Below are 55,713 nucleotides of genomic sequence, written 5' to 3'. Positions count from 1 at the left end.
CCCTTCCGGCGGCTGCAGACGACCCGTGGACAGGGCGCCGGGCTCGGGTTGTCGATCGTCGCGTCGATCGCGAAGGCTCACGGAGCCGACGTGCGAGCGAGCCCCAACCCGGGGGGCGGGTTGGAGCTCGTCGTGATCTTCGCGGGATCCGGGGATGCGGTGCCTGCCACGGACGACCGCAGCCAGTGCTGACCCCCGAACGTGGAGCCTGAGTTCAGGCGACGACAGGTTCGCCGGTCAGGGCGACACCGGCCCGGCGCATTTCGTCCAGTGCGGTACGCGTGGTGTCGGCGGCGACGCCGGCCGTGTAGTCGAGCAGGACCCGCACCGTGAAGCCGGCGCGCGCTCCGTCGAGTGCCGTGGCCTTCACGCAGTGATCGGTCGCGATGCCGACGACGTCGAGTTCGGCGACGTCACGGGCCTTCAGCCAGGCGGACAGTGTCGTGCCGTCCTGGGCCGAGCCCTCGAAACCGCTCTTGGAGGCGGAGTGAGCGCCCTTGTAGAAGACCTCGTCGACGTACCCGGAGTCGACGGCGGGCGCGAAATTCGGATGGAACTCGCCTCCCTCACTACCGACGACGCAATGCACGGGGAATGAGTGCTGGAAGTCGGGGTTGTCGGAGAAGTGGGCACCCGGATCGATGTGGTGGTCACGGGTGGCGAGGACGAAGGCATACTGCCCATCGGCGCGCCGGACCAGCTCGGCGATGGCGGCCGCTCGATCCGCGCCACCCTTCACCGGAATGCTGCCGCCCTCGCAGAAGTCCTTCTGCACATCGACGATGATCAGCGCACGACTCACGGAAATCCCCTTTCCTCGGATGAGTCACATCCACCCGATTGTGACATTGAGTGCAAGTGGCCTCACTATATGTGTTCATGCTAGGAGGCAGAAGAGAGCGCGCCGCTCGTTCGCCCGTCTCCCGCGCGGGCCGCAACCTGCCGTTCGAGCAGCCGATGGCGTTCGGCTCGGCCCAACGCTCAGCGGAAGACGCCGCTGTAGGCGTTGAGGGCGGGCTGGCCGCCGAGGTGGGCGTACAGGACGTTGGAGTCCTTGGGAATCTCGCCGCTGCGGACCAGGTCGATGAGCCCGGCCATCGACTTGCCCTCGTAGACAGGGTCGATGATCATCCCTTCCAGCCGTCCGGTGAGCCTGATGGCGTCGAGGGTGGACTGCACGGGGATGCCGTACCTGTCGCCGGCCCAGCCTTCCAGCACCGTGATCTCCTCCTCGTGCAGGTCCCGGCCCAGGCCGATGAGTTCGGCCGTGGCGCGGGCGATCTTCGCCACCTGGGCACGCGTCTCGGCGAGCTTGGCCGAGCCGTCGATGCCCAGCACGCGCCGGGGACGATCCTGGCCCGCGAAGCCGGCGATCATGCCTGCCTGGGTGCTCCCGGTGACGCTGCACACCACGATGGTGTCGAAGAAGACACCGAGCTCGCGTTCCTGCCGCTGCACCTCGTACGCCCAGTTGACGAAGCCGAGACCGCCCAGCGGATGGTCGGACGCTCCGGCGGGGATCGCGTACGGGCGGCCGCCGGCGGCCGTGACCCCCTCCAGGGCTTCGTGCCAGCTGTCCTTGAGCCCGATCCCGAAATCGGCCTGAATCAGGCGGACGTCCGCGCCCATGATGCGCGACAGCAGGATGTTGCCGACCTTGTCGTTGACCGCGTCCGGCCAGTCCACCCAGCTCTCCTGCACGAGTACGGCCTTGAGCCCGACCTTGGCGGCGACCGCGGCCACCTGCCGGGTGTGGTTGGACTGCACTCCCCCGATGCTGACCAGGGTGTCCGCGCCCTGGGCGAGGGCGTCGGGGATCAGGTACTCCAGCTTGCGGGTCTTGTTCCCGCCGAACGCCAGCCCGCTGTTGCAGTCCTCACGCTTGGCCCAGACGCGGGCTCCGCCGAGGTGGTCGCTGAGCCGGTCGAGGCGGTGGACGGGGCTGGGACCGAAGAGCAGCGGATAGCGCTCGAAATCATCGATGGACATGTTACGGCTCCTCAGGTTGACGGCTCGTTCTCGGAAGCGGCGGGCATGGCATCGAGGAGTGGGACCAGGGTCCCCCAGTTGGCGCGTACGGCGAGCGCCGCCCCCTCCACGTCTCCGGCCGCGCACAACGCGATGATCCGTTCGTGTTGTGCGACCGACCCCCGGCCGCTCAGGGAGGAGAACCGCATCCGCTCCACGCGCCGCAGCACCGGCGTGAACTGGTCGAGAACGGCACGTATCGCATGATTCGCGGACGCGATCACCGGGATGCCGTGGAAGGCGTCATCGGCGGCGAGCGCCGCGTCCGCGTCGTCGCGGCGCAGGGCATCGGCGAAACGCGCGTTGGCCTCGCGCATGGCGTCGAGTTCGCCGGCGGACAGATTCGGCAGTGCCTCCCGTACGGCGAGCTCGTGCATGGCGGCCGTCACCGACTGGGCGGCGCGCACGGACCGGACGTCCACCGTGCTGACGATGGTGTAGCGGCCAGGCTTGGTCAGCACCAGCCCGGCCTGCTCCAGACGTGTCAGCGCCTCCCGGACGGGAGTGCGGCTCACGCCCAGCCACTGTGCCAGATCGCCGTCGTTGAGACGTTCGCCCGGGGCGAGCGTGCCGTCGACGATGGCGTCTCGGATGGCGCGATAGGCGTTCTCCCGGAGAAGTGATCTGGCGACCACTCCTCGGCTCTGTGGAACCGGCATGCAATATATTGCATGACGCATGTCGCGAGGAGTCAAGCCCTCGTCTCAGAAACGCCCGGCGGGGTGAAGGAGGCCGCTGGCGCAGATGCGGCGGATGCCTTCACGCAGGTCGTCGGCGGAGGCCGCGAGCGACAGGCGGATGTACTCGCCCGAGCGTTCGCCGAAGGCCGGGCCGGGGCCGACCGCGACGCCGTGCTCGGTGATCAGTCTCTTGGCGATCTCCATGCCGTCGAGATCCCGGTTGCCGGTGCGCATCCACAGGTAGAAGGCGCCCTGCGGCCGGTAGACGTCGAATCCGTGGGCGGCGAACTCCCCGACGGCGAGGTCGCGGTTGGCCCGATAGGTCGCGACCATCGCGCGCTGCTCGTCTTGCGGCCCGGTGAGCGCGGCCAGTGCCGCGTACTGACCCGGTGTGCTGATGCAGGAGACCATCGGCTCCTGCAGGCGCGTGATGATCTCCGCGAGCGACGGCGGCGCCGCCAGGTAGCCGATGCGCCAGCCGGTCATCGCGTACGTCTTGGAGAAGGTGAACACCGAGATCGTCCGCTCCGCGCCGCCGACGGCCGCCGTGGAGGCGAAGGTGTCGTCGAACACGACCTGGTCGTAGCACTCGTCGGAGACGATCCACAGGTCGTTCCGCTCGGCGAAGGCGATCAGCTCCGCGAGGGTCCCGGCCGGGAACACCGACCCCACGGGGTTGGACGGCGAGTTCAGCATCAGCACCTTGGTGCGCGGCGTCACGAGCCGTTCCAGCTCGGCGAGGTCGGGGAGGAACCCGGTCTCGGGCGCCAGGGAGTAGGCCGTGGTGGAGGCGCCGAGGATCTTCCCGAACGCGATGTAGTTGGGCCAGGCCGGGTCCGGGATCAGGATGTCGTCGCCCGGCTCGACCAGCGCGGTGAGCGTGGCGAACAGCGCCTGCACCCCGCCGGCCGTGACCACGATGTCCTCGGGGCGGGCGTCGAACCCGTTGACCCGCTTGATCTTGTCGCTGAGCGCCGCCCGCAGTTCGGGGATCCCGGCGTTGGCCGTGTACTTGGTCCGCCCCGCCGCCGCGGCCTCGTCGGCCGCGCGCACCACGTGCGCGGGCGTCGGGAAGCCGGGCTCGCCGATCTCCAGCCGGATCAGGTCCGGGCGGGTGCCGGACATCGCCAGATCCATGATCGTACGGATGCCGTTGTGCTTCATGCCTGCGACGGCGGGGGCAGCGCGCATGCTTGGCTCTTTCCTGGAGGACCGCGTCCGGCGGTCAGTGAATGCTGCGGAGGAACTGCTTGGTGCGCTCGTGCCGGGGGTGGTCGAAGAACTCCTCCGGCGAGGCCGACTCGACGATGCACCCCTGGTGCATGAACACGACCCTGTCGGCGGCCTGGCGGGCGAACCCCATCTCGTGCGTCACGACGACCATGGTCATGCCGCCCCTGGCGAGGTCGGTCATCACCTTGAGCACCTCGCCGACCAGCTCGGGGTCGAGCGCCGACGTGGGCTCGTCGAACAGCATCACCTTGGGGTCCATGGCCAGCGCGCGGGCGATCGCCACGCGCTGCTGCTGCCCGCCGGAGAGCTGCGCCGGATAGTGGCCCGCCTTGTCGGACAGGCCGACGCTGTCCAGCAGCTCGGCGGCCCGCCGCTTCGCCTCGGCCTTGGGGCGGCCGAGCACGCCGCGCGGCGCCTCGATGATGTTCTGCAGCACGGTCAGGTGAGCGAACAGGTTGAACCGCTGGAACACCATGCCGATCGGCACCCGCTGCCTGGCGACCTGCTTGGGGGTCATCTCCCGGTAGTGGTCGCCGCGCGGCTCGTACCCGATGAGCTGGTCCCCCACCCAGATCTGACCGCCGTCGATGGTCTCCAGCCGGTTGATCGCGCGCAGGAACGTGCTCTTGCCGGCGCCGGAGGCGCCCAGCAGGCACACCACCTCGCCGCGGTTCACCTCCAGGTCGATGCCGGACAGGACCTCGAGCGGGCCGAACGACTTGCGCACGCCGACGGCCTTGATGATCGGACTGTCGCTCATGCCTTGGACCTCTTCATCGGGGGCCGCAGGATCGTACGCAGGATCGAGGCGCTCGCCGACCTCGCGCCCGGTGCCGACACGTCGTAGGCCCGCTCCAGGTAGTACTGGCCGACGCTGGTGACGCTGACCACGACCATGTACCAGAAGCCCGCGGCGAACAGCGTCTCCATGACCTGGAGGTTGCGGCTGGAGATGTTCTGCGCGGCGCGCAGCAGTTCCTCGTACGTGATGACCGAGGCGAGCGACGTGGTCTTCAGCATGTTGATGAAGTCGTTGCCGGTCGGCGGGATGATGACCCGCATCGCCTGGGGCAGCACGATCTTCCACATGGTGCGGGCCGGCGACATGCCGAGCGCGCCGGCCGCCTCGATCTGGCCGTGGTCCACGCTCTTGATGCCGCCGCGGATGATCTCCGCCATGTAGGCGGACTCGTTCAGCGCCAGGCCGAGCAGCGCCGCCATGAACGGCGTCATCAGATCGTTGGTGGTGGTGCTGAGGAGCACGCCACCGAACGGGCTGGGAATCGTGATCCGGTCCACGACCATCGACAGGTTGTACCAGATGAGGATCTGCAGCAGCACCGGCACACCGCGGAACAGCCAGATGTAGACCCAGGCCGCCTTGTTCGCCACCGGGTTGGCCGAGATGCGCAACACGGCCACGATCACGCCCAGCACGACCGCGATGACCTGGGAGATCACCGCGAGCAGCACCGTCTTCCAGACCGCCTGGAGCATGTTCGGCGAGACGATGTAGTTCGCGACGTCCGGCCAGATGATCTTCGCCTGGGCCATGGCGTAGACGATCCCGGCGACCAGGGCGACGATCAGGACTCCGGCCACCCAGCGCAGCGGGTGGCTGCGTTTGCGCATCACCGGGCCGGCGAGGTCGGGGCGGGCGGTGGTTGGTGTGGACATGGGGCTACTTCCCGCCGTTGACGACCGTCTTCGCGATCGCCCCGTTCGAAACGTTCCAGGCCTTGAGGATCTTGCCGTACGTGCCGTCGTCGATCAGCTCCTGCAGTGCGTCGCGGACCGCGTCACGCAGCTCGGAGGTGTCCTTGTGGAAGCCGATGCCGTACGGCGTGGCGAGGATCGGCTTGCCGGGAACGGCCTCGAAGTCCTGGCCCTTGCCGGAGTTCGTGGTCGCGTAGCTCACGTACGGGAGGTCGTTGACCTCGGTGTCGTTGCGTCCCGACTTCAGGTCGTTGAGCCGCTGCTGGTCCAGATTGCTGGTGACGATCTGGATCGCGGGCTTGCCCTTGGCCTGGCACATCGACGGGCCGACCTTCTCCATCCACTCCTCCTGCGAGGAGCCGGGGGCGGTGCTGGCCTTCTTGCCGCACAGATCCTCGGGGCTCTTGATCCCTGACGGGTTGCCCTTCTTGACCATCAGCGTGATGCCGGAGTTGAAGTAGTCGACGAAGTCGATCTTCTGCTGCCGGGTCGCGTTGTCGTTCATCGACGAGATGGTCATGCTGACCCGCTTGCTCTGCAGGCTGGTGATCAGCGTGTCGAACGGCAGGTTCTGGATCTGGGTCTCCAGGCCCAGCTTCTTGTTGATCGCGGTGATCAGGTCGATCTCGAAGCCGATCGGCGTACGGGCGTCCGCGGCGAGGAACCCGTTCGGCGGGGTCTGCAGGTTGGCCCCGACCACCACCGGCTTGCCCTGCAGGTCGGCGACCTGTCCGGCGAGCTTGTCGTCCTTGGTGACGGCCTTGACGATCGGCGCGGTCACGTCCTGCGGACCGCCCTCGGCGCCCGCCTGCGCAGTCGCGCCGGCGCCTGCCGTACCACCACTGCACGCGGACAGTCCGAGGCAGGCCGCGGTGGCCAGAGTGGCGAGCTGCCAAGTTTTCATCATCTGGGTCTCCGGGCGTTGAGGGCGAGGGATGGGGAGAGGTTCGAGGATCTGGCATGCCAGATATTTAGGGCCAGATGCTAGACCCGGCCGGCGAGGCATGTCCAGGGAGGAAGGCGGTTTTCCCGGCGAGCGAGAAAACCGCGGTTTCAGGCGTATTCACGCAGGCAGACAGAGCGGACCGGCCGGGAGGCCCGGCACGGCCGTGATCGACGAACGACGGTCAGCGCTCGCCGAGAACCTTGGGGAGATCCTCCTTGGTCGCGGTCTCGACCTCGTCGACGTGCAGGGCCGCGAACGCGCTGGCGGCCTCGGCGTCGCGGTCGAGCATCGCGTCGACGATCTCCAGGTGCCGTTTGGTGGACAGCGCCGCCCGGTCGATGCCGGTGGCGCCGAGCACCTGGATCCATTTCAGGAACGGCTCCACGGACAGCCGGACGCGCATCAGCCGCTCGTTGCCCGCCCACGCGATGATCGTGCGGTGCAGCCGGAAGTCGCTGTCCAGGAAGGGCTGCAGATCGCCCTTCTTGGTGGCATTCTCGGCCTCGACGATCTCGTCACGCAGGTCGCGCAGCACCGACTCGGGCATCGTCTCGGTGGCGAGCCCGGTGCAGATCCATTCCACGGCCTTGCGCAGCTGGCAGAACTCGGTCACGTCATCGATGGTCGGGGTGACCACGTAGGTGCCGGAGCGCTGCTTGCTGCGGACCAGGCCGTCGTACTCCAGCCGATTGAGCGCGTCGCGCACGGGGGTCTTGGAGATGCCGAACTCGTCGATCAGCGCCTGGATGTCGATCCGCTGGCCAGGCCGCATCTCGCCGTGCACGATGCGCTTCTGCAGCACCCAATAGAGCTGGTCCGGCAGCTTGTCGACCACGATCCCACCCTCGGAGGCGCCGCCCGTCAAGAAGCGGACGGTCTTCGGCTCTTTGGGCGCCCTGGGGGGCTTGGCAGCGGCCATTGCCGCATCCTCCCGTCTGGCATGCCAGATTTCAAGTCAGGAGACCGGCCGCGTCCAGGGCCGTCCTGATCCGTTCGACAGTGTCCGGTGCGGCGGGGGTGAACGGGCGCCGCGGGTTGCCGACCTTGCGGCCCTGCAGGTTCAGCGCCGCCTTCAGCCGCTCGGGCAGGTCGGGGCCGTCGAGCTCACGCCACACCCTCAGGATGACCTCGTGCAGCTCGCGGGCCCGCCCGTGGTCGCCGGCCTGCACCGCGTCCCACAGCTCGACGCTGAGCCTGGGCGTGACGGTCGGGATGGCGGCCAGCGCTCCGTGCGCGCCCAGCGCGAACGCGGGATAGTGCAGGTCGTCGAGCGCGGCCAGCACGGTGATGTCGTCGCGGTAGAAGGCCAGGATGTCGGCGAGAAGGTGCATGTCGCCACCCGACTGCTTGATCGCCACGACCTCGGGGATCTCGATCAACCGGCGCAGCACCGGCGTGCGGACCAGCGCCCACGGCACCACGTTGTAGACGACGATCGGCAGGCCGATCTCGGCGCCGATGGTGCGGTAGTAGTCGACGGTCTGGTCGTCGGACGGCGCGAAGACGTAGTGGACCGGGGTGATCTGCAGCGCGTCGACGCCGACCGCCTTGAGCGCACGCGCGTACGTGAGCACCTCGGCGGTGGAGTTGCGGATGATGCCGCCGACCACCGGCACGGCACCGCCGACCTCGTCGACGACGACCCGGCAGATCTCCGCGCTCTCCTCGGCGGACAACGTCTGCCCCTCACCGGTGCTGCCGCACGCGCAGATGCCGTGCACACCGGAGTCGAGCAGGTACCGGACGTCGGAGCGCAGCAGGTCGTAGTCGACCTGATCGTTGTCGTCGAACGGGGTGACGACCGTGGAGATGATTCCGCGCAGGTTGACTGACTTCATGAGTCGCCTCTTCTTCCTGGGCACTCGGGGCGGATGGGGGAGGGTGGACGACCACCGGGCTGAGAATCTAGCATCTGGCACGTGGCATGTGGAATGCCAGTTTGCACTTCAAGTCGAACGGAGCGGCGATGGCCCCCTACTTCATGCGTTCAGCCGACGATCTGGTGGCGGACAGCCTGCGGGGGCTGGCCGCCGCCCGGGCCGGAACGGTACGGCTGAGCACGGACCCTCGGTACCTGCTCGCCACCGACCCCGCCCCGGGCCGCCGGGTCGGCCTGGTCTCCGGCGGCGGCTCCGGCCACGAGCCGATGCACGGCGGCCTGGTCGGCCGCGGCCTGCTGGACGCCGCCGTCCCCGGCGAGATCTTCGCCTCGCCGCACAACCGGCAGATCTACGAGGCGTCACGCGCGGCGGCCAAGGAGGCCGGCGTGCTGCACATCGTGAAGAACTACACCGGCGACATCATCAACTTCGGCATCGCCCGCGAACGCCTGGCCATGGACGGCATCGCCTGCGCCGAGCTGGTGGTGGACGACGACCTCGCCACCGACGACCCGGAGATCCTGCTCGGCCGGCGCGGCACCGGCGCCACCGTACTCGTCGAGAAGATCCTCGGCGCCGCCGCCGACCAGGGCGCCGGCCTCGAGGAGCTGCGCTCGCTCGGCCGGGCGTTCCTGGACCGCACCCGCAGCATCGCGGTCGCCAACCGGTTCCACACCGGCGTGCGGACCGGCACCGTGCAGGCCGAGCTGGGCGACGGCGAGCTGGAGTACGGCGTCGGCATCCACGGCGAGCGGTCGGGCGAGACCATCGAGACCCCCCGGCTCACCGACCTGCTCGCGCGGATGACAGGCGAGTTGATCAGCGCGATCGAGCCGGCGCCGGGCGCGCCGCTGCTGCTGTTCGTCAACGGGCTCGGCGCCACCACCGAGCTCGAACTCTTCGGCATCTTCGGCCTGGCCGCCGGGCATCTGGCGGATCTCAGGCACACCGTGAGCCGCAACTTCGTGGGTTCGTACGTCACCGCGCTGGACATGTCGGGCTTCTCCCTCACGCTCGCCGAGCTGGACGAGCGCACCACCGCGTTGTGGGACGCCGGCGCGTGAATCATCCGAACCCTGCTGACGAACATCAACCGAAAGGACGATTCCGATGACCGTGGTGATCGACGGCGAGCACACCCGCCGCTGGATCCTGGCCTTCGCCGCCCGCGTGGCCGAGCAGGAGGCCGCGCTGAACGCCCTTGACCAGGCCGCGGGCGACGGCGACTTCGGCACCAACATCGCCTCCGGCGTGGCGCTCTACCGCAAGCACGCCGAGCGGACCGCGCCGGGAACCGGTGAGGCCGAGTTCCGTGCCCTCGCCGAGGGTTTCCTGGACGAGATCGGCGGCACCAGCGGCCCGCTGTTCGGGCTGCTCTTCCTCCACCTTTCCGAGGCGGGCCGATCACTGGCCGACCGCGTGGCAGGCGGGCTGGCCGCCATCCAGCGGGTCGGGTCAGCCGAGCCCGGCGACAAGACGCTGGTCGACGCCCTGCAGCCGGCCCGCGACGCGCTCGCCGAGGCCGGCGACGCCGGGCTGGACGAGCTGCTGGCCGCGGCCGCGCGCGCCGCCACCGCCGGCGCCGAGGCGACCGCCGCGATCCGTGCCCGCCGGGGCCGGGCCAGCTACGTCGGCGAGCGCGCCGTCGGCGTGGTCGATCCGGGCGCGCGGACCGTGGCCTACTTCTTCCAGGCCGGCGCCGACACCACCCGCTGATCCCCCTAGGAATGAACCGATCATGACCTACTCCCTTCAGGCCCTTCGCGCGCACTTCCCCGCCCTGGCGCAGGGGGCGGCGCACTTCGACGGCCCCGGCGGCTCGCAGACGCCCACCGCCGTCGCCGACGCCGTACACCGCACGCTCACCTCCGCCATCGCCAACCGCGGCCTGGTCACCGAGGCCGAGAGGTTCGCCGATGAGGTGACGCTCGCCGCCCGGACGGCGATGGCCGACTTCGTCGGCGGCGACCCGCGCGGCATCGTGTTCGGACGCAGCATGACCCAGCTGACCTTCGACTTCGCGCGCACCCTGGCCAAGACCTGGCGGCCGGGCGACGAGGTCGTCGTGTCGCGGCTGGACCACGACTCCAACATCCGGCCGTGGGTGATCGCCGCCGGGGCGGCCGGCGCCACGGTGCGCTGGATCGACTTCGACCCCAAGTCGGGAGAGGTCACCCTCGACGCGGTCGAGGCGGTGCTGTCGGAACGCACCCGGCTGGTCGCGATCACCGCCGCCTCCAACCTGATCGGCACCCGCCCGCCGATCGCCGAGATCTCCCGGCTGGCGCACGCCCGCGGCGCTCTGTTCTACGTCGACGGCGTGCACTACAGCGCGCACGTCCCGGTCGACCTGGCCGCGCTCGGCGCCGACTTCTTCGCCTGCTCGCCGTACAAGTTCCTCGGCCCGCACCTCGGCGTGGTGGCCGCCGCGCCCGAGACGCTGGAGTCGCTGCGGCCGGACAAGCTGCTTCCGGCCACCGACGTGGTGCCGGAGCGCTTCGAGCTCGGCACGCTGCCGTACGAACTGCTCGCCGGGACGACCGCCGCCGTCGACTTCCTCGCCGGCATCCTGCCCGGCACCGGTTCCCGGCGTGAGCGGCTGCTCGCGTCCATGGCCGCCGTCGAGAAGAACGAGGACGGTCTGCGCGAGGGCCTGGAGACGGAGCTGGACGGCCTGCCTCAGGTGATCTCGCACTCGCGCGCCGCCAGCCGTACCCCCACGCTGCTGCTCACCTTCGACGGACACCCGGCCACCGCCGTACGCGACTTCCTCGCCGACCGGAAGATCAACACGACGGTCAGCAATTACTACGCGATCGAAGCGTCGCGCTGGATGGGCCTCGGCGACGAGGGCGGGCTGCGCGTCGGTCTGGCTCCCTACAACGACCAGAACGACATCGACCGCCTCACCACCGCGCTACGCGACTTCTTCTCCCGCTGAGCACCGGCCGACCGGCCGGTCTCGGGCCGGCCTCTCCGCCACCCACCTGCGGGTTAGTGGCGGAGCCCTTGTTCTCGAGGCCCCGGGTGGTGGAGTTTTGAGAACAAGGGCAAGGCCGGCTCAGGGCTGGGTGTTGAGCCACTCCTGGAAGGTGGGTCCGGCGAGCTTGGCGTGCGAGCTGGGCAGGAAGGCGCCGTTGGCCGCGATCTCGGCATCGGGCATGCCGGAGCCGTCGACGCCGACGACCTTGATGCCTCGGCGGGCGCCGAGAAGTCGGGCCGCCTCCGCCATGGTCTCCTTGCGGGGTCCGGCGATCTCGGGGATCGGTGTTCCTGGGGCGGCGGGGGCGGTGGCCAGGTCGACCAGTTCCTCGGCCACGGTGCGGCAGGCGACGAGCTGGGTGGGCAGGGCCGGGATGTAGGCGACGTCGCTCTGCTGCCAGTCCAGGAGCTGGCCGACGAACTCGTGGAACTGCGCGGCCCGCAGGATGCGGACGGGGATCGGGCCGGACAGGAGGAGTTCCTCGTGCACTCTCTTGGCGGCGAGGAAACCGGCGGCGGCCTTGTCGGCGCCGATGATGGACGCCATGGTGATCTGGGCGACCCCCGCCTTCTGGCCGGCCTCGTGCAGATTGCGGGCCGACGTACGGAAGAACTCCGTCGCCGCCTCCTGGTCGGAGGAGTGCCACGAGGCGACGTCGATGATGGCCTCGGCCCCGGTGAGGGCCTCGGCGAGGCCCTCACCGGTGGTGACGTCCACACCGGTGGCGCGGGACATCGGCACGACCTGACGTCCCCTCTCGGTCAGGACGTCGACGACGTGGCGGCCCAGCCGCCCGGTCGCTCCCGCCACCGCGAACGTGGTGATGCTCATGCTGTCGTGCCTTTCTTATGCGCTGTAGTTCTGGCCGGGGGGCATGCCGGGGATCGGCTTGGCGATGAGAGCGGCGGGGGTGAAGAAGCCGATGTGGGCGATCGCCATGATGAGCGACCACATCGCCTTGTCGTCGTAGTGCGCGGACGCCCTGGCGTACAGCTCGTCGGGGACGCGCTCCCCGGACGGGTTCGGGGTGAGGACCGCCTCCACGAGCTCCAGCGCGACCCGTTCGGCGTCGGTGAAGTAGGTGGCATCCCGCCAGGTGGCCACGGCGGTGATGCGCTCCTCCGATTCCCCCAACCGGCGGAGGTTGCCGGTCTCCCGGATGGTGAAGTACGTGCTGCCGAGGATCTGCCCGGCGCGCAGCTGCAACAGGCCGATGGTGGCCTGGGGAATCGCGCCGTTCTGCAGGGCTTTGTGCAGACCTGTGCCGATCTCCGCCATCTCGGGGAGGAAGGTGAGGGGGTTGGGCATGCGCGACCGCTGGTCGGTCGTCGTGGGCGTGGACATGGGGGAAGACTTCCCTTCTCACTCTCAACTCGTCGTAGTGCCGTACGGATCGTTCGCGCGGCGTCCTGACGACCACGAGACGTCGGCGCCCCGATCCCTGTAACAGCGCGGCCATGTGACATAGGCCACCTACGTGGGTGTTACAAAGCGGTGGGGACCGACGTCTTGTGCGTGTGGCAGTGCCGAGAACGAACAAGCAGGAGCCGGGCATGACCGAGCGCAGCGAACGAAGTGCGGACCCAGCCGAGCCGCTCGATCGTGCCGACCACGTCGGCTCCGCGGACTCCGCCACCGAGGCGTTCGTCGCCCACCGCAACCTGCTGTTCACCGTCGCCTACGAGATGCTCGGCTCGGCCGCCGACGCCGAAGACGTCCTGCAGGAGACCTGGCTGCGATGGGTGGGCGTCGACCTCGGCACCGTGCGGGAGGAGCGCGCCTATCTGGTGCGGATCGTCACCCGGCAGGCGCTGGACCGGCTACGCGCGCTCGGCCGGCGCAAGGAGTCCTACGTCGGGCCGTGGCTGCCCGAGCCCTTGCTCACCGCGCCTGATGTGGCCCAGGACGTCGAGCTCGCCGAGAGCGTCTCGATGGCGATGCTGCTGGTGCTGGAGACGCTTCAGCCGACCGAACGGGCGGTGTTCGTCCTGCGCGAGGTGTTCGATCTGGACTACGACGAGATCGCCGAAGCCGTCGGCAAGAGCCCGAACGCGGTCCGCCAGATCGCCTACCGGGCGCGGGCACACGTCGCCGCCCGCCGCCCCCGCGGCATCGCCTCCTCGGCCCAGACCCAAGCCGCGCTCCAAGCCTTCCAGCGAGCGGTCGAAACCGGCGAGCTGCAGAGCCTGCTCGACGTCCTCGCGCCGGATGTCGTCGCCCTGAGCGACGGCGGCGGAATCAAACATGCCCTGCTGCGGCCCGTCGTGGGGATCGACAACGTGGCCCGCTTGCTGGCCGTCGGCTGGTGGAAGCGCGACGCGGAACGGTCGGTCGAGCTGGTTCAGATCAATGGCGGCCCCGGGCTGCTCGTACGGGTCGACGGGGAGATCGACGGAGTGGTGGCGGTGCGCATGGAGAACGGCTACGTCACCGGCGCCTACCACGTGCGTAATCCCGAGAAGTTGTCGCGTGTGGAGCGGGAGACCGCCGTGACCCGCTGAGCTTCGCGAGACCGGCAGCGCCGGCAAATGGCGGCGGCGACAAGACCGAAGAGTAACAACGGCAAGGTCAGGCTGGACGACCCTCCGCGTTGTGACCACGGTCCGGGAGATCCGGGCCGGCGAGGAGGCGTACGCCGCGGCGTTCGCGCAGGGCCGCGTGCTCCGCCCCGACGAGGCCCGCGCCCTCCTTGATCGACCCGGACGATTCGTGACAGCTTCGCCACCCCGGGGGTCAGCCCTTGATCGCCCCCACCAGCCCGTTGACGAAGTAGCGCTGCAGAAGCAGGAAGAACGCGATCACCGGGAGCACCGTGATCAGGGAGGCGGCCATGACCTCGTTGTAGCGCGGCACCTCGCTGGAGATGAGCGACTCCAGCCCCAGCGGCAGCGTGAACCGCGACCGGTCCGAGAGTGACACCCGCGTCAGCACGTATTCGTTCCACGTCGGCACCGCCGTCAGCACGGCAACGGTGATGTGCGCCGGCTTGGCGAGCGGCAGATACACCGACCAGAAGATCCGCGCCTCCCCCGCGCCGTCCGACCTGGCGGCCTCGCGCAGCTCGCGTGGGATGGAACCGTAGCTGTTGGTCAGCAGCAACACCGTCAGCGGCGCGGTGCCGTTGACGAAGGGGAGCACCAGCCCCAGGTGGGTGCCCAGCAGGCCGAGGTTCTTCTCCAGGATCACCACCGGCAGCAGCACCGTGATGCCGGGCACGAACAGGAGCGCCACGAAGAACCAGTACAGGAAGCGGCGGCCGGGGAAATCCAGGACGGCGAAGGCGTAGGAGGCCAGGCTGTAGACCACCAGCACGCCGATCACGGTCATCGCCGTGACCTGGAGGCTGTTGAGGAAGTAGTCCAGGAAGTGCAGCCGGCCCCACGTGGCGATGAGGGTGTCCAGCGTGGGCTCGCGCGGCAGCAGGTTGTGTTCGAGGACCTCGCCGCGGGTCTTGAAGGCGCCCGACACCATCCACAGGAACGGATACATGCTGATCAGCGCATAGACGATCAGCCCGGCACAGGCGAAACGCTTCACTGGGCCCTCCGGAGCAGGCGCGCGTTGGCCAGGGTCAGCAGGACGGCTCCCGCGAACAGCAGCCAGCCCAGCGCGCTCGCGTGGCCGAGCGAGGGCGCCAGGCCCTTCATGAAGGCCAGCCGGTACGCCATCAGCCCCAGCACGTCGGTGTGCCCGCCGGGCCCGCCGTTGGTCGCGATCAGGAAGATCTGGAAGCCGTGCAGCGTGTCGCGGACGCCCAGCAGCACGATGGCCATGGTGATGGGCCTCAGCAGCGGCCAGATGATGCGCCGCAGCACGTGCCAGGAGCCGGCGCCGTCGATCTGCGCCGCCTCGACGAGGCTGCGGTCGATGGCCTGCAGCCCGCTGAGGTAGAGCAGCGTGGCCACCGGCACGCTCGACCACACCAGGATGACGATCAACGTCGGCAGCGCGGTGTCCGGGTTGCCGAGGAAGCCCTGCGGCTGCCGCAGGCTGCCCAGGCCCAGCGAGCCGAGCAGCAGGTTGAGCGCGCCGTCGGGCTCCAGTACGTACCGCCAGGCGAAGTAGACGGCGATGCCGCTGGTCACGTACGGCAGGAAGTAGACGGAGCGGAGAACGCCGCGCAGGCGGGTGATGGAGTTCAGCATCACCGCGAGCGGGAGGGAGACGGCCACGGTGAGCAGCGGCACGGCGACCATGACCTGCGCCGTGTGCCCCGCGGCCCGGCGCAGGTCGCCGGTGAGCGACGGGTCCGCGTACAGAAGGTCGGCATAGTTCCCCAGCCCGGCCCAGCGCCACTCGGGGGTGAAGCCGTTCCATTTGGCGAAGCTCAGCAGGAACCCGCTGACGATCGTGTAGGCGCCCATCAGCAGGAACAACGCGACAGCGGGCGCGACGAAGGCCCATCCGACCAGCCGGCGCCGCCACCGCGCGGGAGGCTGCTCGCGCAGCCGCCGCGCGGGGAGCTCGACGGAGGTCGTGCTCACTTGGTGGACTTCCACATCGACGCCATGATCTTGTCCAGCTCAGTGCCCGCCTGCTGTGGGCCGACCTCCCCCAGCGGCGTCAACCGTACGGTCAGGTCACCCGGCTTGACCTGGTCCCAGTCGGAGGGGAAGAAGCTGTCGTCGGCCGCCTCGTAGCTGCTTTCCGGCGGCCCGGTGAAGTACTTCTGGAGCGCGGCCAGGTCCTTGCCGAGCAGCGACTCCGCCTGCGTGCCCAGGTCCGTGGAGGGCAGGTCGAGCGACTCCTTGGCCACCATGCCCGCACCCTCGGGCGAGGTCACCCAGTCGATCCACTTGACGGCGGCCTCGCGGTTGCGCGTCGTGGCCGTCACACCGAGCCCGGTCAGCGCCAGCGGCGCCATCGAGATCTGCTTGTGCGTGCCCTCGGCCGACGCCGGGATGGGGAAGGCGAGCACCTTGTCGGGGCTCATCCCGTTCTGTGCGAGGAAGGCCAGCGTGAACGTGCCGCCCACGTCGAAGGCCGACTTACCTTGCGCGAAGGCGATGTCGGCCTCATCGATGCCGAGCGTCGTGGCGCCGGGCATCCAGTACGGTGTCAGCCTGGCATACGTCTCCAGCGTCCTGACGCCGTCCGGCGAGGCGAAGCCCTGTGTGGTGCCCTTGCCGAACAGCGCCTGGAAACGCTCCTTGCCGAGGTAGGCGAAGGCCAGCGGCTGATAGATCCAGTTGAAGCCGGTCTGGGAGATCTTCAGCCCCAGCGACAGCCCGCCCTGGCTCTTACCGGTCGTGGCCTCCAGCGCCTTCAGGAACTCCTCCCACGACTTCGGCGGGGTGTCCGGATCGAGCCCGGCCGCCCGGAGCTTGTCCTTGTTGGCGTAGACGATGCCGAAGGCGCCCGCCGTGAACGGCACGGAGAAGCGCTGCCCGGCCTTGCCGTTCTTGATGGGCGAGTCGGCGGCCACCGAGTCGATCTTCTTCTGCGTCAGCACGCCGCTCTCACGCGTGGAGGGCAGCAGGCGCTGCTTCCACGCGTCGGTGACATCGGCCGCCAGGTCCTGCAGCAAGCCCGACGACCCCATCTCGAAGTCCTCGCCGGACGCATGCACCTCCAGCACGTCCGGCAGGCCGTTGGTCTGCGCGGCGCTCTGGACCTTGCTGACGAACACGTCGTCGGGGGTGACCGCCTCGACCGTGACGCTGATGCCCGTCTTGGCCTTGAACTGCGCCGCCGCCTTGTTCAACGCGTCGGCGTGCGACTTCTTGAACGTCCACATCCGCAGCGACTGCCCGGCTTGCCCCTGCCCGCCTCCGCCGCTCGAGCAGGCGGCGAGTCCCATCACGAGCGCCACGGCCAGACCGAGCGCGCGCTTGCCCACCGTTGTCATCGGTCTTCCCTTCCCGTACGGCTAGCGCACGCTCTCGAACTTCTCGACCCAGTACCGCGTGCGGTCCAGGTAGGCCGTCTCGACGGCCCTGCCCTGCTTGCCGTAGGCGCCCTGGAAGGTCTGGTAGCCGTGACCGGGCGGCGGAGTGCGGTCGGCGGGCTCGATGACCGAGCCCTCGTGCCACTCGTTGAAGGAGGTGACCGACACCCAGGTCGGCGAGCCACCGATGGCCGGGTCCAGGGCGTTGGTCCACTGCCGGTCATAGGCGGCGCCGTTGTCGCGGGCGACCGTCGGCGTGGTGTTGCCGGGCACGGCGCGGTCGTCGATGTAGCCGGGGGCCACCGAGGGCGCCACCTGCGGCGGCCAGGCCAGGGCCGCCGGGATGAGCATGAGGGCGAGATTCCGACGTTTTGCGATCACGGCGTCCTTTCGGGGGGAGAAGGATGCTCCAGGCGCGCGCAAATCGTTAAGATCTCTCGAAATCTACACGCGACGATTGCGGTGTCAAGAGTTCGCCCTCAGGCGGATTGACGCCGTACGAGGCGCGCGGGCACGACCAGCTCGGTGGACGGCTCGTCGATGGCCTCGCGCAGCCGTTCCAGCAGCCGCACGGCCGTGGCCTGGCCTATCTCGCGGGCCGGGTTGGCCATGGTGGTCAGGCCGGGGGAGACCATGCCGGCGGCGTCGATGTCGTCGAAGCCCATCACGGCCAGGTCTTCGGGGACGCGCAGGCCCCGTCGAGCCGCCTCGTCCAGGGCCCCGATCGCCATGACGTCGTTCGCGCACAGGAGGGCGTCGGGCGGCTCGGCCAGCTCCAGCAGCCGCGCCACGCCCTCGGCGCCGCCCGCGCGGCTGAAGTGGGTGTGGGCCACGAGGGCCTGGTCGGCCGGCGCGCCGGCCTCGGCGAGGGCCGCGCGGTAACCGGCCACGCGCTCGGCCGCCGGGCCTTCGGCGGCCGGGCCGCACACGAAGGCGATCCTGCGGTAGCCACAGCCGAGCAGGTAGCGGGTGGCCTCGGCCCCGCCCCCCTCGTCGTCGCTGTGCACCAGGTCCACTCCGTGCTGGACCAGCCTGCCGCCCAGCCGGACCACCGGGATGCCGGCCTCGATGACCGGCAGCAGGTCCTCGGCGTGGGTGTGGAACACGGCGAAGGCCAGCCCGTCGACCTGGCGGGCGATCATGTGCTCGATCGCGGCCTGCTCGGTGCGCCGGACGCCGTCGGTGTTGCTGATGATCTGGTCGTAGCCCTCCGGGCCGAGCACGTCCTGAAGGCCGCGGGCCAGCGCCGGGTAGAAGGGGTTGGTGATGTCGGGAATGATCAGCCCGATGGTCTGGCTGCGGCTGGTGCGCAGTCCTCGGGCCAGGACGTTGGGCCGGTAGCCGAGCTCCTCGATGGCTTGCAGCACGCGCTGCCGCGTCTCCTCCGCCACGGGGCGGCGGCGGTTGAGCGTGTGGGACACGGTCGTCGCGCTCACCCCCGCCAGCTCGGCGACCCGCCGGATGCTCGGCCGCTCGCCTCGGAGTGCGCGCGAGTGCTCCTCGGGGACCGGCGGAGCGTGGCGTGCCGCCGACGCCCGATGGTGCAGGAGGCTCTCGAACGCGCCGCCCAGGACCGCGTACGTCTCCTCCAGCGCGCGCACGCCTCGCGCGACGGCCTCGGCGGGCGGCACCCGCTCGGCCGCCTCCAGCAGGATCGACTCCCACACCTGCCGCAGGGGCCCGAGCGCGGCGACGGCCAGGATCCGCGGCCTGAGGTCGCCGCCCGCCTCCTCCACCAGGGCCTCGGCCAGCGCGCGCTCGCGCGCCGCGAACAGCTCCCGGCCGTAGGCGCGCAGCGTCTCGCTGTCGCGGTGGATCCGGCCGAAGAGCGCCAGGTCACCGGCCGGCTCGGCACGCAGCAGCCGGCTCAGCGCGACCAGCACCCGCCCGCCGGGCGGGCGCTGCCGCACGACCTCGGCGGGGTCGCCGGCCAGCAGCGGCTCGTGCTCGAAGAACAGCTGCTCCTTGGTGGGGAAGTGGTTGAACACGGTCTTGGCCGACACGTCGGCCGCCTCGGCGACCTCGTTGACCGTGACCGCGTCGAACCCCCGCAGGGCGAACAGGCGCAGCGCCGCCTCCGCCATGGCGCGCCGGGTCTCGGCCTTCTTCCGCTCACGGCGGCCCTGCGGCTGCTGGATCAGCATGCGGTGATATTACATCGGCATAATCCTTTCAGCCGCTGAACTTTTTACGTCAGGCCTCGTCATGGCGGCATGAACCTCCCGGCCCGTCACGGCAGCACGTGCCTCGCGGTGAAGCCCAGCACCCGCTCGGCGGCGCGCAGGTCGACCGGAACGGCGCGGCCGGGCAGCGGCGCCCGCCGCTCGCTGCCGGGGTGGAACGCGGCCAGCAGTTCCTCGGTCGACTCGGACATCAGCGTGTCGGGCGCGGCGACGGTGAGCACGTGGTGGCCCTCGATCGGGCGCGTGACCGCCAGCCAGGCCGCCCGAGCGGCGTCCCGGACGTCCAGGTAGCACCACAACTCCCTGGCTCCGGCGGCCCGGTCGGCGGCCCACTCCTCCGCCGTGCGCCGGAGCTTGTCCTCCGGCCCGCCCAGCCGGGGGAAGCGCAGCGCGACGGTCGTCATCCCATGCCGGCGGCTCATCATGGCCGCCGTGAGCTCGTCCGTCTGCTTGGACAGCCCGTACGGGTCCTCGACCTGCAACGGGATGTCCTCGTCGACGGGCACGTAGGCCGGGTGCAGCACTCGGTCCGCCCAGGCCAGCCCCAGGGCCGACATGCTGCCGGCGATGACGGCACGCCGCACGCCCGCGCGCCCGGCCTCCTCCAGCACCACGAACGTGGCCCTGGTGTTACCGCAGAACACCTCCTCCGGCGTGCCCAGCACGGGCGCGGGGAGCGCGGCGAGGTGGATCACGGCGTCCACGTCGTCCAGCGCCTTCCGCACGATCTCCGGATCGCCCGCGCTGCCCACCACCATGCGATCGAGCGGCAGGCCGCCGGGACCGCGCAGGTCCAGGCCCGTCACCGCCACCTGATGGCGCGCGAGGAGATCGAGGGTGGCCCGGCCGACGCTTCCCGCCGCCCCCGTCACCAGCACCCGCCGTGGAAAGCCGGTCATGTACTCCCCAACGTGCAAACCGATTTGTGAGACGCAGCATGACGGACGAGGCCAGGAGCGTCAAGGTGGGTATAGCGACTGTAAGTTTCGCGTCAAGGAAGCGGATTCCGCCCGCCTGGCCCGAGGACAGCACCCAGTGCGGCGACTCCGAAGTCGGCGGTAAGGAGGCCCGCCGCAACTCTCCGTTCGGCGGCCAGGCGGACGTGGGGACGATTTAATGCCACGGAGCCGACCGGCGCAAGACAGTGGAGCGCTCCAGGCTCAAAATTGCGGATAACTGTTGATTTTTTACGGATCTTCATCGCCGTCAACCATTCATCGACCGAAATGACAGTTCCTTGACAGGCACATTACGGCGCGGTAAGCATCTGTATTGAGCCCAATTGTCGGAAAATCTCACTGCCAAAACGTCAAGCGCAACCTGGGCAGCACCCCCAGCCCTACCAGCAAAGCGCGGTCGGCGCGCGCCTTGCCTGACGTCCCCCCGGTCAGGAAAGGAAGCCCATGTCTGCGTGGTCGAGGCTGCTCGTCGCGGCGTCGCTGGTGCTCACCAGCGCGGCGGCGATGGACATCCCTCCCGGCGACTATCAGCAGGTCCAGCTGGCCCTCGGGCCGGCCGAGCTAGGCGAGGCCATGTCGCTCGCGGTCCTGCCCGACAGGTCGGTCCTGCACACCGCCCGCGACGGCACGGTCCGCCACACCGATGCCTCCGGCGCTACCAAGGTGGCGGGCAAGCTCGATGTCTACACCCACGACGAGGAGGGGTTACAGGGCATCGCTGTCGATCCCGGCTTCGCCACCAACCGCCTCGTCTACCTGTACTACTCCCCCAAGCTGAGCACTCCCGCCGGGGACGCCCCCGTGACCGGCACCGAGGCCGACTTCGCGCCCTGGAAGGGCCACCTCAACCTGTCGCGCTTCACCCTCAAGGCCGACAACACCCTCGACCTGGTCGGCGAGAAGGTCGTGCTCGAGGTGCCCAACGACCGAGGCCAGTGCTGCCACGTCGGCGGCGACATCGACTTCGACGGCGCCGGCAACCTCTACCTCACCACCGGCGACGACACCAACCCCTTCGAGTCCAGCGGCTACTCTCCGCTCGACGAGCGCACCGACCGCAACCCGCAGTTCGACGCGCAGCGCTCCTCGGGCAACACCAACGACCTGCGCGGCAAGCTGCTGCGCATCAAGCCGCAGCCGGACGGGACCTACACCGTCCCGGCGGGCAACCTCTTCCCGCCCGGCACCGCCAGGACCCGGCCCGAGATCTACGCCATGGGGTTCCGCAACCCCTTCCGCATGTCGGTGGACAAGCCGACTGGCACGGTCTACCTGGGCGACTACGGCCCGGACGCGGGCGCCGCCGACTCCAACCGGGGCCCCGGCGGCCAGGTGGAGTTCGACCGCATCACCGCCCCGGGTAATTACGGCTGGCCGTACTGCACGGGGACGAACACCACCGCCGAGACCTACAACGAGTACACCTTCCCCAGCGGCCCGGCCGGCGCCAGGTACGACTGCGCGGGCGGGCCCGCGAACAACTCCTTCCGCAACACCGGGCTCGCCACGCTGCCGGCGGCCAAACCGAGCTGGATCAAGTACGGCGACGCCGGCGCACCGCCCGAGTTCGGCGGCGGCTCCGAGTCGCCCATGGGCGGCGACGTCTACCGCTACGACGCGAGCTCGACCTCGACGGTCAAGTTCCCGCAGTCCCTCGACGGCCGCTACTTCGCCATGGAGTTCGGCCGCCAGTGGATCAAGGCCATCGAGGTCAAGAGCGACGGCACACCCGGCGTGATCGAGGACTTCCCCTGGGACGGCACGCAGATCATCGACTCGGAGTTCGGCCCGGACGGCGCCCTGTACGTGCTGGACTACGGCACCGGCGGCGGTAACCAGGCGCTGTACCGGATCGAGTACCTCGCCGGCGCCAACCGCAACCCCGTCGCCAAGGCCGCGGCCGACAAGACCTCCGGGCAGGCGCCGTTGACCGTGGCCTTCTCCTCGGCCGGCAGTTCCGACCCCGAGGGCGGCGCGCTCACCTATTCGTGGAACTTCGGCGACGGCGCCACCTCCACGCAGGCCAACCCGACCCACGCCTACAGCGCCAACGGCACCTTCCGGCCGACCCTGACCGTACGTGACCCGCAGGGCCTGACCGGGACCGCCAGCCTGGTGATCACGGTCGGCAACACCGCGCCCACCGTGACGTTGACCACCCCGGTCGACGGCCAGCTCTTCTCCTACGGCCAGGCCGTGCCCTTCAAGGTCACCGTCACCGACCCCGAGGACGGCACCGTGGACTGCGCCGGCGTCAAGGTGACGTACCTGGTGGGCCACGACAGCCACACCCATGCGATCACCTCCAGGAACGGCTGCGAGGGATCGATCACCATCCCGGCGGACGGCGAGCACGACGCGGCGGCCAACCTCTACGGCGTCTTCGACGCCGAGTACACCGACAAGGGCGGGCTGACCGGCCACGGCCTCCGCACGCTGCAGCCGGTGCACCGGCAGGCCGAGCACTTCGGCGCCCAGCAGGGCATCCAGGTCGCCAACCACGGCGGGGCCGAGGGCGGCGCGACCGTCGGCTTCACCGACAACGGCGACTGGATCTCCTTCGAGCCCTACCTGCTGGCCGGGGCCACCAGGGTGACCGCCCGGGTCTCCTCCGGCGGCCCCGGCGGCACGGTCGAGGTGCGGGCGGGCTCCTCGACCGGGACGCTGCTGGGCACCCTCACCGTGTCCAACACCGGAGGCTGGGACACCTTCACCGACGTCTCCGCCGCTCTGAGCAACACCCCCAGCGGCACGACGAAGCTGTTCCTGGTCTTCAAGGGCGTGTCGGGGCAGGGCAACCTGTTCGATGTGGACGCCTTCACCTTCACCACCGGAGCGCCGCCCGGCACCACGGTCGAGGGCGAGTCGTACACCTCCGGCTCCGGGGTGCAGATCGCGAACCACACGCCGGCCAGCGGCGGCCAGACACTCGGCTTCATCGAGAACGGCGACTGGGCAGGCTACTCCGGCGTCACCACGGCAGGCGCCAAGACCTTCTCCGCCCGCGTCTCCTCCGCCGGAGCAGGCGGCACCATCCAGATCCGCTCGGGATCGGCCACCGGCACCCTGCTCGGCTCGGTCACCGTACCCACCACGGGAGGCTGGGAGACCTTCCAGAACGTCTCCACCACCCTGACCGGCACCGCCACCGGACCACTCTTCCTGGTCTTCACCGGCGGCAGCGGCTTCCTCTTCGACATCGACACCTTCACGATCACCAGGTAGGCGGCGATGATTCACAAACTCCTCGGCCTCGTACTCGTCGCGGCGAGCCTCACCGCGGCCCCCTCGGACCCGGCCTACCAGGTGCTGGTCTTCTCCAAGACCGCCGGCTTCCGCCATGACGCGATCCCGGCGGGCATCCAGGCCATCCGCGATCTCGGCGGCGGCAACAACTTCACCGTGACCGCCACCGAGGACGGCGGAGCCTTCACCGGCGCCAACCTCGCGGGTTACAAGGCCGTCGTCTTCCTCAACACCACCGGCGACGTGCTCAACGACGCCCAGCAGGCCGCCTTCCAGTCCTACGTCGACTCCGGCGGCGGATACGTGGGCGTGCACGCCGCCGCCGACACCGAGTACGACTGGCCGTACTACGAGAAGCTGGCCGGCGCCTACTTCAGGAGCCACCCCGCCATCCAGCAGGCCACCGTACGCACCGAGAACCGCGCGCACCCGGCGACCGCCCACCTCGGTCCCACCTGGACGCGTACCGACGAGTGGTACAACTACCGCACCAACCCGCGCTCCTCCGTACGCGTGCTGCAGAACCTCAACGAGAGCACCTACAGCGGCGGCGACATGGGCGACCACCCCATCACGTGGTGCCACCCGCAGGGCCAGGGGCGAGCCTTCTACACCGGGCTCGGCCACACCATCGAGTCGTACGCCGATCCCGCCTTCCGTAACGTGCTCCTCGGCGGCATCCGGTACGCGGCCGGGGTCGCCAAGGCCGACTGCCGGCCGGAGACCGGCTACACCACGCTGTACGACGGCTCCACCAGCGGCTGGTCCCAGGCCGGCCCGGGCAGCTTCGCCAACGCCGACGCCACCCTGACCTCGCAGGGCGGGATGGGGCTGCTGTGGCACAGCGCCAAGGAGTTCGGCTCGTACTCGCTGAAGCTGGACTGGAAGCTGACCGGCGACAGCAACTCCGGGATCTTCGTCGGCTTCCCCGCCTCGTCCGATCCGCAGTCGGCCATCGACAACGGCTACGAGGTGCAGATCGACGCCACCGACACCCCGGACCGCACGACCGGGGCGATCTACGGCTTCAAGGCCGCCGACCAGGCCGCCCGCGACGCCGCGCTGAACCCGCCCGGCGAGTGGAACACCTACGAGCTGCTGGTGGAGGGCGAGCGGCTGCAGGTCCTCCTGAACGGCGTGAAGATCAACGACTTCACCAACACCGACCCGCGGCGCTCGCTGCTCCAGGGGTACGTCGGCATCCAGAACCACAGCGCCTCGGACCAGGTGGCCTTCCGCAACATCCGGATCAAGGAGCTGGGCGGGAGCAGCGTCACGGTCGAGGGCGAGTCGTACACCTCCGGCTCCGGGGTGCAGATCGCGAACCACACGCCGGCCAGCGGCGGCCAGACGCTCGGCTACATCGAGAACGGCGACTGGGCAGGCTACTCCGGCGTCACCACCACAGGCGCCAAGTCCTTCTCCGCCCGCGTCTCCTCCGCCGGAGCGGGCGGCACCATCCAGATCCGCTCAGGATCGGCCACCGGCACCCTGCTCGGCTCGGTCACCGTACCGAACACCGGTGGCTGGGAGACCTTCCAGAACGTCTCCACCACCCTGACCGGCACCGCCACCGGACCACTCTTCCTGGCCTTCACCGGCGGCAGCGGCTTCCTCTTCGACGTCGACACCTTCACCCTGACGAGCTCGACGAACGGCGGCACGGCGCTGTCAGACAAGGTGCACGTCTTCTACTACCCCTGGTACGGCTCGCCGCAGGTCAGCGGCAGCTGGCGGCACTGGCCGCAGGGCGGGCACACCCCGCCCGACGACGTCGGCGCGGACCTGTACCCCGCCCTGAGCGCCTACGACTCCGGCGACTTCGCCGGCGCGGTGCCCCAGCACATGAAGTGGATCAAACAGGCCGGCGTCGGTGTGCTGGTGCTCAGCTGGTGGGGCCGCGGCAGCTATGAGGGCAACCTCGCCAGAGGCGTCATGGACGCCGCGGCGAAGGAAGGGCTCAAGGTGGCCTGGCACCTGGAGCCCTACTCCGGCCGCACCGCCGCCTCCACCGTGGAGGACATCCGCTACATCAACCAGACCTACGGCTCGCATCCGGCCTTCCGCAACGCCTTCTACGTCTTCGAGAGCCTGCGCATCACCGACTGGTCGGCCCTGAGCCAGGTCAACCAGAGCAACGTCATCCTCGCCCAGACCACCGACACCACGAAGATCGCGAACTTCAACGGCATGTACACCTACGACGCGATCGCCGGCGCCACGGCGCCCGGCTGGCAGCAGGCCGCGGACTACGCACGCCAGCGCGGCCTGGTGTGGGCCCCGTCGGTGGGCCCCGGCTACATCGACGACCGCGCGGTGCCCGGCAACACCACGCCCACCCTCTCCAGGGACAACGGAGCCACCTACGACAAGGAGTGGTCCAACGCCCTCCAGACCAACCCCACCTGGGTGTCGATCACGTCCTTCAACGAGTGGCACGAGGGCAGCGTGATCGAGCCGGCGGTCGTGCGGACGGGGTACCAGAGCTTCGAGGGCGCCTACGGGCGCACCGGCGCCTCGGCTCAGACCGCCTATCTGGACCGCACGGCTTACTGGGTCAACCGGTTCGCGAACGCCGGCTGACGACCGGACCCCGCCCGCCCGCCGCCCGGCACGGGCCGGTCGGCGGGCGGGCGTCAGTCGAATGCCGTCAGTTGTCGCTCACGCGCCGCGCTCAGGTGTCCTCGCGTCGCCGCCTCGGCCGCGTCCGGGTCCCCCAACCCGATGGCCGCGGCGATGCGTTGATGCTCCTCGATCGTCGTGCCGGCGTGGGCGTAGGGGAAGTATCTCCGGTGCAGGTGAAGGTGGACATGCAGGCGCTCGAGGCCGTCGCGGAGCAGGGGGTTGCCCGACGCCTCGGCGATGAGATCGTGGAAGCGGGCGTCGTGGGCGGTGAAGGCCGCGTGCCAGCGCCAGCCTTCGGAGTCGTCCGGCTCCTGCGCGATCGAGGTGGCCGCCTCCGCCATGATCGACTCGCGTTGCGCTGAGGTGGCCCGCTCGGCGGCCCACCGCGCGGTGGCACACTCCAGCAGCAGCCGCATCTCGAACAGGTGGTTGAACTCGGCGCGCGTGAGCAGCGGGGTGACCGTGTAGCCCACGAGGGGGCGCTTGCGGACCAGCCCGTCGGACTCCAGGCGGGCCAGGGCCTCGCGAATCGGCGTCTGGGACACCTCGAGCTCGCGGGCCAGCGCGTCGATGTTGACGCGGTCGTCGGGCTGCATGCTGTGCTCGAGAATGCGCGCCCTGAGCACATCGTAGACGTCGTCGCCGAGCGTCGACCGCCTGAGCCGGATCGGTTCGGTGGATGCCATCGGGCCCAATCCTCCCACGGAGTCGACGTGTCGCCGGAAGGTCAAGTCTTGACGTCCCGACGGACAGGAACTATACCTCCATGAAACATCCTATAGGATCTATGATCCTGAGAGGCGTAGTCATGAATCAACGATCACTGATCCGGCTCGGCGGGCTGGCTGCCGCCCTCGTGCTCGCCGCCACCGCCACCGCCGGTTGCACGAGGAAGAGCGACGACACGACGCCGGCCGGCGCGTCCACCCGGACGCCCAACCAGGTCAAGATCGCCCTGGTCCCCGGCGGGGCACATCCCTACTTCCAGCCGTGGAAGGACGCCGCCGCCAAGGCGAAGAGCGATCTCGGCGTCGGCGACGTCACCTTCAACGAGACCTCCGACTGGGACCAGACCAAGCAGAACGACGTGCTGAAGTCCCTCGCCGCGCAGGGCTACAACGCCTTCGGCGTCTTCGGCGTCTCCCCGGAGAACATCAACGCCACCTTCGAGGACCTCAAGCGGCAGGGCTTCCCGGTCGCCTCGCTGGCGTCCTGCCCGGCCGGCGAGGTCGACAAGGCGGACTTCTGCCTGTCCACCGACGTCCAGCTGGCCGCCTACAAGGCGGCGCAGGCCGCGATCGCGGCCATGGGCGGTCAGGGCGACCTCGTGCACCTGACCGGCAACAAGGTGGATTCCAACACCCAGCGCCGCATCGCGGGGGTGCAGAAGGCGGTCGATGAGACCGGCGGGAAGGTCAAGCTCCTGCAGACCGTGACCGACGTGGACAAGGACCTGCAGACGGCCCAGAAGGCCGTCGCCGACCTCCTCGCCGCCAAGGGCGACCAGATCCAGGGCATCGTCAACACCGCCTACAACCCCGCGGTGGCCTCCGCAGAGGGCGTCGAGCGGTCCAAGCTGCCGATCAAGGTCGTCGCGATCGACGACGACAAGACCATCCTCGCCGGCCTCAGGGACGGCTCGGTCGCCGCGACCGTGCTGCAGAACCCGGTCGGCCAGGCGTCCGTCGGCTCGTACGCGCTGACGAAGCTCGCGGGCGGCTGCACGATGGCGCAACCGGGAGTGATCATCGACTCCGGTTCCTTCGTCGTGACCAAGGACGACATCGACACCTACGACACGGACCGCCAGGCGAAGACGGACGAGCTGAAGAAGGCGTTCGACAGCCGGTACCTGTCCTGCAAGTAGTCCCACGAGCCCCAGGAGGAGCCTCCCTTGCCCGCGATCACTCACGCCGAGGCATATCTTGTCGACCTGGAGGTCGAGACCGTACGCACGGACGCCGTCCAGTCGTTCATCAAGCAGGAGACCGTCTTCGTCGAGATCCGGACCGACGACGGCGGCACCGGCACCGGTTACACGTACACGATCGGCACCGGTGGCACCGCCGTGCTCGCCCTGCTGCGCGACTACCTGCTGCCCAGGCTGGCGGGCGCGGACGCCCGCCGGGTGGAGGCCGTGTGGCACGACCTGTTCGCCGCGACCCGGGCGACCACGGTCGGCGCGATCACCTCCCTGGCCCTCGCCGCCGTCGACACGGCCCTGTGGGACTGGCGGTGCCGCGACGCCGGCCAGCCGCTGTGGGTCCTCGCGGGTGGCGCGAAGGACCGCATCCCGCTGTACGACACCGAGGGCGGCTGGCTGCACCTCACCACCGAGGAGCTCATCGCCGGCGCCAAGGCCAGCCGGTCCGCGGGCTGGCCCGGCGTGAAGCTCAAGATCGGCCGCTCCCCCGTCGAGGACGCGGAACGGCTGGCCGCCGTCCGTGCGGCGGTCGGGCCCGACTTCGACCTGATGCTCGACGCCAACCAGTCGCTCACCCCCGCGGAGGCCGTCAGGCGGGCCCGGCTCCTCGAACCGTCCGACCCCTACTGGTTCGAGGAGCCGCTGCCGGGCGATGACGTCGCCGGGCACCAGGCACTGGCTGCGGCCTCCTCGATCCCCGTCGCGGTGGGCGAGTCGCTCTACTCCGTGGCGCAGTTCCGCGAGTACCTGCACCGGCAGGCGGCCGGCATCGTGCAGGTGGACGTGGCACGCATCGGCGGCATCACGCCCTGGCTCAAGGTCGCGCACCTGGCCGAGGCGTACAACGTGCCGGTTTGTCCGCACTTCCTCATGGAGCTGCACGTGAGCCTCTGCTGCGCGGTCCCGAACAGCCGCTATCTGGAGCACATCCCCCAGCTCAGGGCGATCACCCGGCAGGAGATCGGGATCGCCGACGGGCACGCTCTGGCGCCGGCCTCCCCCGGGCTCGGCATCGAGTGGGACCGCGACGCGATCGACGACCGGAGAGTCGCGTGAGCACGCGGACCGCGACGCCGCCGGAGATCCCCGCGGCGGGTCCGCGCGAGCCCTCGAGGATGCCGATCTGGGCGAACCCGCGCCTCGGGCTGCTCATCCTGTTGATCGCCCTGGTCGCGATCTTCACCGTGCTGCGGCCGGCGTTCATGGACACCACGCTCACGCTCGTGCCGCTGCAGTCGGACATCAGCGTGTACGCGGTGGTCGGCCTCTCCCAGCTGGCGGTCCTGTCGCTGGGGCACATGAACATGGCCGTCGGCCGGATGGCGGCGATGAGCGCCTTCGCCATGGGCCTCGCCTACGACCGGCTCGGCGTGTCGCTGCTCGTCGGGCTGGCGATCGGGCTGATCGTGGGCACGTTGCTCGGCGCGCTGGCCGGGCTGATCATCTCGCGTACCGGCGTCAACTCGTTCGTGGTCACGCTGGCGATGGACTTCGCCCTGGTGGGGCTCATCACCATCCTCTACACCAGGTTCACCGACGGCGTCGCCTTCAGCAGCCGGCCTGCCGGCATGGACGCGCTGCGCAACGACACGTTCGCCGACTACTGCATGGGCGACCTGTGCGGCCCGTACATCCCACTCGTCGCGCCAATCGCCCTCGTCGCGGTGCTGGCGGTGGGCCTGCTGTTCCGCTTCGGCAGGCTGGGCCGGGAGATCCTGATGACCGGCGCCAACGAGAAGGCGGCCGAGCTGTCCGGCATCCCCGTCCGGAGCCGGGTGGTGCAGGCCCACGCGCTCAGCGGGCTGCTGGCCGGGCTGGCCGGCTTCCTGCTCGCCGCGAACAACGGCGCGTTCTCGGCGCGCATCGGCGACGCGTTCCTGCTGCCTTCCTTCCTCGGCCCGGTACTCGGTGGCACGCTGCTGGCCGGCGGCGCCGTCAGCGTGCTCGGCACGGTGCTGGGCGCGACGCTCACCCAGGTCATCTACAAGGGCCTGAACCTGCTGCAGTTCCAGCTCGACCAGCTCAATCTCTACATCGGCCTGGTGCTGCTCGGCGCGCTGTCGCTCGATCGGGTGCGCCACGTCGCCGCGGAACGAAGGAGGGCACGGGCATGAGCACCGGCACCACGACCGCCGTCCGCGCCGGACTCGGCGGGCGGCTCAAGGATGTCACCGCCCGGCCGGAGTTCACCCTCGCGGTGCTTGCCGCCGCCGGTTTCGTCGCGCTCGCCGTCGCCACGGACGGCAACCTGCTCTCGCGCGGCACGCTGGACGCGTTCTTCCGCTTTCTCGCCGTCCCGATCGTGATCGGGCTCTCCCAGATGGTCGTGCTGGCCATCGGCCAGATGAACCTGTCGGTCGGCACCCTCACGGGCCTGTGCGCCATGGTCGCGGCGTGGCTCATGCTCGAAGCCGGGCTGCCCGCCCCGCTGGCCGTGCTGGGCGCGCTCGGGGTCGGTCTCGCCGCCGGCCTGGTCAACGGGCTGCTCGTCGTGTTCACCCGGATCAACGGGTTCATCGTGACCCTCGCCACCATGACGATCATCGAGGGGCTGCGGTACGGGATCAACGGCCCCGACACCTTCCAGGGGTACTCGCCATGGCTGCGCGGCCTCGGCACCGCCTCGATGCTCGGGCTGCCGGTCGTCCTCGTCCTCGCCCTGGTGGTGGCCGCCCTGGTGGCCCTGTTCTTCGGCCGCGCGGTCGTGGGCCGGCAGTTGCTGGCGACCGGCGGCAGCCCGTTCGCCGCGCGGCTTTCCGGCATCTCCAACGATCGGTCGATCGTCATCGCGCACGGGCTCAGCGGCCTGCTCGCCGGCGTCGCCGCCGTCATCACGGTCGCCGCCTCCGGCTCCGTCAACTCCAGCATCGGCGACGATCTGCTGCTGCAGAGCTTCGCCGCGCCGATCATCGGCGGGGTGGCGCTCGCCGGCGGGGTGGTCAGCGTCGCCGGCACCTGCCTCGCGGCGTTCCTGGTTCGGCTGGTGGACGTCATGCAGGCGCAGTTCGGCATCAACCCGCGCTGGATCGACCTGATCGTCGGCGCGGTCGTCCTCGGTGCGGTGCTGCTCGGCGCCGTACGCCAGAAGCTGTCGAAGGGGTCGTCATGATGCTCACCGCCGAGAACCTGGTGAAGACGTTCCCGGGAGTCCGCGCGCTGGACAGGGCCACCCTGCGGCTCGCCGCGGGCAGCGTGCACGCCCTGCTGGGCGAGAACGGCGCGGGCAAGAGCACGCTCATCAAGATCCTCACCGGTGTGCACAGGCCGGACGGCGGGCGGGTCGCACTCGGTGACGCCGAGCTGCACCTGAACGGGCCACTCGACGCCCAGCGGGCCGGCATCGGCGTGGTTCACCAGGAGCGCAACCTGATCCCCGAGTTCTCCATCGCCGAGAACATCCTGCTCCACCACCTGCCGCGGCGCTTCGGTCTCGTCGACCGGGCGCGGATGCGTGCCGAGGCCCGCCGCTGCCTCGACCTGCTCGACTTGGACCTCGACCCGGGCACTCCGGTCTCCCGGCTTTCCGTGGCGCAGGCGCAGCTGGTCGAGATCGCCAAGGCGCTGAGCGTGGACAGCAAGGTGCTCCTGCTCGACGAGCCGACCGCGTCGCTCACCGGGGACGAGGCCGACCGGCTCTACGGGATCGTGCGCAGGCTGCGCGACAGCGGACACGCCGTCGTGCTGGTGAGCCACAAGCTGGAGGAGGTGTTCGCGGTCGCGGACACGGTCACCGTGCTGCGCGACGGGCGCAGCGTGGCCGAGGCCGAGCCGCTCGCCGGCTACACGCAGGACCAGATCGTCGACCTCATGGTCGGGCGGGCGTACTCCTCGGTCCGCCTCGCCGAGCGGCACGTCGACCCGGTGACGCCGCCGGCCCTGCGGCTGGACAAGGTGTGCACCGCGCGGGGCCACCGCGACGTCTCCCTGTCGGTGCGCCCGGGAGAGATCCTCGGACTGTACGGCCTGGTCGGGGCCGGCCGCAGCGAACTGGCCAAGGCGCTGCTCGGGCTCGACCGGATCACGTCCGGAACCGTGGAGGTGCGGGGCCGTCCGGTGCGCATCCGCGATGTCGGCCAGGCGCTCCGCGGCCACCGCATCGGCTACGTGACCGAGAACCGCAAGGAGGAGGGCCTCTTCCTCGACCAGCCGATCACCCGCAACGTCGGCGTCACCGTCTGGCGGCGCCTGGCCAGGGCCGGGCTGGTGACCGATCGGGCGGAACGTCGCCTGGTGACCCGGTACGTCGACCGGCTGGGCATCCGGATCTCCTCACCGTCCCAGCTCGCGGGCCAGCTCTCCGGCGGCAACCAGCAGAAGGTGAGCCTCGCGAAGTGGCTCGCCGCCGAATGCGAGATTCTCATCGTGGACGAGCCGACGGTCGGCATCGACGTACGTACCAAGGCGGCGTTCCACGAGCTGATCGCCGAGCTGGCCGGAGCGGGGATGGCGCTGCTGCTGATCTCCTCGGATCTGCCGGAGATCGTCACTCTCGCGGACCGGATCGCGGTGATGAACGACTTCAGCCTCCGCGGCGAGCTGGTCAACGACCACGACTACGCCCGGATGAGCCAGGCGATCATCCGGTTGATCCACGCGGAACGGGTGCCCGAGGGGCAGGCGCACCAAGCCTTGTAGGACGACGCCCTCGCCCTAGTGTCCTGAGAGGCCGATTCACGACGGTAGCCACCCGCATCCGAACGGGCCGCCGCTCTCTCAGGAGGCCGGCAGCGCGTTCCGGTTAGTTGGTTTTGAGAAGGGGTTGCATCCTGCCCGTCGCCACGTAACGTCCCGAGCAGCGACCCTCGCCATGGGAGGAGAGATCGGCATGTCCGACGATGAGGCACAGCGCGTTTTCCAGGTGGTCGACTCGTTCGAGCCCGGCGAGTTCGTGCAGTTGCTGGCGGAGGACGCCAGGATGGTGTTCGGCAATGCCGAGCCCATGGTGGGACGCAACGCCATCGCAGAGGGGCTGCGGATATTCTTCGCGACCATCGCGGGCCTCGCGCACAGACTCGTCAGAACGTGGCAGGTCGACGCCGACACCATCGCCGAGACCGAGGTGACATACCGGCGGCTCGACGGCAAGGACGTCAGCGTCGTGGCCGTGTCGATCTGGCATACCCGCGACGACGGTCTGATCTCGGACTACCGCGTCTTCGTCGACCTGGCACCCGTCTATGCGGTGTAGAGCCGCGTCTACTACGGCGTCGGTACTGGTGAGGTCGCCTATTCAACTGTCGTGGGACCTGCTGGTGACCTTCCGCGTTCCCCGGCGGCGTCGCGGCTCCAGGCTCCACCGCCTTCCCTGAGAAGACGGGCGGTAGTCCCGGCGACGACGGGCGCTGCTTGCTGGGGTCCCCGTAGCTCCGGCCGGAAATCCAACGGAACGGCGTTGGTGCTAAGCCTGGCCGGCTGAGCGCGGCCGGGTGGCCAGGGCCAGCCCCGCGGCGACGAGGTGGGGCCAGCCGACCAGCCCAAGGACGGTGGAGCAGTCGTGCGGCGCAGAGGTCGCGAGCTGGGCGATCGGTTCGAAGAGGGCGGAGACGAGCAGCACGACCGTGAGGACCGGCCCCGCCACGCCGCCCCCGAGCACCGCGCCGATCGCGGCCATGCTGATCAAGATGCCCGAGCCCGTGGCTCTGGACAGGTGGCCGGCGACCTCCGCCCACGGACCTTCGAGCTGCGCGAAGCAGCCGGGGAGGCTGCCGGAGTAGGTGGAGATGAGCACCGCCAGTGCGGTCCTGGCGAATGGGATGAGCACGATGCCCGTCCAGCAGACCGCCCGCAGCCGGGGCATGGGCGCCCGCTGTTCCCCGCGCGCCAGCAGAAGGGCTACGACCACGACCGCCTGGCATGAGAGCGACATCCAGGGGGAGAGCTGCGGGCCGCACGGGGTCGTGTAGGGGATGACGAGCGTGGGCGCGTTGATCGCCAGCGACACCGTCGCGGTGATCGCGCCGAGCACCGGAAACCGTCGTGGTGCCCAGATGGCGAGCAACGCCAGCACAGCCGGCAGCACTGGGACCGTCCACAAGGCGGTGTCCCAGATCGCCGCGCGCAGCGGGGTCGGCTCGGGCCACGTGGCCGGAGCCCAGCCGCAGAATGTGCCGGGATGCAGGGAGTACAGGAGGCTCGGCGCGGCTGCGGCCAGGATGGCCAGGAGACGGAACATCGGCTAGATCCGGTCGAGCAGGCGAGCGCGGGAGGTCGATGCCAGCACCCCCGCGATCAGGTACGGCCAGTCGAACAGCTCCAGAGGGCTGGAGCAGTTGTGCGGCGCGTTGGACAGGAGCCAGGCGGCGGGCTGGAGCAGTGCGGGCACCAGCAGCACCAGGCCACAGAGCGGTGCAACCCGATACCCGGAGAGCACGGCACCGATCGCGGCGATCGAGACCCAGTAGTAGAGGGCGTGGGCGGTGTCGAGGTGGTAGAAGGCCAGCGCCCATGTCCCCTTCATGTCCGCGTAGCAGCCGAAGTCGCCGGTGGGGGTGTTCCTGGCCAGGGTCTGGCCGAGCGCGAGCAGCACGACCGCGCTCCAGATGACCGCCCGTGGCCATGGCACCCGCTGCTCCGGGCGGGTCCGCAGGAGAGCGACGACGGCGATCGCCTGGCAGGCCAGTATGGAGCCGAACTGCGGGCCGAAGCCGCCGGTTCCAGAGACCACGAGGGTCGACACGGTGAGCACCAACGCCACGGCCGCGGCGATCGCGCCGACCTTGGGAAGCCATCGCGGCGCCCAGAGCGCGAGGAACGCCAGCAGGACCGGCAGGTAGTCGGTGGCGTAGCCGTAGGCCGCCCCGATCGCGAGCTCCAGCGGATCCGGTTGTGGCGGCTCGTGGCCGAACCAGCCGAAGCTGCGGAGCATCAGGATGGATAAGAAGGTCGGCGCGGTGGCCGCCAGGATGGCCAGGAGACGGAACATCGGCAGCCTCTCGCGCGAAGGTGATCGGCGGAGAGCGTACCGGACCGCTAAGACAAGATGATCTCGAAAGGGACGCGCCCTGCTCGCCGTGGTGGGTCAGCCAGAATTGGCGATACTCGTGCAGATCCCGACCTGTGCCCGGCCCCGAAGGGCGATGTACTCGTCCAGCAGGGGCGCGCCCAGTACTCCAGTGACACTTCGCGATCTTGGGGGGTCGGGTTCACCTGGCGACGGCCACCGCGTGATCATTCGGAGTTTGTGAAGACGACCAAAGAACTGCTGGAACCTGGCCGAACACGCCGCCGCGAGCGGTCCGCAGTCCCTGCAGCGGCTGCTGCGTATCGCCCGATGGGACGCCGACGCCGTCCGTGATGACGTGCGCGCCTTCGTCCTCGAGCGGCTCGGCCCCGAGGGCGTGCTGATCGTCGATGAGACCGGCTTCGTCAAGAAGGGGTGCAGCGCCAATACAGCGGCACCGCGGGCCGGATCGAGAACTGCCAGATCGGCGTGTTCCTCGCCTATGCCACACCACGCGGCCGGGCACTGCTCGATCGGCGGCTCTACCTACCCGAGCACACCTGGGTGGCCGACCCCGACCGGTGCCAGGCGGCCGGGGTCCCGGCCGAGATCGGCTTTGCCACCAAGCCCGCGCTGGCCACTCAGATGGTGCTGGCCGCGCTGGAGGCGGGCGTGCGCGCTTCGTGGGTGAGCGGTGATGAGGTCTATGGCCAAGACCCGCGCCTGCGCGCCGCCCTGGAGAGTCGCGGCATCGGGTACGTGTGGGCCATAGCGGGCAATCGAGTCCTTCCAGGCCGCCAAGGGCCAAGTCGGCCTGGATCACTACCAGGTGCGCGGCTGGACGGCCTGGCGCCGGCACATCACCCTGGCCATGCTCGCCCTGGGTTTCCTGGTGGCCATCGCGGCCGCCCAGCCATCCGGCACCGACGACCGCATCCCACTGACACTTCCCGAAGTCCGCCGGCTGCCGGCCGCCCTCGTCCTGGCCACAACGCATACGATCACGGGCATCCTGCGCTGGTCAGACTGGCGCCGCCGCCATCAGGCAACAGCCCGACACTGCCACTACCAGCGCAGATCCCCACCGTGATCGCGGGTGTGATTGGCGGGGTAGCCTGATCCGTCTCGGCAGGGCAGGTTCGGAGGGGGCGTGTATTCATGGTGCGAAAGCTGTCAGTGTTACTCGGGTTGTTCGGCTTCGGGCTGGCTGGACTGACGCTGGGAATCTTCGTGAGCCGGGGCTATGGCAGCATCCGCGGAATGAACGTCGGCCCTCGTCTGGTGGGCGGATACGTTCTCGGTGTAGCTCTCATCGCGGGAGCCCTCATCGTCCGGATCAGGCCTGGTGTGGTGAAGTCGATCGTCCTACTGGCCGGTATAGGAACATTTGCCGTGCTCCTCGCTTATGGCGGCTTCTTCGTCTCTCTCGCCCTCTATTTCGAGTGACGCCAATCTCTCACTGGGCACGCGTACGGCTTCGGGCGCTGGCACTAAAGATCGCGAAGTGTCACTGGAGTACCAGCCGAGCGGTTTCACAGTCGCACAGCGTAGCGGCATCCTCCTTTTGAGTAGGCCTTACTCATGCGGCGCCGCGCGGTGCAAAGCACAGTCGAGACATGAGAGCCTTCCTCGCAGCGGCGCTGCTGGCCACCGGGCTGGCGGCCACCGCCGCGCCCGCCCACGCACAGCGGGCCGACTGCGCCTTCGCCGACAACCCCGTCCGCACCGAGCCCTGGTTCAAGAAGAACAAACCCGAGCTGAGCGAAGGCCAGCGCAAGGCGGCGATCGTCCTCATGGAGGGCTTCGCGTCCAACGCCATCCGCTGCCTGGTCAACGCCGAGCGCGCCCGCATCGGCGTCGCGCCCCTGGAGGACAGCTACCGCCTGTACAAGGCGGCGGACGAGCACGTGCAGGCAGCCAGGCTGCTCAAGTGGTGGATCGACCGGCCGGAGGACCCGAAGAACAAGCAGTGGCACATCAACCCGGTGACGCACTCCGACGTCGGCGTCCGGGTCAGGGCGGCCGGCTACTGCCCGTCCGGCACCTGGCAGGTCAAGGAGAACGTCTTCTCGGGCTGGGACGGCACCGCCACGCCGCGCGCGGCCGTCCGCTGGTGGATGAACAGCGATGAGCACCGAGCCGCCATTCTCGACCCGGCCATGAAGCAGACCGGCATCTCGGTCAGGTACGGCAAGGCCCGCCCGGGCCTGTTCACCGACGTGGCCATGCTCACGACAGAGGTGTTCGGCTCCTGTCGTTGAGGTTGGGCACCAGGCTGGCCTTCGCCTGCACACACAGCGCCAGGGCCGCGGTGGTTCAACCAGGTGGACGCCGTGTGCGCGAAGGTCAGGCTGCCGACAGCAGCCCGGCGATGCTATTTGCCGGCGTTGGGGCGACGAGCGCGCCGTTGACCAGGGGCAGGAGTGGTCCGTCGCAGCTGGCCCAAGGCCTGGCGCAGATCAGCAGCCCCGGTGAAGTCCAACACGACGTCCTCGAGCAGGAGGACGTCGAAGTCGCCCACCACGATCCCGGCGAAGGCGGCGGCCGCGATGTCGAGCATGGCCTGATCGGCGGGAATCTGGTCGCCGTGACGCTTGCGGATGAGTTCATGGGCGCCGGCGAGGCTGTTGTTGAGCTTGAGGCCCTTGGGCTGCAGCCAGGGCAGGGCGCGGGACTGCACGCTTACGCCGTCGAGACCCCGCGCCCGGTCTGCGCGACATGCTGGAAGAGGCGGTCAACTTGCCCCACACGAAAGGAAGATCATCTCGCTTTGACCTGCTGGACAAGGCCGCCAACCCAAGATAGTCGCGGCCGACCGTGTGGGGCGTCGTCGTCACCTGCGAGTCCGAGGCCGAGCAGGTCGAACTCCTCGAACGGCTCACCGAGGAAGGCCACTCCGTCCGAGCCCTCATGTAGCCCAATGGTTCACGCCCCGCTATGACGAGGCGGTTGGTCCTCCACCTGCGTGCTCGTCCTTGGCGCCGTCGTCGGGCGGATGGGTTGGCTTCAGCACTCCGCCGGTGGGGCCGGTCACCACGTTCGAGTCTGTTCGCCACTCTCGCCCGGCCACCCGCGCATTCGCCACGTAGATGTGCGAGTTCCGCGTGTGGTTGAACCCGGGGTTTTCAACGAAGGTCGCTCGGGTGAACCGGGCACCACCAGTGAAGGCCGTCCCATCGAAGCGGCTGTAGTTGGCGAAGGTCGCTCCATCGAAGTGGGTCTGGCTCGTGAAGGTCGCTCCATCGAACCTGGCCTCACCGGTGAAGGTCGCTCCATTGAAGTAGACGTCGAGACCGGTGAACCGTGCCTCTTTGAAGTCGGCCAAGCACGTGAAGGTCGTTGTGTTGAACGCGACGGTGCCGGTAAAGGTCGCTCCGTTGAACCAGGCGTCGCCGGTGAAAGTCGCCCCCATGAAGTCGGTCCTGCCAGTGAAGACCGCCTCGCCGAAGTGCGCCCGATGCATACGGCAGCAGCTCAGCTCGAGAGAGATGAGCACGGCACCAGTGAGATCGAGGCTGATGCCGGGCCAGTAACGCTGGTTGACGGCGGTGCTGCGCTGCACCAGCGGCGTTGGTAGCAGCGCAGGTGGTCGGTAAGGAGGCGCTGGGCGGTGAGCCGGACCTGTCGTTCCTCGTCCGGGTCCCGGCACCTGCCGGTCGAGGAACACCGGTGGAACGTCGGCCTGCTCGTCGGCCCTTCCGGTGCCGGTAAGACCACGCTCGCCCGCGCACTGTGGCCGGGCCGGCTGGTCGAGGCGCACGCCTGGGGCGATCGGGCGCTCGCCGAGCAGGACTGCCGCAGCCTCGTTCGCGTAGAGGACGGTTCAACCCGGCCCGCGCTCGCCCTCGAGGTCCGGGCTGCTGACCGCTCGCTCCGGCAGGTCTCTCGGCACCATCACTATCTGAGCGTGGAGATCAGCGACACGACGCGCTGCTTCGTCGGGTGCATCGACGGTGCCCCGGTGGCGTTCCTGGCGTACCGGCATTTCCAAAACCCGCGCGTGCGGAACCTGAAGATGGAGCACAGGCTCGTGGTGCTGCCCGACTTCCAGGGCCTGTCGATCGGCGCGCCACGCTCGACCCGCGCCGGCTCGGGCTGGTCAGCTTCGAGTGCATCCCGCTGTCATCGCCATCGTGGCGGCGATGACGGCGGAATGGCCTTGCGGGAAGTCACATCGTTTCGCAGGGAAGGCCCCAGCTCTCATAGCCGCCGCCGGGCTTGTGGTACCAGAGCTCCGCGCAGATGTTGGTGCCTGCGGGCACCGGCCATGTATAGGAGAATTCCCTGAGGGTGCTGCGGTTATAGGTGTAGGTGGGATAGTTCATGTCGCGGCCACCGCCCCAGACGTGGATGTGGTAGGTGCCCGCTGGGCTGCAACCGTCTCCCAGGTGCCTGAGCAGGATGGCGTTGTACGCGGCCCATAGCCCCAGGCAGACACTGACACCGGCCGGACGCGCGAGCCGAGTGGCTGCCGGGGCGCCACCTGCGGCAGCCGATGCCGGTGAGATGGTGGTCGCCATAGCTGCCGCCAACGCGGTCGCCGTCGCCAGGACTCGGGCTGTGGGCCGTACTTTCCGGGATTTTCCTGCTGTCTGCATCGAGTCTCCCCGTGAATTCGCCAGAGCGATTGCAGTCAGCGTCACAGGGCGCAATCGCCGTCACCAGGGCATGCGCCGGTCATTTCCCGGACTTTCCTGCTGTCCGCGTCTCAGTTTCACGCTCGTCCTCCCGGATTGCAGCGTCGTCAGCGAGATACGGTCGCAGAAGCCAGAGCATGGTGGCCGGCACGAATCGAGGGGCTCAAATGCGCGCTCCGCTTCACCGCGAACGGCTGCGTGCTGTGGTGTCCACCAGGGGCTTGCTCAGCTGTCGCGAGCTCATCACCCGGTGAGTCAACACGACCCCTCCCGGAGGACCGAAGGCGGAGAGACGTTCAAGGCCCTCGGCATTCAGCGGACCGGCAGGCCGGTGACGGCGCGGCCGATGATCAGGCGCTGGATCTCCGACGTCCCTTCGAAGATCGTGTAGATCTTGGCGTCCCGGTGGAAGCGCTCCACCGGGTGCTCCCTGGTGTATCCGGCGCCGCCCAGGATCTGGATCGCCTGCTCCGTCACCCACACCGCCGTCTCCCCCGCCACCAGCTTCGACATCGACCCCTCCGCCTGCGAGAACTGCCTGCCGTTACGGGCCATCCAGGCGGCCCGCCAGGTCAGCAGGCGGGCCATGTCCACCCGGGTGGCCATCTCGGCGAGGAGGAAGGCGATCGCCTGGTTCTCGCCGATCTTGCGGCCGAACTGCTCCCGCTCGCGGGCGTAGTCCCTGGCGTACTCGAAGGCCGCCCGCGCGATCCCGACGGCCATGGCGGCGACCGACGGGCGGGTGGTCTCGAACGTGCGCATCGCCGCCTGCTCCCCCGCCCGCTCCCCGTTGCGTACGCGGGACAGCCGGGCGTCCAGCTTCTCCTTGCCGCCGAGCAGGCAGGAGCCCGGTACGCGGACGCCGTCCAGGATCACCTCGGCCGTGTGCGAGGCGCGGATCCCGTGCTTGCGGAACTTCTGGCCCATGGACAGCCCGGGGGTGCCGGGCGGGATGACGAAGGACGCCTGGCCCCGGGCGCCGAGTGAGGGGTCGACCGAGGCGACGACCACGTGGACGTTCGCGATGCCGCCGTTCGTGGCCCAGGTCTTGACGCCGTCCAGCACCCAGTCGCCGCCGTCATGGACGGCGCGGGTGCGGATGGCGCCGACGTCCGAGCCGGCGTCAGGCTCGGAGGCGCAGAAGGCGCCCAACTTGACGTCGTTCTCCGTGCCGAACATCTGCGGCAGCCACTCCCCCATCTGGTCGGGGGTGCCGTTCGCGGCGAGGGCGGCGGCGGCCAGGCCGGTGCCGACGATGGCCAGGCCGATGCCCGCGTCGCCCCAGAAGATCTCCTCGAACGCCACGGGCAGCGCGAGCCCGCTGTCCTCGAACCACTGGGTGGCGAAGAAGTCGAGGGAGTAGAGGCCGATCTTGGCCGCCTCCTGGATGACCGGCCAGGGGGTTTCCTCGCGTTCGTCCCATTCGGCGCCCGCCGGGCGGATCACGTCGCGGGCGAACGCGTGCACCCAGTCGCGTACCTCGACCACGTCGTCGCTGGGCTCCGGGCAGAAGCCGGTCATGTGCGCACTCTCCTCGACCCGATGTTACCGGTGGTAACAGAACACCTTACCGGCCAGTAGCTACGCGGTGGAATACCCCGGAGAGCAGTGTGGCCAGGGCCGCCAGCGCCATGCCGATCGCGAGGCCGTACAGGAGCGGGGTGAATCCCCCGAACGCGGCCGCCAACTGCGGGCCGACGCTGCCGCCGACCGCGAGCGCGAAGGAGAACAGCGACAGCGCCGTCCCCCGGGCCGGTCCGGCGCCGGCGGAGATCGCCTCGTTCAGGCTGGGCAGGCCGCCGGTGATGGCGGCGACGTAGACGGCCAGCAGCAGCACCAGCGCGGCCGTCCCGGTGAGGCCGACGGCGGCGAGGGCGAGGGCTCCGGCCGCCAGGAACGCCGCCGCCCTGATCGGCGCGTGGATCCGGGCCAGCCACGGCATGAGCAGCGGCACCAGGACGATCGACGGGAGCCCCGCCGCGCGGAGCGCGAGGAGTTCGGAGGACGAGGTCACGCCGTAGATCTGCAGACCGGTGTAAACGGCCACGAAGCCCGCCATCAGCATGACCGTGGCCACGTACCGGAGGCCGAGGACGCGGTGGAACAGCAGGCCCGGCACCGCCCGGTAGACCGACAGCGGCGAGCCGCCGCCCTCACGCGGCAGGTCGGGCAACGTGACGGCCCGCACGCCCAGGAACGCCAGCACGAACCCGGCCGCCGACAGCAGGAACAGCCCGCGCCAGCCGATCACGTCCACCAGCAGCTGGGCGGCGACCTGGAGCAGCACGGCCGAGGCGAGGAACGCGCCGGTGATCGCCGCGATCGCGCCCACCCGGCGGCGCGGCTCGACCCGTTCCGCCAGGTACGCCAGGGCCGCGGGCGGGAACATCGCCACCGCCAGCCCCTGCACCGCCCGCAACGCCAGCGCCACTTCCGGGTTCGGGCTCAACGCCACCGCCGCCGAGGTGAGCGCGGCCAGGGGCAGTCCGATCATCAGCATCCGGCGGCGCCCGTACCGGTCGGACAGCGGGCCGAAGATCAGGAAACCGGCTCCGTACCCGATGCCGAACGCGGTCACCAGCCAGGTCAGGCCGCCGGCCGAGGCGCCCCAGCCGGTGGCCATGTCGTGCAGGAGCGGGATCACGATGTACAGCTGGCCGCTGACCAGCACGGCGGTGAGGGTCAAGGCTGCCAGCGTGCGTCCGAACGGCAAGCCGGCCGGCGACGTCGCCGCGAGGTCGTGCGGCGCGGGGGAAATGGTGGTCGTCATGTGTCGGGACGGTAGCCAACCAACTAGTTGGATGTCAACGGTTCAGTTGGATTACAACCAACTGGTTGGTGGATATCATGGGCGACATGGCACCCAAGGTCTCGACCACCGCCACGCGCGCCGCCCTGCTGGAGGCCGCACGGGAGGAGTTCGCCGCGTACGGCGTGGCGGGCGCCCGCGTGGATCGCATCGCCGAGCGCGCCGGCGTCAACAAAGAGCGCATCTACGGGCATTTCGGCAGCAAGGAGAAGCTGTTCGACGAGGTCATCAAGGAGGCGCTCGATGACCTGACGACGCAGATCTCCCTCCCGGGCGCCGATCCCGGTGACTACGTGGCCCGGCTGACGGACTACTACCACTCACATCCCGAGCTGGTGCGGCTGCTGATGTGGGAGGCGCTCAACTACCGGGACCAGGAAGGGCTGCCGGCCGGGCAGGAGGTACGGGTGGAGCGCTGCCGCCGCAAGACGGCCTCGCTGGCGGAGGGTCTGGGCGTGGAACCGTCGCCGGAGGTGGCCCGGACGCTGTTCATGATGACCGGGCTGGCGCTGTTCCCCTCGATGATGCGCCAGCTCGGGCGCATCATCCTGGGCGACGCGGCGGACGACCACGAGGCCATGCGCGACCAGATCGCCGCGTTCGTCACGTCGGGTTTGAAGGAACCACGGTGATCGCGTTCACGGAGCTACGGTGATCATGGGTGGGCGCTCGCCGATCCCGATGTCGCGGAGCAGGATGTCGTGCCCGTCCGGCCCTCTCCGGAACTGTGCCAGCCGGACGGACGGCTCGTGGCAGGTCTCGATCTTGCCCTGACGCAGCAGGCGTGACCAGGCGGCCAGCATGATCTGGGACGCCATCCTCCCGAGCGCCTCGGTCGACTGCGGGGCGTGCTCGCGCGAGCCCAGGTCCACCTGCGCGAACGCGTCCAGCCCGGCGAGTTCGAGCAGGTCGATCAGCAGCCCCAGCTCCACGCCGTAACCGGTCAGGAACGGCACGCGTTCCAGGGCCGAGCGGCGGCCGGCGTACTCCCCGGCCAGGGGCTGGACGAAACCGGCCAGGTGCGGCCAGTGGAGGTTGATGAGCGGGCGGGCCACCAGCTCCGTGACGCGACCGCCGCCGTTGGCGGTGCCGTGCAAGGGCCGGTCATAGCAACCCTTCGTGTAGACCACGGTGGGGTCCGCGAACAGCGGCCCGAGCAGGCCGAATACCAGAGAAGCACGAAATTTCCGGATGTCGGCGTCCACGAACACCAGCACATCCCCCGACGTCACGGCGAGGGACTTCCACAGTGCCTCGCCCTTGCCGTCCATCGGCTTGAGCTGCGGCAGGATCTCGTCCTGCGCGTGCACGCAGGCCCCCGCGCGCCGCGCCACCAGCGCGGTGTCGTCGGAGGAACGCGAGTCGATCACCACGATCTCGTCGACGAGCCCGTCCAGCTCGCGCCGGATCACGCCGACGATCTGGCCCACGGTCTCCCGCTCGTCGCGGGCGGGGAGCACCACGCTCACCGTGGTCTCCCCCTTGGCGGCCTTCAGGTCCCGGACCGGCCAGTCCTCAGCGGACGAAGTACGGTGCCGCAACCATCCTCGCACTTCAGGCAGCATGCGACCCCTCCCCCCGTATCCCCACATTTCAGATTATGCGGTGGCGGCGTGACGCTCCAGGAACGTGTACACGTCAGCCTCGTCCACCCCGGGGAACGACCCCGGCGGCAGCGCGGCCAGGACGTGGGAGTTGGCGCGGGCGGACGGCCAGGCGTAGCCCTCCCAGCGCTCGGACAGCTCGGCGGGCGGGCGGCGGCAGCAGTCGCCGTTGGGGCAGTTGGACTTGGTGCGGCTGGTGGTCTCCCGGCCCCTGAACCAGCGCGACTCCTTGTACGGCACCCCCAGCGTGATGGCGAAGTCCCGCTCCCGCGACGGATCGACGTGCGCCACGCAGAAATAGGTCCCGGTGGGCGAATCGGAATACTGGTAGTACACCGAGAACCGGTCGGGCGAGGCGAACACCTGCCGCCCCGACCACTGCAGGCACATCCGCTGCCCCTCGATGGCCCCCTGCTCGTCGGCCGGGAAGACGATGCCGTCGTTCTCGTACGCCTTGTAGATGGTGCCCCCGGCGTCGTTGCGCACGAAGTGGCAGACGAGACCCAGGTGGTGGGTGGCGAGGTTGGTGAAGCGGTGGGCGGCCATCTCGTACGACACCGCGAACACGTCCCGCAGGTCCTCCACCGACAGCGCCCGGTCGGCCTTGGCCTCCTGGAGGTAGAGCGCGGCGGCCTTCTCGGGGACGAGGACGGCGGCGGCGAAGTAGTTCGCCTCGGTGCGCTGGCGCAGGAAGTCGGCGAAGTCGCGCGGCTTGTCGTGGCCGAGCGCGAGATGGCCGAGCGTCTGGAGCAGGATCGTGCGCGGGGTGTGCATGCCGAGCTGCTCGTGTTTGACGTAGATGCGGCGGTTGCGGAGGTCGGTGATGGAACGTACGGATCGCGGCAGGTCCTGCGCGGTGTGCACGGTGTAGCCGAAGTGTGTGACCAGGCTCTGGATCATGCTCTGCGACAGCGCGCCCGTACGGTAGCCGACCGCGGCCAGCGCCTTGGCGGCGGCCTCCTCGATCTCCCCGAAGTAGTTGCCGACCTCGCGCTGCCTGCGCCGCAGCTCGGCGTTGGCGGCCCTGGCCTCCTCCGGGGTGGCGGTGCCGCGGGCCTGCCGGGCGCGCAACTCGCCGTACAGGCCGAGGAGGTGTTCGAGCACGTCGTTCGGGACGCGGGCGGAGACCTTCAGCCGGGGCAGCCCGAGCCCGGCGTAGATGGGGTCGCGCTGCGCCTCCTCCAGCGCGATCTCCAGCTGGGCGCGGCGGTTGGGCGGCTGGCGGCGCAGCAGCTCCTCGATGGGCACGCCCAGCGCGGCGGCCAGCCCCTTGAGCAGCGAGAGCTTGGGCTCGCGCTTGCCGTTCTCCAGCAGCGACAGCTGGCTCGGCGCCCTGCCGACGCGCGAGCCCAGGTCGGACAGGGTGAGGCCGCGCTGTTTGCGCAGGTGCCGGAGGCGCTGGCCGAACGCGATCAGGTCAAGCTCCTGCGTCAAAGACAGCGGTTCTTCGCCTAGCAAGGGCACCATGTCGGCATCTTAGACAGAAATTCGGCCCATTTTCTAGTCTCCTGAACAGGTCGGAGCCAGACTGCCGTGTCGCTCGGATTGGTCTAGGCCAACAGGAAAACTATCGATTTCTTCACTGTTGAATACCCGTCAGTAATGTATGGCATGGAAACTTTCGTAGTTCTTCTCTCGGCTCATGACTATGGGCGGCCCCTCCCAGGGCACACACTCGGCTGTGAGCCCCAGGGGACGACAAGGGAGTGAACAATGATCGATCGCCTCAAGGGAGCTGCTGAGCAGCTGCAGGACGAATGGGACAACGACCCTCGCTGGGAGGGCGTCGAGCGCACGTACGGCGCCGAAGACGTGATCAGATTGCGCGGCAGCGTCCAGGAGGAGCACACGCTGGCCCGGCTCGGCGCCGGCCGACTGTGGGACCTGCTGAACACCGACGACTACGTCAACGCCCTCGGCGCGCTGACCGGCAACCAGGCCGTCCAGCAGGTGAAGGCGGGACTGAAGGCGATCTACCTGTCCGGCTGGCAGGTCGCCGCGGACGCGAACCTGGGCGGGCAGACGTACCCGGACCAGAGCCTGTACCCGGCCAACTCCGTGCCCGCCGTCGTGCGCCGCCTCAACAACGCGCTGCTGCGCGCCGACCAGATCACCTGGTCGGAGGGCGACACCGACGCCCCGCACTGGCTCGCGCCGATCGTGGCGGACGCCGAGGCCGGGTTCGGCGGGGTGCTGAACGCGTTCGAGCTGATGAAGGGCATGATCGCGGCCGGCGCCGCGGGCGTGCACTGGGAGGACCAGCTCGCCTCCGAGAAGAAGTGCGGCCACCTGGGCGGCAAGGTGCTCATCCCGACCGGCCAGCACATCAAGACCCTGACCGCCGCCCGCCTCGCCGCGGACGTCGCCGGAGTCCCCTCGCTGATCATCGCGCGGACCGACGCACAGGCCGCGACGCTCCTGACCAGCGACGTGGACCCGCGCGACCAGGCGTTCACCACCGGCGAGCGCACGCCGGAGGGCTTCTACCGGGTCAGGAACGGGCTGGGGGCGTGCATCGCCCGCGGGCTGGCGTACGCGCCGTACTCGGACCTGCTCTGGATGGAGACCAGCACGCCCGACCTGGACGTGGCCCGCGAGTTCGCCGAGGCCATCAAGGCGGCGTACCCGGACAAGATGCTCGCCTACAACTGCTCACCGTCGTTCAACTGGAAGCAGCACCTGGACGACTCCACCATCGCCAAGTTCCAGCGGGAGCTGGGACACATGGGGTACAAGTTCCAGTTCATCACGCTCGCCGGGTTCCACTCGCTGAACTACGGCATGTTCGACCTGGCCCAGGGGTACGCCGCGGACGGCATGACGGCGTACGTGGAGCTGCAGGAGGCCGAGTTCGCCGCCGAGTCGCGCGGCTACACCGCGACCAGGCACCAGCGCGAGGTCGGCACCGGCTACTTCGACCTGATCAGCACGGCCGTGGCACCTGACTCCTCGACGACCGCGCTCCGGGGGTCGACGGAAGAGGAGCAGTTCGCCCACTGATCTCGCCGGACCGCCCTCCGGGCATGCGGCGGTTCCCCGGCGAAACGGGCCGCGCCAGTCTCCCCCAGCACTGGCGCGGCCCACTTTCATGCGATGCCGCACGGCAAAGCCCTTTTCATGGGGTGGTGTGCTGTCATTGGAGAAGTGGGCTGACCTTCAACGGAGGGTTTGGTGGGCAAGACGATCTCCTCTGTCCGGACCGCGATCACTCAATGGATCCCTGGCCGCCGCGTCGCCCCGATTCCGCCGCCACCCGGGCCAAATGATCACGAGTCGCTCGTGGCCGCCCTCGAACATGCCACACGCTGGTACGAGTACCGCATCAGCCAAGGGCTCCAGGTCCTCAACTTCTACCTCGTATCGACCGCTGTGAATTCCGCCGCCTACGTCGCCGCCCTCCAGGCGAAGCTTGACGCCGTAGCCGGCGCTGTCGGGCTCGTAGCGGCTCTGGTCTCTGTCGCAGCGGCACTTGCGGGCTGGCGCAGCCGCGGTCTTGCCCGATTGGCCTTGCAGCCGATAGCGGAGATTCAGGATCGGCTGGCTGCGACCCTGAACATGGATTCGCTCCGTCTCGTGCAACGCAATCCTCATCGCACGTTCACCACGCCGATTTCCCTGGTCATGTTCGTCCTTGCCTGCGCCATCTCGGTAGCAGGAGCCTTATACGCATGGCTTCGCTGATCCAGCCCCTCTCTGATCCACGAGTTGTGGACACCTATACCGACTGGTCGGTATCTTTCCCAGCATGACGCTGGAACGCCGGACCTGGCGCACCCTGGAGCCGTTGCACGGCATGATCTACTTCTCCCCCGAGGCGAGCGCCGCCTACGAGAAGCTCGGGCTGAGCGGCCGAATGGGATACTTCGCCTCCCGAGCCGCCGCTCTCGGTCCGGTGCCCGCCGCGACGGTGATCGCGACCTTCTACAACTTCAACCCCGATCTGGTACGGCAGGCGATCCCGGCCGCCTGGCAGATCGCCTCGCCGTCCGACATCCTGGCCGCCCGGCTCGCATCGGCCGACGCCACACTGCGCCGCGTGCTGGGCGATGCCGTGGACTCCCCGGAGATGGCGCGGGCGGCAGCGCTGGCCCGCCGGGCGGCGGAGACCGTCGCTGGAGAGCTCAGCGGGCGCCCTCTGTACGCCGCGCACGCGGCACTGCCCTGGCCCGAGGCTCCCCACCTGGTGCTCTGGCACGCCCAGACCCTGCTGCGCGAGTATCGCGGCGACGGCCATCTCGCCGCCCTCCTGGCCGCCGGCCTGAGCGGCATCGAAGCCCTGGTCACCCACGCGGCCACCGGCGCCGTCACGTCCGAGGTGCTCCGAAGCACGCGAGGGTGGCCCGAGGCCGACTGGGCTGCCGCCGTACAGGGGCTGGAGGAGCGTGGCTGGCTCTTCGAGGGATCTCTCACCGAGGAAGGGCGCGGATGGCGTGAGGAGATCGAAGAGGCGACGGACCGGATGGGGATGGCACCGTACACCGCGCTCGGCGCCGAGCCCTGCGAGGAGCTGCGCTCTCTCGTCCGGCCGTGGAGCAAGAGCATCGTCGCCGAGCTGATGCCCTGGGCCGCGGGTCGTTAGCTCGGAGCCGAAGTCCGGCTGTGCCGTCACCCACCGACTGCGGGCTCCGGTAATGCAGAAGCGCGCACAGGATCGCAAGGCGTGCAGGCCATCGCACGGCAGCCCGAAGCCTACGGATTGATCCGCCAGAACATGCTCCTCGGCTTGGTCCTCACCGAGGCATCGGCTCTCCTTGGCCTGGTCGCGCCGTTCATCTTCCAGGTCGTCAAGTAACGGGGCGATCGCGTAACCGTGTTTGACTTGGCGCATGGATCAGCGCCGGTACTTGCAACTGATCGAGCAGGACTACGCACGAATGCGCGAGATGGCCACCCGGGACCTCACCGCCGCGGTGCCCCACTGTCCCGGGTGGACCACCGCCGACCTGCTCAGGCACGTCGGCGACACCTTCCTCCACAAAGTGGAGACGATGCGCCGCGGCGCCTGGCCGGAGCCCTGGCCGCCGGAGCCCGATCCGGGCGGTCCCGCGGCGTACCTGGACCGCGCCAGCCCGTCATGCCGATCCCCGCCGACCTGGCCGTGGACGGCATCGACGAGATCCTCGTGACCTTCCTCGCCTTCGCCTCCCGTCAGTGGCCGGAGGACTTCGGCGACGGACTCGCCGGCGCGGACGGCCGCGCGGTGTCGATCTCCGTGGGAACGGATCGCCGGCTCGTCCGCCCGTCCACCTCGGGCGTCGAGGTTTCCAGGGACGGTTCCACGGCGGAGGCGTCGATCTCGGGCGCGCCCCAGGACGTGCTGTTGTGGCTGTGGGGGCGGGGCGACGGTGCGGGGCTGGTCTTCGACGGCGACCCCGAGCTGGTGAAACGGCTGCGGGACCTGCTGAAGGAGGCGACACAGTAGGTCAGGCCAGGGAGCCGGAACGGCCAGGACGGAACTGACCGTTCCGGTGTTGCGTGGCGGTGATCAGTTCAGGCCGCTGCCCTGGATGCCGGCGGCCGCGGCCGATGCCGCCGCGACCACGGTGAACATCGCGACGGTCAGGGTGAGCACGAACCGGCGCCAACGTGTCATCGCACGCCTCCTGTCATCGACTGGCAATCACCGTATATTCGCCGCACGCACGCCGCCGGATCACGAGCCTCCGGTTCGTCAGGCGACCTTCCGGAAGAGCACGGTGGCGTGGTAGCGGCCCTCCGCCTCCGCGTCGGGCTCGGCCTCGGCGCTGATGACGTCCAGCTCGGCGTCGAGACCGAAGAAGCTGAGCGCCCGGGCCACGGCCTTCTCCCTGATCTCGTCCGGCGTCGCTCCGCTCACCGTGACGCGCAGCGTGAGCGGGAACGCTCTCGTACTCATGATGATCCTCTTTCACAGAAGAGTTGATCCACCTCCGAGCGTAGCCCGCCGTGCACGTCGCCCCAGGCGTGGCGTGCAACAGTTTTCGCACCTTGTTCCTCTCGGAGGTGAAGGAACGACGAAGGGCGAGGACTGTTGGAAGGTGATCCCCGTTTCGCGGAGTTCGTCGCCGAACGCGGTGACGCGCTGCTGCGCTACGGCTATGTGCTGGCCGGCAATCCGCACGACGCGGCCGACCTGGTCCAGGAGGCGCTGCTGAAGCTGCGCGGCGCCTGGTCCCGGCTGCGGCTGAAGGAGAACCCGGAGAGTTACGCGCGCACCACCATGGCCAGGCTGCACATCGCCACCTGGCGGTTGCGCAGGCGTGAGCTGCTCGCCTGGGACCTGCCGGAAGGCGAGCACCACGACCTGCTGCCCAGCGGCGACGAGCGCAGGATGTGGCAGGCGCTGGCCGGGCTGCCGCGCAAGCAGCGCGCGGTGCTGGTGCTGCGCTACTACGAGCAGCTCGACGACGCCGAGATCGCGACCGTGCTCGGGATCTCCCGCGGCACGGTACGCAGCCAGGCCTCCCGCGCGCTCGACAAACTGCGCGCGGGCCTCCCGAGTAAGCCGATGACCAGGGGGAACGTACGATGACCGAGGTTGAGGAGACGCTGCGCAGGACGCTCGGCCACGCCGCCGAGCAGGCGCCGGGCCTGCCCGCTCTGCTGCCCCAGCGGCTCGAGCGGATCCACCTGCGCAGGAGGCAGCGCGCCCGGATCGCGCTGGCCGCCGCGGCGGTCGTGCTGGTCGGGGCCGGGGCCACGGCCGTGCTGCGCGGCGGCGACACCATCACGGCCGTCCCCGCCAGCGGGCAGTACACCGAGGCGCCGGCCGAACAGGTGGAGAAGGTCTGGCCGGAGGCGGTGCGGAAGGTCTCGGCGAAGTCCCCCGACGGGGTGCCGTGGCGACCGCAGACGTTCGTCGACGACCGTACGCTGCTCATGGAGGCCCAGGGAGGCGAATCCGGATCGATCAGCGCCGTCTACGCCTACGACCTCGACTCCGGCACGCCGCGCAAGATCGCCGACGTCCCGGCCCCCGAGGGCACGGTGGGCTTCGGCAACGGCTTCGCCGTGGGCGGCGGCCAGGTGGCCTGGTGGACCGGGACGAAGGACTCCGTCGCGCACCTCTGGACGGTGCCGCTGGACGGCGGCACCCCGAAGATCGTCGCCGACCAGCGCCTCGACACGGCCGACGACGGCAGCGGGATCGACAAGCTGGCCGTGGTCAACGACAAGATCGTTTTCTCGCTGTACACCGGGGGGGTCTTCACCGTTCCCCTCGGGGGCGGGACGGTGGAGCCGGTCCAGGGTGGCGCCGGGATGCATCTGCTGGCCTGGCCGTGGATCGGCGCGCCGGGGAGCGGAGGCGAGCCCCGCGGCATGCCGTACTCCCGGATCCATAACGTGGAGACCGGCGAGACCCGGACGGCCGTCACCCAGCCGGGCGAGCAGCTGCGTCTCTGCGGCGTGACCATCTGCCTGGGCACGGCCGCGGACGGCACGACCTTCTTCCGGCACCGGGACGGCTCGTCGCAGAAGAACGTGCCCGGCTCCGTGCACTCGGCGTACCAGCCGGTCCAGGACCGCTTCTACGTCTCGGTCTACGGTGTGGGAAGGCCGGAGGGCGTGGGACTCTACGACCTGGACACCGGCAAGTCGGGCGATCTGCGCATCCCCGGGGAGGGCAGCACCATCATGCTGCCGTCCATGGATTCGACCGGCAGGATGCTCAGCTACCTCCTCAAGGACGACCTCTACCTGATCGACCTGTCTAAGATCCGGTAGCCGTCGGCGTCTCCGGGACGGACACGGACGGGTCCGGCGACTCGCCGGGCCCGTCCTGCGGGATCGTGCTGATCGACTGCGACGGCTGCGGGCAGTCCCTCCTGACCGCGTTGCCGCGCCTGCGCACCGGGCTCGCGCAGTCGGCGGGGTCCTCGCCGCCCGGCCCGCTGCTGTTGGCCGGTCCGAACGTGTCCTGCCGGCCGGGCGAGGGGCTGCGCACTGTCAGCGGCGCCTTGGTACGGGCGTGCGGGACGGACGTCGTGGGCGTGCTCGCCGGGGTGGGCGGGGCGGCGGACTTCGTCGGCGGGAGGGTGGCGGCGGGCGTGGACGAGGGGCGGACGGTCGAGTCCGCGCTGCCGTAAGAGCGCACGATCGGCGGGTCGCCCGGCAGCAGCGAGCCACCCCCGACGCTCGTGCCGTCGCCGCCCGCCGCGATCACCGTGAGAGCCGCGATGGACACCGTGGCCAGGGCGGCGAAGCTGGCGTGCGACAGATGCGCCCCGGCCTTGGCCCGGCGCCTGCGCGTACGGGAACGCTCCACACCCCCCTCCGGCGTCCCGGACTCGCCGGTCGAAGAGGCGAGACGTACCCGCCCGCCGCCGGGCGGATAGGGCACGGGCGTCCAGATCTCCTCCAGCACCCCGTCCACCGCCTGCCGCAGGTCCCACGGCTCGCCGACGCCTCCGGCGGCCAGCAGCGCCCGGAGCAGGTCGGCGGACGTGGGCCGGTCGGCGGGATCCTTGGCCAGCGCCGCCTCGACGGCGGGCCGCAGCATGGCGGGCACGCCCGCGACGCGCGGCGGGTCGAACAGGATGCGCCGGGTCAGCACATCCGCCTCCCCGCTCCCGAACGGGTGGTGCCCCGTGGCCGCGAACGCCACCACGCACCCCCACGCGAACACGTCCGACGCGGGCAGCGCCGGGCCACCCGTCAGCCGCTCGGGAGCCACCCATCCAGGGCTCCCCATGACCTGCCCGGCCTGCGTGTGCGCGGCCAGCGTGTCGACGTCGCGGGCGATGCCGAAGTCGATGACGCGCGGCCCCCGCGTGGACAGCAGCACGTTGCCAGGCTTGAGGTCCCGGTGCACCAGCCCCGCCTCGTGCACCGCCACCAGCGCGGCGGCCACGCCGAGCGCCGCGCCGTACGCGAGATCGGGCGTGAGCGGCCCCTTGGCCGCGACGACCTGGGAGAGCGCCGGACCCGGGATGTACTCGGTGACCAGGTACGGGCGGTCCTTGTCGGCGCCGTCCTCCAGGACCGCCGCCGTGCAGAACGGCACCAGTCTTCGCGAGAAAGTCACTTCCTCGGCGAAGCGCGCGCGTAAGGTGGCATCGTTGAGATGCACCGCATGCGGCGTCTTGAGCGCGACCAGGCCACCCCGAGGGTGTTCGGCCAGATACACCACTCCCATCCCGCCCGTGCCGAGGCGGCCGAGGAGCAGGTATCGGCCGATGATGACCGGGTCGCCCACCGTAAGCGGCCGCACGCCAGGAGGCATGTCGCCAGCACCACGCGCCATACGGGTTTCGCCTCTCTGATCCGGGACTCGGCAAAGCACACTGTGGCCGGATCCGCGGAGGCTTTCCGCATGTCTGTCATAAGGGGTATTGCAGGTAAGGCGTTCGTTCCTCTGGGGTCAGTAAGTGCTGGGGTTCAGTGGTCTGAAGTGGTGTTTCGGCCCTGGCGTGCCTGGGGAGCCTAGGAGGCGATCGCGGACTCCTCCTCGGCCTCGACCTGACGGTTCCAGTCGCGCTTCATCTCGCGCCACGCCTCGTCGTCGGCCCCCGAGCGCCAGTATCCGGAGATGGACAGCCGGTCCAGCCCGATGCCCCGTTCGACCCGCAGGTGACGGCGCAGCTCCTTCACGAAGCCGGCCTCGCCGTGCACGAACGCGTGCACGTTTCCTTCGGGGAACTCCAGCGTCCGCACCGCCGCCACGAGCTTCTCGCCCACGGGACGGCCGCTCCGGTAGAGCCACGCGACGCGGACGTCGGCGGCCGTCTCGAGCTTCTGCTCGTCCTCGGGCGCGTCCACCTCGACCAGTACGTGCGCCCGCGCGCCCTCCGGCAGGCCCTCCAGCGCGGCCCCGATGGCCGGCAGCGCGCTCTCGTCGCCGATCAGGAGGTGCCAGTCGGCCTCGAGGTCGGGCGCGTAGCCGCCGCCGGGGCCGAGCATGAGCACGACGTCCCCGGGAGCGGCCTGGGCGGCCCACGGGCCGGCCAGGCCCTCGTCGCCGTGCACCACGAAGTCGAGGGTCAGCTCGCGGCTGTCGGGGTCCCAGGCGCGTACGGTGTAGGTCCGCAGCCGCGGCCAGAGCTCGCGCGGCATCGTCTCGCGGCAGGTCTTCACGCTGAACGGGGTGGGGTATTCGACGCCTTCGTAGGGGAAGACCAGCTTGACGTAGTGGTCCGTCAGGCCGGTGGTGGCGAAGTCGGCCAGCCCGTCGCCCCCGACCACGACGCGGACCATGTGCCGCGAGATCCACTCGGTCCGCAGGACGACGCCACGATGGTGATCCGTGGGCTTCTCGGTCATGCACAGCCCCCTGACTTCAGGTTAGGTATACCTAACCTTACACGTTCTCCAAGCTGACAGCGTACGCCGGGAACCTCGAAAAGGGCAGTGCCAAAACTGCAGGGCCGAAACTCACGCCGCCGCGATGTCGCCTCTGGACGCCCGGCGGGCGGCCACGGCTCGCAGGAAGTGCGCCATGTGCCGGAAGGCCAGCCGCGCCTCGGGCAGCACGTCCGCCAGGATCGGGAAGGCGTGCGGCATCCGGTTCCACTCTTCGTACCGTACCGGCACCCGGGCCTGGCGCGCCCGCTCGGCCACCCGTCTGGCCTCGTCCCGCAGCACCTCGGTCGAGCCGGTCACGATCATGAGCGGCGGCAGCCCCGTGAAGTCCCCCAGCACCGGGGAGACCAGCGGGTCGCTCGGGTCGAGGCCCGAGGTCCACCGGCGGGCCAGCCAGCGCACCCGCCCGGCCGGGAGCATGGGGTCCTGCCAGCGGTTGGCGTGCCGCGGGATGTCGGTCAGGTCGGCCCACGGCGACAGGCAGATCGCCGCGCCCGGCATCGGCAGCTCCCGGTCCCGCAGCGCGAGCAACGTCGCCAGCGTGAGGTGGCCCCCCGCGGAGTCCCCCGCCAGGATGACGTCCCCGGGCGCGTGGCCGCGCCGCAGCAGGCAGTCGTACGCGTCCAGCGCGTCGGTCAGCGAGTCCGCCAGCGTGTGCACGGGCCCCTGCCGGTAGTCGAGCGCCAGCACGGGCCGCCGGGCCGCCACCGACAGCCGCCAGGTGATGGACCGATGAGTACGCGGCGAGCCCGAGAAGTAGCCGCCGCCGTGGAAGTAGAGCACCGCCTTGCCCTCGTCGAGCCCCGGCCCGCCGTGCACCCACTCGCCCCCGCATGCCGAGAACTCCACGGGCTCGATGATGACGTGTTCGGGGTGGGGTACGCGCACCAGACGGCCGAGCTCCCCGAGCCGGGCCGCGCAGATTAGGGCCAGCGGATGGCGCATCAGCACGGTGGACGCCGGCTTCAGGGTGCCCCACATCAGACTGGTCAGGGCGCGGGCTTGCCAGCTCAAGGGATAGTCGGGGACCACGTCCCGGTCGATCTGCATATCGGCCCTCCGATGAATCTCCTTCCCCGAATGAAGATCCTTCTACCGGCCAGTAAGTATCTCATCTCTTACCTGGATATTTCGGCGCTGTGACACGCTGTCCTC

At 69.8% G+C, this 55,713-nt stretch carries 56 protein-coding genes and 1 pseudogene (1 of these 57 only partly in view); 26 read left to right on the top strand and 31 right to left on the bottom strand.

Annotation, left to right across the window (positions count from 1 at the left end):
• Positions 1-192 carry the 3' end of a HAMP domain-containing sensor histidine kinase gene (locus ACWDRB_RS07440; RefSeq protein ID WP_449892246.1) on the top strand. 912 nt of this gene lie to the left of the window's left edge, so only the last 192 of its 1,104 coding nucleotides appear in the window; its start codon lies off the left edge, out of view; it ends in the stop codon at positions 190-192.
• Between the two features lie 22 nt (positions 193-214).
• Here the strand turns inward: ACWDRB_RS07440 and ACWDRB_RS07435 are convergent, their stop codons facing one another.
• The 9 genes from ACWDRB_RS07435 to ACWDRB_RS07395 form a co-directional block, all read right to left on the bottom strand.
• Entirely contained in the window at positions 215-802 is a 588-nt protein-coding gene (locus ACWDRB_RS07435; protein ID WP_449892245.1) for an isochorismatase family protein, read from the bottom strand.
• 179 nt (positions 803-981) lie between these two features.
• Positions 982-1,989 carry a 1-aminocyclopropane-1-carboxylate deaminase gene (locus tag ACWDRB_RS07430; protein ID WP_449892243.1) on the bottom strand — a complete coding sequence of 336 codons (1,008 nt, stop codon included), beginning with the start codon at positions 1,987-1,989 and terminating at the stop codon, positions 982-984.
• Between the two features lie 11 nt (positions 1,990-2,000).
• The gene (locus tag ACWDRB_RS07425; RefSeq protein WP_449892242.1) at positions 2,001-2,687 is read right to left on the bottom strand and encodes a GntR family transcriptional regulator; all 687 of its coding nucleotides are present in this window, start codon (positions 2,685-2,687) and stop codon (positions 2,001-2,003) included.
• 45 nt (positions 2,688-2,732) lie between these two features.
• Positions 2,733-3,899, bottom strand: coding sequence for a pyridoxal phosphate-dependent aminotransferase (locus ACWDRB_RS07420; RefSeq protein ID WP_449892241.1), 1,167 nt, complete (start codon positions 3,897-3,899; stop codon positions 2,733-2,735).
• A gap of 34 nt (positions 3,900-3,933) precedes the next feature.
• On the bottom strand, positions 3,934-4,701 hold the full coding sequence (locus tag ACWDRB_RS07415; protein WP_449892240.1) for an amino acid ABC transporter ATP-binding protein: 768 nt from the start codon (positions 4,699-4,701) through the stop codon (positions 3,934-3,936).
• Complete coding sequence (locus ACWDRB_RS07410; protein WP_449892239.1) at positions 4,698-5,618, bottom strand: amino acid ABC transporter permease; 921 nt, start codon at positions 5,616-5,618, stop codon at positions 4,698-4,700. The genes ACWDRB_RS07415 and ACWDRB_RS07410 overlap by 4 nt, the downstream gene beginning before the upstream one ends.
• Before the next feature lie 4 nt (positions 5,619-5,622).
• Positions 5,623-6,564, bottom strand: coding sequence for an ABC transporter substrate-binding protein (locus ACWDRB_RS07405; RefSeq protein WP_449892238.1), 942 nt, complete (start codon positions 6,562-6,564; stop codon positions 5,623-5,625).
• 220 nt (positions 6,565-6,784) lie between these two features.
• On the bottom strand, positions 6,785-7,522 hold the full coding sequence (locus tag ACWDRB_RS07400) for a GntR family transcriptional regulator (protein WP_363964463.1): 738 nt from the start codon (positions 7,520-7,522) through the stop codon (positions 6,785-6,787).
• A gap of 31 nt (positions 7,523-7,553) precedes the next feature.
• A complete protein-coding gene (locus tag ACWDRB_RS07395) occupies positions 7,554-8,441 on the bottom strand; it encodes a dihydrodipicolinate synthase family protein (protein ID WP_449892237.1) in 888 nt (295 codons plus the stop codon).
• A gap of 128 nt (positions 8,442-8,569) precedes the next feature.
• Between ACWDRB_RS07395 and ACWDRB_RS07390 the strand changes: the two genes are divergently transcribed.
• The 3 genes from ACWDRB_RS07390 to ACWDRB_RS07380 are packed head-to-tail and all read left to right on the top strand — an operon-like array spanning position 8,570 to position 11,424.
• Entirely contained in the window at positions 8,570-9,547 is a 978-nt protein-coding gene (locus ACWDRB_RS07390) for a dihydroxyacetone kinase subunit DhaK (protein WP_449892236.1), read from the top strand.
• Between the two features lie 46 nt (positions 9,548-9,593).
• On the top strand, positions 9,594-10,199 hold the full coding sequence (gene dhaL, locus ACWDRB_RS07385) for a dihydroxyacetone kinase subunit DhaL (protein ID WP_449892235.1): 606 nt from the start codon (positions 9,594-9,596) through the stop codon (positions 10,197-10,199).
• 22 nt (positions 10,200-10,221) lie between these two features.
• Positions 10,222-11,424 (top strand): cysteine desulfurase-like protein, encoded by a 1,203-nt coding sequence (locus tag ACWDRB_RS07380; protein ID WP_449892234.1) that lies wholly within the window; start codon positions 10,222-10,224, stop codon positions 11,422-11,424.
• A 120-nt stretch (positions 11,425-11,544) separates the two neighbouring features.
• Here ACWDRB_RS07380 and ACWDRB_RS07375 read toward each other — a convergent pair whose 3' ends face one another.
• Together ACWDRB_RS07375 and ACWDRB_RS07370 are read right to left on the bottom strand one after the other, a co-directional pair.
• Complete coding sequence (locus ACWDRB_RS07375; protein ID WP_449892233.1) at positions 11,545-12,297, bottom strand: SDR family oxidoreductase; 753 nt, start codon at positions 12,295-12,297, stop codon at positions 11,545-11,547.
• A 15-nt stretch (positions 12,298-12,312) separates the two neighbouring features.
• Positions 12,313-12,810, bottom strand: a complete 498-nt coding sequence (locus ACWDRB_RS07370) for a carboxymuconolactone decarboxylase family protein (RefSeq protein ID WP_449892232.1) — start codon at positions 12,808-12,810, stop codon at positions 12,313-12,315.
• Positions 12,811-13,019: 209 nt separating this feature from the next.
• Between ACWDRB_RS07370 and ACWDRB_RS07365 the strand changes: the two genes are divergently transcribed.
• On the top strand, positions 13,020-13,967 hold the full coding sequence (locus tag ACWDRB_RS07365; protein ID WP_449892231.1) for an RNA polymerase sigma-70 factor: 948 nt from the start codon (positions 13,020-13,022) through the stop codon (positions 13,965-13,967).
• A 232-nt stretch (positions 13,968-14,199) separates the two neighbouring features.
• Here the strand turns inward: ACWDRB_RS07365 and ACWDRB_RS07360 are convergent, their stop codons facing one another.
• The 6 genes from ACWDRB_RS07360 to ACWDRB_RS07335 form a co-directional block, all read right to left on the bottom strand.
• Positions 14,200-15,003, bottom strand: a complete 804-nt coding sequence (locus ACWDRB_RS07360) for a carbohydrate ABC transporter permease (protein ID WP_449892230.1) — start codon at positions 15,001-15,003, stop codon at positions 14,200-14,202.
• Positions 15,000-15,950 (bottom strand): carbohydrate ABC transporter permease, encoded by a 951-nt coding sequence (locus ACWDRB_RS07355; protein WP_449892229.1) that lies wholly within the window; start codon positions 15,948-15,950, stop codon positions 15,000-15,002. The genes ACWDRB_RS07360 and ACWDRB_RS07355 overlap by 4 nt, the downstream gene beginning before the upstream one ends.
• Entirely contained in the window at positions 15,947-17,314 is a 1,368-nt protein-coding gene (locus tag ACWDRB_RS07350) for an ABC transporter substrate-binding protein (RefSeq protein WP_449892228.1), read from the bottom strand. The genes ACWDRB_RS07355 and ACWDRB_RS07350 overlap by 4 nt, the downstream gene beginning before the upstream one ends.
• A 21-nt stretch (positions 17,315-17,335) precedes the next feature.
• Positions 17,336-17,734 carry a hypothetical protein gene (locus ACWDRB_RS07345; protein ID WP_449892227.1) on the bottom strand — a complete coding sequence of 133 codons (399 nt, stop codon included), beginning with the start codon at positions 17,732-17,734 and terminating at the stop codon, positions 17,336-17,338.
• Between the two features lie 98 nt (positions 17,735-17,832).
• On the bottom strand, positions 17,833-19,497 hold the full coding sequence (locus ACWDRB_RS07340) for a substrate-binding domain-containing protein (RefSeq protein ID WP_449892226.1): 1,665 nt from the start codon (positions 19,495-19,497) through the stop codon (positions 17,833-17,835).
• 86 nt (positions 19,498-19,583) lie between these two features.
• Positions 19,584-20,435 carry an NAD-dependent epimerase/dehydratase family protein gene (locus tag ACWDRB_RS07335; RefSeq protein WP_449892225.1) on the bottom strand — a complete coding sequence of 284 codons (852 nt, stop codon included), beginning with the start codon at positions 20,433-20,435 and terminating at the stop codon, positions 19,584-19,586.
• A 504-nt stretch (positions 20,436-20,939) separates the two neighbouring features.
• Here ACWDRB_RS07335 and ACWDRB_RS07330 point away from each other — a divergent pair.
• Together ACWDRB_RS07330 and ACWDRB_RS07325 are read left to right on the top strand one after the other, a co-directional pair.
• Entirely contained in the window at positions 20,940-23,720 is a 2,781-nt protein-coding gene (locus tag ACWDRB_RS07330; RefSeq protein ID WP_449892224.1) for a carbohydrate-binding protein, read from the top strand.
• A 6-nt stretch (positions 23,721-23,726) separates the two neighbouring features.
• Entirely contained in the window at positions 23,727-26,324 is a 2,598-nt protein-coding gene (locus tag ACWDRB_RS07325; RefSeq protein WP_449892223.1) for a ThuA domain-containing protein, read from the top strand.
• A gap of 53 nt (positions 26,325-26,377) precedes the next feature.
• Here the strand turns inward: ACWDRB_RS07325 and ACWDRB_RS07320 are convergent, their stop codons facing one another.
• A complete protein-coding gene (locus ACWDRB_RS07320) occupies positions 26,378-27,052 on the bottom strand; it encodes a GntR family transcriptional regulator (protein ID WP_449892222.1) in 675 nt (224 codons plus the stop codon).
• 122 nt (positions 27,053-27,174) lie between these two features.
• Here ACWDRB_RS07320 and ACWDRB_RS07315 point away from each other — a divergent pair, with 122 nt between their 5' ends.
• The 6 genes from ACWDRB_RS07315 (at position 27,175) to ACWDRB_RS07290 (ending at position 33,478) form a co-directional block, all read left to right on the top strand.
• Positions 27,175-28,233, top strand: a complete 1,059-nt coding sequence (locus ACWDRB_RS07315) for a sugar ABC transporter substrate-binding protein (RefSeq protein ID WP_449892221.1) — start codon at positions 27,175-27,177, stop codon at positions 28,231-28,233.
• 27 nt (positions 28,234-28,260) lie between these two features.
• On the top strand, positions 28,261-29,346 hold the full coding sequence (locus ACWDRB_RS07310; RefSeq protein ID WP_449892220.1) for a mandelate racemase/muconate lactonizing enzyme family protein: 1,086 nt from the start codon (positions 28,261-28,263) through the stop codon (positions 29,344-29,346).
• On the top strand, positions 29,343-30,404 hold the full coding sequence (locus ACWDRB_RS07305; RefSeq protein WP_449892219.1) for an ABC transporter permease: 1,062 nt from the start codon (positions 29,343-29,345) through the stop codon (positions 30,402-30,404). The genes ACWDRB_RS07310 and ACWDRB_RS07305 overlap by 4 nt, the downstream gene beginning before the upstream one ends.
• Positions 30,401-31,399, top strand: coding sequence for an ABC transporter permease (locus tag ACWDRB_RS07300; protein WP_449892218.1), 999 nt, complete (start codon positions 30,401-30,403; stop codon positions 31,397-31,399). Before ACWDRB_RS07305 ends, ACWDRB_RS07300 begins: the two co-directional genes overlap by 4 nt.
• Positions 31,396-32,925, top strand: a complete 1,530-nt coding sequence (locus ACWDRB_RS07295) for a sugar ABC transporter ATP-binding protein (protein WP_449892217.1) — start codon at positions 31,396-31,398, stop codon at positions 32,923-32,925. The genes ACWDRB_RS07300 and ACWDRB_RS07295 overlap by 4 nt, the downstream gene beginning before the upstream one ends.
• A gap of 190 nt (positions 32,926-33,115) precedes the next feature.
• Positions 33,116-33,478: a nuclear transport factor 2 family protein gene (locus ACWDRB_RS07290; RefSeq protein ID WP_449892216.1), complete on the top strand. Its 363-nt coding sequence runs from the start codon at positions 33,116-33,118 to the stop codon at positions 33,476-33,478.
• A 210-nt stretch (positions 33,479-33,688) separates the two neighbouring features.
• On the opposite strand, the gene ACWDRB_RS07285 is transcribed toward ACWDRB_RS07290, so the two are convergent.
• The gene (locus ACWDRB_RS07285) at positions 33,689-34,462 is read right to left on the bottom strand and encodes a hypothetical protein (protein WP_449892215.1); all 774 of its coding nucleotides are present in this window, start codon (positions 34,460-34,462) and stop codon (positions 33,689-33,691) included.
• A gap of 3 nt (positions 34,463-34,465) precedes the next feature.
• Complete coding sequence (locus tag ACWDRB_RS07280; RefSeq protein WP_449892214.1) at positions 34,466-35,212, bottom strand: hypothetical protein; 747 nt, start codon at positions 35,210-35,212, stop codon at positions 34,466-34,468.
• 271 nt (positions 35,213-35,483) lie between these two features.
• On the opposite strand from ACWDRB_RS07280, the pseudogene ACWDRB_RS07275 reads away from it, so the two are divergent.
• From ACWDRB_RS07275 to ACWDRB_RS07260, 4 genes and pseudogenes are all read left to right on the top strand, one after another.
• A pseudogene (locus ACWDRB_RS07275) lies at positions 35,484-36,061 on the top strand (IS701 family transposase); the annotation flags it as partial.
• Positions 36,060-36,320, top strand: a complete 261-nt coding sequence (locus ACWDRB_RS07270) for a hypothetical protein (RefSeq protein ID WP_449892314.1) — start codon at positions 36,060-36,062, stop codon at positions 36,318-36,320. The pseudogene ACWDRB_RS07275 and the gene ACWDRB_RS07270, both read left to right, overlap by 2 nt.
• A 68-nt stretch (positions 36,321-36,388) precedes the next feature.
• Positions 36,389-36,676 (top strand): hypothetical protein, encoded by a 288-nt coding sequence (locus ACWDRB_RS07265; protein ID WP_449892213.1) that lies wholly within the window; start codon positions 36,389-36,391, stop codon positions 36,674-36,676.
• Between the two features lie 170 nt (positions 36,677-36,846).
• On the top strand, positions 36,847-37,491 hold the full coding sequence (locus tag ACWDRB_RS07260) for a CAP domain-containing protein (protein WP_449892212.1): 645 nt from the start codon (positions 36,847-36,849) through the stop codon (positions 37,489-37,491).
• 113 nt (positions 37,492-37,604) lie between these two features.
• Here ACWDRB_RS07260 and ACWDRB_RS07255 read toward each other — a convergent pair whose 3' ends face one another.
• From ACWDRB_RS07255 to ACWDRB_RS07235, 5 genes are all read right to left on the bottom strand, one after another.
• Positions 37,605-37,910, bottom strand: coding sequence for a hypothetical protein (locus ACWDRB_RS07255; RefSeq protein WP_449892210.1), 306 nt, complete (start codon positions 37,908-37,910; stop codon positions 37,605-37,607).
• Between the two features lie 255 nt (positions 37,911-38,165).
• A complete protein-coding gene (locus tag ACWDRB_RS07250) occupies positions 38,166-38,792 on the bottom strand; it encodes a pentapeptide repeat-containing protein (RefSeq protein WP_449892209.1) in 627 nt (208 codons plus the stop codon).
• A gap of 607 nt (positions 38,793-39,399) precedes the next feature.
• A complete protein-coding gene (locus tag ACWDRB_RS07245; protein WP_355192443.1) occupies positions 39,400-39,750 on the bottom strand; it encodes a hypothetical protein in 351 nt (116 codons plus the stop codon).
• Between the two features lie 429 nt (positions 39,751-40,179).
• Positions 40,180-41,388 carry an acyl-CoA dehydrogenase family protein gene (locus tag ACWDRB_RS07240; protein ID WP_449892208.1) on the bottom strand — a complete coding sequence of 403 codons (1,209 nt, stop codon included), beginning with the start codon at positions 41,386-41,388 and terminating at the stop codon, positions 40,180-40,182.
• Positions 41,389-41,434: 46 nt separating this feature from the next.
• The gene (locus ACWDRB_RS07235; protein ID WP_449892206.1) at positions 41,435-42,637 is read right to left on the bottom strand and encodes an MFS transporter; all 1,203 of its coding nucleotides are present in this window, start codon (positions 42,635-42,637) and stop codon (positions 41,435-41,437) included.
• An 86-nt stretch (positions 42,638-42,723) separates the two neighbouring features.
• On the opposite strand from ACWDRB_RS07235, the gene ACWDRB_RS07230 reads away from it, so the two are divergent.
• Positions 42,724-43,308, top strand: a complete 585-nt coding sequence (locus ACWDRB_RS07230; RefSeq protein WP_350740820.1) for a TetR/AcrR family transcriptional regulator — start codon at positions 42,724-42,726, stop codon at positions 43,306-43,308.
• A gap of 6 nt (positions 43,309-43,314) precedes the next feature.
• Here the strand turns inward: ACWDRB_RS07230 and ACWDRB_RS07225 are convergent, their stop codons facing one another.
• The gene (locus ACWDRB_RS07225) at positions 43,315-44,241 is read right to left on the bottom strand and encodes a glucosyl-3-phosphoglycerate synthase (RefSeq protein ID WP_449892204.1); all 927 of its coding nucleotides are present in this window, start codon (positions 44,239-44,241) and stop codon (positions 43,315-43,317) included.
• Between the two features lie 33 nt (positions 44,242-44,274).
• Positions 44,275-45,747 (bottom strand): helix-turn-helix domain-containing protein, encoded by a 1,473-nt coding sequence (locus tag ACWDRB_RS07220; RefSeq protein ID WP_435054347.1) that lies wholly within the window; start codon positions 45,745-45,747, stop codon positions 44,275-44,277.
• A 246-nt stretch (positions 45,748-45,993) separates the two neighbouring features.
• Between ACWDRB_RS07220 and aceA the strand changes: the two genes are divergently transcribed.
• The 6 genes from aceA (at position 45,994) to ACWDRB_RS07190 (ending at position 49,702) form a co-directional block, all read left to right on the top strand.
• On the top strand, positions 45,994-47,280 hold the full coding sequence (gene aceA, locus ACWDRB_RS07215) for an isocitrate lyase (RefSeq protein WP_355192433.1): 1,287 nt from the start codon (positions 45,994-45,996) through the stop codon (positions 47,278-47,280).
• Positions 47,281-47,451: 171 nt separating this feature from the next.
• Positions 47,452-47,961: a hypothetical protein gene (locus ACWDRB_RS07210; protein ID WP_449892203.1), complete on the top strand. Its 510-nt coding sequence runs from the start codon at positions 47,452-47,454 to the stop codon at positions 47,959-47,961.
• A 64-nt stretch (positions 47,962-48,025) separates the two neighbouring features.
• Positions 48,026-48,859 (top strand): SCO6745 family protein, encoded by an 834-nt coding sequence (locus ACWDRB_RS07205; protein WP_350740812.1) that lies wholly within the window; start codon positions 48,026-48,028, stop codon positions 48,857-48,859.
• A gap of 18 nt (positions 48,860-48,877) precedes the next feature.
• Positions 48,878-49,072, top strand: coding sequence for an ATP synthase F0 subunit C (locus ACWDRB_RS07200; protein ID WP_449892310.1), 195 nt, complete (start codon positions 48,878-48,880; stop codon positions 49,070-49,072).
• A 34-nt stretch (positions 49,073-49,106) separates the two neighbouring features.
• A complete protein-coding gene (locus ACWDRB_RS07195; protein WP_449892202.1) occupies positions 49,107-49,406 on the top strand; it encodes a maleylpyruvate isomerase N-terminal domain-containing protein in 300 nt (99 codons plus the stop codon).
• Positions 49,355-49,702, top strand: a complete 348-nt coding sequence (locus tag ACWDRB_RS07190; protein WP_449892201.1) for a hypothetical protein — start codon at positions 49,355-49,357, stop codon at positions 49,700-49,702. The genes ACWDRB_RS07195 and ACWDRB_RS07190 overlap by 52 nt, the downstream gene beginning before the upstream one ends.
• Before the next feature lie 249 nt (positions 49,703-49,951).
• Here ACWDRB_RS07190 and ACWDRB_RS07185 read toward each other — a convergent pair whose 3' ends face one another.
• Entirely contained in the window at positions 49,952-50,155 is a 204-nt protein-coding gene (locus tag ACWDRB_RS07185; RefSeq protein WP_449892200.1) for a hypothetical protein, read from the bottom strand.
• A 135-nt stretch (positions 50,156-50,290) separates the two neighbouring features.
• On the opposite strand from ACWDRB_RS07185, the gene ACWDRB_RS07180 reads away from it, so the two are divergent.
• Entirely contained in the window at positions 50,291-50,791 is a 501-nt protein-coding gene (locus tag ACWDRB_RS07180) for a SigE family RNA polymerase sigma factor (RefSeq protein WP_355192425.1), read from the top strand.
• Positions 50,788-51,984: a hypothetical protein gene (locus tag ACWDRB_RS07175; RefSeq protein ID WP_449892199.1), complete on the top strand. Its 1,197-nt coding sequence runs from the start codon at positions 50,788-50,790 to the stop codon at positions 51,982-51,984. The genes ACWDRB_RS07180 and ACWDRB_RS07175 overlap by 4 nt, the downstream gene beginning before the upstream one ends.
• On the opposite strand, the gene ACWDRB_RS07170 is transcribed toward ACWDRB_RS07175, so the two are convergent.
• The 3 genes from ACWDRB_RS07170 to ACWDRB_RS07160 form a co-directional block, all read right to left on the bottom strand.
• The gene (locus tag ACWDRB_RS07170; protein ID WP_449892198.1) at positions 51,971-53,470 is read right to left on the bottom strand and encodes a protein kinase domain-containing protein; all 1,500 of its coding nucleotides are present in this window, start codon (positions 53,468-53,470) and stop codon (positions 51,971-51,973) included. The genes ACWDRB_RS07175 and ACWDRB_RS07170 overlap by 14 nt on opposite strands.
• Positions 53,471-53,682: 212 nt before the next feature.
• Positions 53,683-54,519: a siderophore-interacting protein gene (locus ACWDRB_RS07165; RefSeq protein ID WP_449892197.1), complete on the bottom strand. Its 837-nt coding sequence runs from the start codon at positions 54,517-54,519 to the stop codon at positions 53,683-53,685.
• A gap of 111 nt (positions 54,520-54,630) precedes the next feature.
• Complete coding sequence (locus ACWDRB_RS07160; protein ID WP_449892196.1) at positions 54,631-55,608, bottom strand: alpha/beta hydrolase; 978 nt, start codon at positions 55,606-55,608, stop codon at positions 54,631-54,633.
• Positions 55,609-55,713: the final 105 nt, after the last annotated feature.

Source organism: Nonomuraea sp. NPDC003707, assembly GCF_053587055.1.
This window is presented reverse-complemented; position numbering and strand designations above follow the sequence as displayed.

Bases quoted from the DNA above. Each gene is read 5' to 3' on its own strand.
- ACWDRB_RS07430 (WP_449892243.1), bottom strand. From the start codon at position 1,989: ATGTCCATCGATGATTTCGAGCGCTATCCGCTGCTCTTCGGTCCCAGC.
- dhaL (WP_449892235.1), top strand. From the start codon at position 9,594: ATGACCGTGGTGATCGACGGCGAGCACACCCGCCGCTGGATCCTGGCC.
- ACWDRB_RS07175 (WP_449892199.1), top strand. From the start codon at position 50,788: ATGACCGAGGTTGAGGAGACGCTGCGCAGGACGCTCGGCCACGCCGCC.
- ACWDRB_RS07405 (WP_449892238.1), bottom strand. From the start codon at position 6,564: ATGATGAAAACTTGGCAGCTCGCCACTCTGGCCACCGCGGCCTGCCTC.
- ACWDRB_RS07395 (WP_449892237.1), bottom strand. From the start codon at position 8,441: ATGAAGTCAGTCAACCTGCGCGGAATCATCTCCACGGTCGTCACCCCG.
- ACWDRB_RS07290 (WP_449892216.1), top strand. From the start codon at position 33,116: ATGTCCGACGATGAGGCACAGCGCGTTTTCCAGGTGGTCGACTCGTTC.
- ACWDRB_RS07285 (WP_449892215.1), bottom strand. From the start codon at position 34,462: ATGTTCCGTCTCCTGGCCATCCTGGCCGCAGCCGCGCCGAGCCTCCTG.
- ACWDRB_RS07265 (WP_449892213.1), top strand. From the start codon at position 36,389: ATGGTGCGAAAGCTGTCAGTGTTACTCGGGTTGTTCGGCTTCGGGCTG.
- ACWDRB_RS07160 (WP_449892196.1), bottom strand. From the start codon at position 55,608: ATGCAGATCGACCGGGACGTGGTCCCCGACTATCCCTTGAGCTGGCAA.
- ACWDRB_RS07335 (WP_449892225.1), bottom strand. From the start codon at position 20,435: ATGACCGGCTTTCCACGGCGGGTGCTGGTGACGGGGGCGGCGGGAAGC.
- ACWDRB_RS07225 (WP_449892204.1), bottom strand. From the start codon at position 44,241: ATGCTGCCTGAAGTGCGAGGATGGTTGCGGCACCGTACTTCGTCCGCT.
- ACWDRB_RS07245 (WP_355192443.1), bottom strand. From the start codon at position 39,750: ATGGCGACCACCATCTCACCGGCATCGGCTGCCGCAGGTGGCGCCCCG.
- ACWDRB_RS07185 (WP_449892200.1), bottom strand. From the start codon at position 50,155: ATGAGTACGAGAGCGTTCCCGCTCACGCTGCGCGTCACGGTGAGCGGA.
- aceA (WP_355192433.1), top strand. From the start codon at position 45,994: ATGATCGATCGCCTCAAGGGAGCTGCTGAGCAGCTGCAGGACGAATGG.
- ACWDRB_RS07295 (WP_449892217.1), top strand. From the start codon at position 31,396: ATGATGCTCACCGCCGAGAACCTGGTGAAGACGTTCCCGGGAGTCCGC.
- ACWDRB_RS07325 (WP_449892223.1), top strand. From the start codon at position 23,727: ATGATTCACAAACTCCTCGGCCTCGTACTCGTCGCGGCGAGCCTCACC.
- ACWDRB_RS07240 (WP_449892208.1), bottom strand. From the start codon at position 41,388: ATGACCGGCTTCTGCCCGGAGCCCAGCGACGACGTGGTCGAGGTACGC.
- ACWDRB_RS07420 (WP_449892241.1), bottom strand. From the start codon at position 3,899: ATGCGCGCTGCCCCCGCCGTCGCAGGCATGAAGCACAACGGCATCCGT.
- ACWDRB_RS07220 (WP_435054347.1), bottom strand. From the start codon at position 45,747: ATGGTGCCCTTGCTAGGCGAAGAACCGCTGTCTTTGACGCAGGAGCTT.
- ACWDRB_RS07235 (WP_449892206.1), bottom strand. From the start codon at position 42,637: ATGACGACCACCATTTCCCCCGCGCCGCACGACCTCGCGGCGACGTCG.
- ACWDRB_RS07425 (WP_449892242.1), bottom strand. From the start codon at position 2,687: ATGCCGGTTCCACAGAGCCGAGGAGTGGTCGCCAGATCACTTCTCCGG.
- ACWDRB_RS07190 (WP_449892201.1), top strand. From the start codon at position 49,355: ATGCCGATCCCCGCCGACCTGGCCGTGGACGGCATCGACGAGATCCTC.
- ACWDRB_RS07260 (WP_449892212.1), top strand. From the start codon at position 36,847: ATGAGAGCCTTCCTCGCAGCGGCGCTGCTGGCCACCGGGCTGGCGGCC.
- ACWDRB_RS07340 (WP_449892226.1), bottom strand. From the start codon at position 19,497: ATGCTGATCCAGCAGCCGCAGGGCCGCCGTGAGCGGAAGAAGGCCGAG.
- ACWDRB_RS07320 (WP_449892222.1), bottom strand. From the start codon at position 27,052: ATGGCATCCACCGAACCGATCCGGCTCAGGCGGTCGACGCTCGGCGAC.
- ACWDRB_RS07300 (WP_449892218.1), top strand. From the start codon at position 30,401: ATGAGCACCGGCACCACGACCGCCGTCCGCGCCGGACTCGGCGGGCGG.
- ACWDRB_RS07415 (WP_449892240.1), bottom strand. From the start codon at position 4,701: ATGAGCGACAGTCCGATCATCAAGGCCGTCGGCGTGCGCAAGTCGTTC.
- ACWDRB_RS07330 (WP_449892224.1), top strand. From the start codon at position 20,940: ATGTCTGCGTGGTCGAGGCTGCTCGTCGCGGCGTCGCTGGTGCTCACC.
- ACWDRB_RS07350 (WP_449892228.1), bottom strand. From the start codon at position 17,314: ATGACAACGGTGGGCAAGCGCGCGCTCGGTCTGGCCGTGGCGCTCGTG.
- ACWDRB_RS07280 (WP_449892214.1), bottom strand. From the start codon at position 35,212: ATGTTCCGTCTCCTGGCCATCCTGGCGGCCACCGCGCCGACCTTCTTA.
- ACWDRB_RS07230 (WP_350740820.1), top strand. From the start codon at position 42,724: ATGGCACCCAAGGTCTCGACCACCGCCACGCGCGCCGCCCTGCTGGAG.
- ACWDRB_RS07375 (WP_449892233.1), bottom strand. From the start codon at position 12,297: ATGAGCATCACCACGTTCGCGGTGGCGGGAGCGACCGGGCGGCTGGGC.
- ACWDRB_RS07165 (WP_449892197.1), bottom strand. From the start codon at position 54,519: ATGACCGAGAAGCCCACGGATCACCATCGTGGCGTCGTCCTGCGGACC.
- ACWDRB_RS07365 (WP_449892231.1), top strand. From the start codon at position 13,020: ATGACCGAGCGCAGCGAACGAAGTGCGGACCCAGCCGAGCCGCTCGAT.
- ACWDRB_RS07380 (WP_449892234.1), top strand. From the start codon at position 10,222: ATGACCTACTCCCTTCAGGCCCTTCGCGCGCACTTCCCCGCCCTGGCG.
- ACWDRB_RS07410 (WP_449892239.1), bottom strand. From the start codon at position 5,618: ATGTCCACACCAACCACCGCCCGCCCCGACCTCGCCGGCCCGGTGATG.
- ACWDRB_RS07205 (WP_350740812.1), top strand. From the start codon at position 48,026: ATGACGCTGGAACGCCGGACCTGGCGCACCCTGGAGCCGTTGCACGGC.
- ACWDRB_RS07195 (WP_449892202.1), top strand. From the start codon at position 49,107: ATGGATCAGCGCCGGTACTTGCAACTGATCGAGCAGGACTACGCACGA.
- ACWDRB_RS07390 (WP_449892236.1), top strand. From the start codon at position 8,570: ATGGCCCCCTACTTCATGCGTTCAGCCGACGATCTGGTGGCGGACAGC.
- ACWDRB_RS07370 (WP_449892232.1), bottom strand. From the start codon at position 12,810: ATGTCCACGCCCACGACGACCGACCAGCGGTCGCGCATGCCCAACCCC.
- ACWDRB_RS07315 (WP_449892221.1), top strand. From the start codon at position 27,175: ATGAATCAACGATCACTGATCCGGCTCGGCGGGCTGGCTGCCGCCCTC.
- ACWDRB_RS07400 (WP_363964463.1), bottom strand. From the start codon at position 7,522: ATGGCCGCTGCCAAGCCCCCCAGGGCGCCCAAAGAGCCGAAGACCGTC.